The organism is Massilia sp. SYSU DXS3249 (assembly GCF_053668055.1).
On sequence record NZ_JBSIPX010000019.1, the window covers coordinates 56,735 to 102,781 of the forward strand.

At 64.0% G+C, this 46,047-nt stretch carries 30 protein-coding genes, 1 tRNA gene and 2 pseudogenes (1 of these 33 running past the window's edge); 8 read left to right on the forward strand and 25 right to left on the reverse strand.

Annotation, left to right across the window (positions count from 1 at the left end; genetic code table 11):
• The 3 genes from ACWCIA_RS19340 to ACWCIA_RS19350 form a co-directional block, all read right to left on the reverse strand.
• A protein-coding gene (locus ACWCIA_RS19340; protein ID WP_454165909.1) for an outer envelope protein crosses the window boundary here: on the reverse strand, window positions 1–662 show its 5' portion. 211 nt of this gene lie to the left of the window's left edge; the window shows 662 of its 873 coding nt (coding positions 1–662); its start codon is at window positions 660–662; its stop codon lies beyond the left edge, outside the window.
• Window positions 659–9,058, reverse strand: coding sequence for a GH36-type glycosyl hydrolase domain-containing protein (locus tag ACWCIA_RS19345; protein ID WP_454165911.1), 8,400 nt, complete (start codon window positions 9,056–9,058; stop codon window positions 659–661). The genes ACWCIA_RS19340 and ACWCIA_RS19345 overlap by 4 nt, the downstream gene beginning before the upstream one ends.
• A gap of 164 nt (window positions 9,059–9,222) precedes the next feature.
• The gene (locus tag ACWCIA_RS19350) at window positions 9,223–10,761 is read right to left on the reverse strand and encodes an aminotransferase class V-fold PLP-dependent enzyme (RefSeq protein WP_454165913.1); all 1,539 of its coding nucleotides are present in this window, start codon (window positions 10,759–10,761) and stop codon (window positions 9,223–9,225) included.
• Between the two features lie 156 nt (window positions 10,762–10,917).
• Here ACWCIA_RS19350 and ACWCIA_RS19355 point away from each other — a divergent pair, with 156 nt between their 5' ends.
• The 3 genes from ACWCIA_RS19355 (at window position 10,918) to ACWCIA_RS19365 (ending at window position 14,536) form a co-directional block, all read left to right on the forward strand.
• On the forward strand, window positions 10,918–11,403 hold the full coding sequence (locus ACWCIA_RS19355) for an Lrp/AsnC family transcriptional regulator (protein ID WP_454165915.1): 486 nt from the start codon (window positions 10,918–10,920) through the stop codon (window positions 11,401–11,403).
• Window positions 11,404–11,575: 172 nt separating this feature from the next.
• Entirely contained in the window at window positions 11,576–12,718 is a 1,143-nt protein-coding gene (locus tag ACWCIA_RS19360; RefSeq protein ID WP_454165917.1) for a branched-chain amino acid ABC transporter substrate-binding protein, read from the forward strand.
• A gap of 12 nt (window positions 12,719–12,730) precedes the next feature.
• Window positions 12,731–14,536 (forward strand): DUF885 domain-containing protein, encoded by a 1,806-nt coding sequence (locus tag ACWCIA_RS19365; protein WP_454165919.1) that lies wholly within the window; start codon window positions 12,731–12,733, stop codon window positions 14,534–14,536.
• Window positions 14,537–14,853: 317 nt separating this feature from the next.
• Here ACWCIA_RS19365 and ACWCIA_RS19370 read toward each other — a convergent pair whose 3' ends face one another.
• The 5 genes from ACWCIA_RS19370 to ACWCIA_RS19390 form a co-directional block, all read right to left on the reverse strand.
• On the reverse strand, window positions 14,854–16,539 hold the full coding sequence (locus ACWCIA_RS19370; protein ID WP_454165920.1) for a PQQ-dependent sugar dehydrogenase: 1,686 nt from the start codon (window positions 16,537–16,539) through the stop codon (window positions 14,854–14,856).
• 220 nt (window positions 16,540–16,759) lie between these two features.
• Window positions 16,760–18,448, reverse strand: coding sequence for a M14 family zinc carboxypeptidase (locus tag ACWCIA_RS19375; protein WP_454165922.1), 1,689 nt, complete (start codon window positions 18,446–18,448; stop codon window positions 16,760–16,762).
• Between the two features lie 33 nt (window positions 18,449–18,481).
• Window positions 18,482–20,038 (reverse strand): HAMP domain-containing sensor histidine kinase, encoded by a 1,557-nt coding sequence (locus ACWCIA_RS19380; RefSeq protein ID WP_454165924.1) that lies wholly within the window; start codon window positions 20,036–20,038, stop codon window positions 18,482–18,484.
• On the reverse strand, window positions 20,035–20,934 hold the full coding sequence (locus ACWCIA_RS19385; RefSeq protein WP_454165926.1) for a hypothetical protein: 900 nt from the start codon (window positions 20,932–20,934) through the stop codon (window positions 20,035–20,037). The genes ACWCIA_RS19380 and ACWCIA_RS19385 overlap by 4 nt, the downstream gene beginning before the upstream one ends.
• A gap of 6 nt (window positions 20,935–20,940) precedes the next feature.
• A complete protein-coding gene (locus tag ACWCIA_RS19390) occupies window positions 20,941–21,588 on the reverse strand; it encodes a response regulator (protein WP_454165928.1) in 648 nt (215 codons plus the stop codon).
• A 317-nt stretch (window positions 21,589–21,905) separates the two neighbouring features.
• Here ACWCIA_RS19390 and ACWCIA_RS19395 point away from each other — a divergent pair, with 317 nt between their 5' ends.
• From ACWCIA_RS19395 to ACWCIA_RS19405, 3 genes are all read left to right on the forward strand, one after another.
• On the forward strand, window positions 21,906–22,577 hold the full coding sequence (locus ACWCIA_RS19395; RefSeq protein WP_454165930.1) for a TonB family protein: 672 nt from the start codon (window positions 21,906–21,908) through the stop codon (window positions 22,575–22,577).
• A gap of 120 nt (window positions 22,578–22,697) precedes the next feature.
• Entirely contained in the window at window positions 22,698–25,010 is a 2,313-nt protein-coding gene (locus ACWCIA_RS19400; RefSeq protein ID WP_454165932.1) for a M28 family peptidase, read from the forward strand.
• 68 nt (window positions 25,011–25,078) lie between these two features.
• Window positions 25,079–26,716: a M28 family peptidase gene (locus ACWCIA_RS19405; RefSeq protein ID WP_454165933.1), complete on the forward strand. Its 1,638-nt coding sequence runs from the start codon at window positions 25,079–25,081 to the stop codon at window positions 26,714–26,716.
• Between the two features lie 196 nt (window positions 26,717–26,912).
• On the opposite strand, the gene sodC is transcribed toward ACWCIA_RS19405, so the two are convergent.
• From sodC to ACWCIA_RS19435, 6 genes and pseudogenes are all read right to left on the reverse strand, one after another.
• On the reverse strand, window positions 26,913–27,440 hold the full coding sequence (sodC, locus tag ACWCIA_RS19410; protein WP_454165934.1) for a superoxide dismutase [Cu-Zn] SodC: 528 nt from the start codon (window positions 27,438–27,440) through the stop codon (window positions 26,913–26,915).
• A 203-nt stretch (window positions 27,441–27,643) separates the two neighbouring features.
• Window positions 27,644–28,330, reverse strand: coding sequence for an alpha/beta hydrolase (locus tag ACWCIA_RS19415; protein WP_454165936.1), 687 nt, complete (start codon window positions 28,328–28,330; stop codon window positions 27,644–27,646).
• Window positions 28,331–28,411: 81 nt separating this feature from the next.
• Entirely contained in the window at window positions 28,412–28,966 is a 555-nt protein-coding gene (locus tag ACWCIA_RS19420; protein WP_454165937.1) for a cysteine hydrolase family protein, read from the reverse strand.
• Window positions 28,963–29,499, reverse strand: a complete 537-nt coding sequence (locus ACWCIA_RS19425) for an arsinothricin resistance N-acetyltransferase ArsN1 family B (RefSeq protein ID WP_454165938.1) — start codon at window positions 29,497–29,499, stop codon at window positions 28,963–28,965. The genes ACWCIA_RS19420 and ACWCIA_RS19425 overlap by 4 nt, the downstream gene beginning before the upstream one ends.
• A gap of 152 nt (window positions 29,500–29,651) precedes the next feature.
• Window positions 29,652–29,777: a hypothetical protein gene (locus ACWCIA_RS19430; RefSeq protein ID WP_454165955.1), complete on the reverse strand. Its 126-nt coding sequence runs from the start codon at window positions 29,775–29,777 to the stop codon at window positions 29,652–29,654.
• Window positions 29,778–29,798: 21 nt separating this feature from the next.
• Window positions 29,799–30,375: pseudogene (locus ACWCIA_RS19435) on the reverse strand (DNA-directed RNA polymerase subunit beta'); the annotation flags it as partial.
• Between the two features lie 160 nt (window positions 30,376–30,535).
• Between ACWCIA_RS19435 and ACWCIA_RS19440 the strand changes: the two are divergent.
• Together ACWCIA_RS19440 and ACWCIA_RS19445 are read left to right on the forward strand one after the other, a co-directional pair.
• Window positions 30,536–31,879: an AAA family ATPase gene (locus ACWCIA_RS19440; protein WP_454165939.1), complete on the forward strand. Its 1,344-nt coding sequence runs from the start codon at window positions 30,536–30,538 to the stop codon at window positions 31,877–31,879.
• Window positions 31,879–32,775 carry a hypothetical protein gene (locus tag ACWCIA_RS19445; RefSeq protein ID WP_454165941.1) on the forward strand — a complete coding sequence of 299 codons (897 nt, stop codon included), beginning with the start codon at window positions 31,879–31,881 and terminating at the stop codon, window positions 32,773–32,775. Before ACWCIA_RS19440 ends, ACWCIA_RS19445 begins: the two co-directional genes overlap by 1 nt.
• A gap of 191 nt (window positions 32,776–32,966) precedes the next feature.
• On the opposite strand, the pseudogene ACWCIA_RS19450 reads toward ACWCIA_RS19445, so the two are convergent.
• The 11 genes and pseudogenes from ACWCIA_RS19450 to ACWCIA_RS19500 form a co-directional block, all read right to left on the reverse strand.
• Window positions 32,967–33,332: pseudogene (locus ACWCIA_RS19450) on the reverse strand (hypothetical protein); the annotation flags it as partial.
• 57 nt (window positions 33,333–33,389) lie between these two features.
• Window positions 33,390–37,634: a DNA-directed RNA polymerase subunit beta' gene (gene rpoC / locus ACWCIA_RS19455; RefSeq protein WP_454165942.1), complete on the reverse strand. Its 4,245-nt coding sequence runs from the start codon at window positions 37,632–37,634 to the stop codon at window positions 33,390–33,392.
• 154 nt (window positions 37,635–37,788) lie between these two features.
• Entirely contained in the window at window positions 37,789–41,898 is a 4,110-nt protein-coding gene (gene rpoB / locus ACWCIA_RS19460; RefSeq protein ID WP_454165944.1) for a DNA-directed RNA polymerase subunit beta, read from the reverse strand.
• Window positions 41,899–42,169: 271 nt separating this feature from the next.
• Entirely contained in the window at window positions 42,170–42,544 is a 375-nt protein-coding gene (rplL, locus tag ACWCIA_RS19465) for a 50S ribosomal protein L7/L12 (protein WP_454165945.1), read from the reverse strand.
• A 63-nt stretch (window positions 42,545–42,607) separates the two neighbouring features.
• The gene (gene rplJ / locus ACWCIA_RS19470) at window positions 42,608–43,138 is read right to left on the reverse strand and encodes a 50S ribosomal protein L10 (protein WP_136222033.1); all 531 of its coding nucleotides are present in this window, start codon (window positions 43,136–43,138) and stop codon (window positions 42,608–42,610) included.
• Between the two features lie 276 nt (window positions 43,139–43,414).
• Window positions 43,415–44,110 (reverse strand): 50S ribosomal protein L1, encoded by a 696-nt coding sequence (rplA, locus tag ACWCIA_RS19475; RefSeq protein ID WP_454165947.1) that lies wholly within the window; start codon window positions 44,108–44,110, stop codon window positions 43,415–43,417.
• The gene (rplK, locus tag ACWCIA_RS19480) at window positions 44,110–44,541 is read right to left on the reverse strand and encodes a 50S ribosomal protein L11 (RefSeq protein ID WP_379749691.1); all 432 of its coding nucleotides are present in this window, start codon (window positions 44,539–44,541) and stop codon (window positions 44,110–44,112) included. The genes rplA and rplK overlap by 1 nt, the downstream gene beginning before the upstream one ends.
• A gap of 108 nt (window positions 44,542–44,649) precedes the next feature.
• Window positions 44,650–45,261: a transcription termination/antitermination protein NusG gene (nusG, locus tag ACWCIA_RS19485; protein WP_454165949.1), complete on the reverse strand. Its 612-nt coding sequence runs from the start codon at window positions 45,259–45,261 to the stop codon at window positions 44,650–44,652.
• 3 nt (window positions 45,262–45,264) lie between these two features.
• Window positions 45,265–45,651, reverse strand: coding sequence for a preprotein translocase subunit SecE (secE, locus tag ACWCIA_RS19490; protein ID WP_454165951.1), 387 nt, complete (start codon window positions 45,649–45,651; stop codon window positions 45,265–45,267).
• A gap of 36 nt (window positions 45,652–45,687) precedes the next feature.
• Window positions 45,688–45,763, reverse strand: a tRNA-Trp gene (locus tag ACWCIA_RS19495).
• A gap of 111 nt (window positions 45,764–45,874) precedes the next feature.
• Window positions 45,875–46,047 (reverse strand): EF-Tu C-terminal domain-related protein (locus tag ACWCIA_RS19500; protein WP_454165953.1); only part of this gene is annotated, 173 nt, incomplete at its 5' end.

Consider the following 46,047-nt stretch of genomic DNA (forward strand, 5'->3'; position numbering starts at 1 on the left):
TCGCGGCCCTTGGCGCCGATGTAGTTGCCGTAGCCCTCGAAGGAAAGGCGCTCGTTCAGGGGCACGGGAATCGCCCAGCTGACGGAGAGCATCGCATGGGTGTCGTAGGTGTAGCGGCCGTTCACGTTCGAGATCGGCGGGAAGGCGCCGCTTGGCGCATTGCTTTCGCGCAGCAGCAGGAGGCTGGTGTTGAGGAAGCCCGGACCCACGTCCCACATCAGGGTCGGACCGGCGACCAGCATGCGCTTGCGCGAGTTGTAGCCGACGTCGTTCTTCGTGTTCCAGTCGAAGCCGACCGTCGCGCCCACGCCCTTGACCGGCCCGAAGCGCATTTCCTGGCCGCGCAGCGCGCCGATGTCGAAAGTATGGCGGTAGACGACATAGGCTTCCTGCGCCCCTTCCGACTGGGTCAGCGAGGCCGGATCGCTTTCGTCCGACTGCAGCAGGTCGACATTGAAGTAGTTGCTGCCGTACTTGTAGCCGCTGGCATGGGTCAGCGCGAAGATGTGCTTCCTGATGTGTTCGGGATTGAAGGGCTCGGCGAAACGGGTGCCGTAGCGCCAGCTGATGGAGGTGTCGCTCCAGTCGGCGGCCTGGACTGCCTGAACGGCGCCGAAGGAGAGCAGGAAGGTGGCGCAGGCCAGTGTGATCTTGTTCGTCATGGAGTGGTTTTTGACTGGGTTTCTTCGCGTTCCGCCGAAACGGCGGTCCCTTGCCGGCGCGCGAGCCGCAGTTCGACGCGGTGGTGTGCGCCATCGTCGACCAGCTGCACCGTGTTGCCGGCTACATGTTGTCCATCGACCAGCAGCGCGCCCGCCTCGGCGGCGCGCACCTCGATCGCGTAGCGCGTGTTCCGGTAGCGGTACTGCAAGCGGAAGCCCGGCCAGCCCTGCGGCAACTGCGGCGCCAGCACCAACGCTTGCCCGCGGCGCTCGACGCCGAGCAGCACCTCGACGATCAGGCGGTACATCAGCCCGGCAGCGCCAGTGTACCAGTTCGCTTCACCGCGCCCGATAGACGGGGCGCCGAATACCTCGGCCGGCGCCACATACGGAGGGTGGGTGTCCCGGTGCGCCGGAATCATTTTGTCCAGCAGCTCCCAGGCGCGCTCGCCCTGCCCCAGGCGGGCGAAGGCCATGGCGGTCCAGGCGGCGGTATCGAGCGGCTGGCCGGCGTCGCAGCGCACCAGGTGGGCGTCGGCGGCCGCCATGGCGCAGGCCGCCCGCCCCGGGCTGGCCGCGCCGGAGAGCACGGCCCAGGACTGCACGTTCAGGTCGAGTGCCGGTGTGCCTTCCTCGGTAGCGTCCCCGCCGTCCAGCCGGCTGCGGTACAGCTCGACCTCCCAGGCGTGGTCCTCGACCTGGGCGGCGAGCGCCAGGGCGCCGGCGCGGCAGGTGATGGCGAAGCCGTAGTCGGCGCGGCGCTCGGCCACTCCAGTGAAGCCGCGCAGCACCTCGAGCAGGACCAGGGCCAGCCAGACGTTCTCGCCGCCTTCTTCGTCGAGCGGTAGTCCGTGGGCGCCGAAGCGCAGCACATGGCGGATCGCGCGCACGCAGTGCGCATACAGGTCGCCGTGGCGATCGTCCTTCGGGTCCAGCTCCTGCTCGGTCTCGAGCGCGCGTTCCTCGAGCCAGGGGATGGATTCGTCGAGGATGCCGAGGTCGCCGGTGGCGGCAAGGTAGCGGCAGGTTGCCAGCGGCAGCCACAGCAGGTCATCCGCGGCACGCAGGTGCACGGCGTGCCGGGTCCCGTCTTCAACGAACTGGTGCGCCGCGCACTGCAGCAGCTCGGCGCGCAGCAGTTGCGGGCGCGCGTGCACCAGCGCCATCGCCTGCTGCAGGCGGTCGCGGAAACTCCACGCCGCGCCGCCGTGCGCCCACAGGCCGCCCGTGATCGACTGGTACAGCAGCCAGCCGTTGGCGAGTACGTCGAGCGCCGGGTCCGGCGTCTCGATGCGCACCGCGCCCAGGGTGTCGTTCCACCAGGCGCGCACCTGCGACAAGGCTTGGGCGGCGTCGCGCTGCGCGGGGACGAGGGCGCCGGCGCCGAGCACGAACACGAGCTCGCGCTCTTCGCCCGGCTGGAGCTCGACAGCCACCTGCAGCGCCGCGCAAGGATCGAACCCGGCGCCCACGCTGCCCGACAAGCCTGTCCTGCCCAGGGCCTGTGGCCGCGCCAGGTCGCCATTGCGGCCGATGAATTCGAGCCGGTCGCAGGTAAATGCCGGGTTGGCGGCGTCGACGTGGAAGAAGGCGGCGCCGCCCGCCGCGTTGCCGTGCCAGGCGCTGCGCGCGACCAGCGCCCCGCTGTCCGGATCGCGTCCGGTCACCACGTGAAGTGCATCCTGCGCGCGCGTTCTACCCAGCACCCACTCGACGTAGCCGGTGACCGACAGCCGGCGCCGCGTGCTGCCCTCGTTGCGCAGCTTCAGCACCGTGTACCTCAAAGGCGCGTCCATCGCCACAAAACTCGTCATCTCGGAACGGATGCCGTGCGCCGCGTGCTCGAACACGCTGTAGCCGAAGCCATGGCGGGTGAGGTAGGCGCCGCCGGACGGCGCCGGCAGTGCGGTCGGCGACCAGAACGCGCCGCTCGCCTCGTCGCGCAGGTAAAAGGCTTCGCCACCCTGCCCGGGCCCCGGTCCGTCGCCGGCGGCGCTCAGGCAGTGCCCATCCGCGCTCCAGGTGACGGCCTCGCCGCTTTCCGAGATGCGCGCAGCAAAGGCGGGATTGGCCAGCAGATTGGTCCACGGCATAGGCGTGGCCTGGCCGGGCGCGGTGCGGATCACGTATTCGGCGCCATCGCTGGTAAAGCCTCCGAGACCGTTATCGAGCACGAGCGCAGGCGGCGGTAATGGCGCGGCCGGGACCTGCGCCGTGGGCTGCAGGAGCGGCGGCGCATCGGCCGGCACGACCGCCGCCGCACGCCGCAGCTGCTCGAACAGACCGCCGCGCCGGTCCTGCAGCACCACGCGCGCCGCCGACTGCATCAGCACCCGCTCCTCTTCCGGGATGCCGTCGGCCGCGAACGCGAACAGCCCGCCCGGCAGCTCGGCGTTTTCGCCGCCGGCGGCCAGCAGGCGTGCGACCTGGCCCTGCAGCGGGTCCGCGTACCAGACCACCAGGTCGGCGGCGAATCCCTTGCTGCGCCAGTAGCCGTGGGCCTGCACCAACTGGCGCAGCAAACCGAGGCCGGCGGCATCGCGCACCTGCACCAGCACGATCGGCAGCTCGCCCGAGATCCCGTAGGGCGGCAGGCGCGCCTGCCCGAGCCGGTTGCCGGCAATGACAGTGGGCTCCGCGCGCAGTGCGCGGTTCGGGTACAGCAGGGCGCTGGCCAGGCGCATGTACCAGGCCGCATCGGATTCGGCGATGTCGAGCTGGCGCAGCAGCGCCTGGGCTTCGGTCCAGGCCAGCTCGCAGGCGCGGTCGCCCTCGTGGCGGTCGGCATATCTGCCGGCCAGGCGCAGCGCCTCCTCGCGCGTAGGCGCGACGCCGAGCACGAGGTCGACGGCGGCTTCCTCGCCGGGCGCCAGCAGCAGGACGCGGCGGATCGCCAGCGCGGGCTCGGCGGCGTCTGCCCCGCCGCCCAGCGGCCCGTATGTGCGCAGCGCGGCCGGCAGCGGGCCGGCGTCGCCGCGGCCGAGGAAGCGCAGGCGGTCGGTCTCGAACGAGGCCTCGCCGGGGGCGTGGCCGTGCACCGCCATCAGGTGCAGCAGCCAGGGGCCAGCGTCGCCCGAGCGCGGCGTGCACAGGATCGCATTGCGCCCGTCCAGGAGTTCGCTGCGCAGCGCCGGCCGGCTGCTCCCGGGCGCCGCCAGCACCGGTTCCACATAGGTCGTCAGCTCGATGCGGCGTGGCGCGGCGGAGCCGTTGCGGATGCGCATGCGGCGCAGTTCGACGTCGTCGGCGGGAGCGACCACGATCTCGGTGTGCAGTTCGATGCCGTGGTCGACCCGGCGCAATTCGACCCGCCCTTCGGGGAACACGGCCTCTTCGTGCTCGGGCTGCGCACGGGTCGGCAGCCAGGCCGAGGACCAGACCGCGCCGCTGTCGAGGTCGCGCAGGTAGCAGGCCAGGCCGGCATCGTCGCTGACCGCATCGCCGCGCCAGCGCGTCAGCGCCAGGTCACGCCAGCGGCTGTACCCGGCGCCGTCGCCGGTCACCATCACGTGGTAGCGGCCGTTCGACAGCAGCTGCACCTCGGGCGCGGCAACCGGGCGGCCGACCGTACGCCGCACTTCCTCGGCCGGCGCCAGTCCGTGCGGCACCAGGGCGTCGCGCTGGACATCGAAGGCGCCCGACTTCGGCACCCGCTCGTACAGCAGCGGTAACGCAGCGGCAAGCGCGGGATCGGCCGCGAAACGGGCCTGCATCGGGCGCTCGTGCAGCAGGTGCGACAGCGCCAGCAGCCCCATGCCCTGGTGGTGCGCCATGAAGGCGCGCACCAGCGCGTGCTGCTGGCCGTGCGCCAGCCGCGCCGGGCTGTAGTCGGCCGCCTCGTAGAAGCCGTGCTGGCCGATCCAGCCGAGGCCGGCCATGCGTTCGAGGTTGGCGATGGCGTCGTTTGGCGCCACCGTCAGCGCCAGCAGCGACGCATAGGGGGCGATGACGCGCTCCCCAGCCGGCCCGCGAGACAAGCCCGTTCCCGGCACGCCGAAGGCACGGTAGCCATAGTTCATCGCCGCATCGAAGGTATTGAAGCCGGACTCGGACATGCCCCAGGGGATGCGGTAGCGGTCCGCGTGCGCGGCCTGCACCCGCACCAGCGCCTGGCAGGTCTTTTCCAGCAGGGTGCCGCGGTAGAGCGGCATCACCAGCAAGGGAGCGAGGTAGTCCGACATCGCCCCACCGTTCGACAGCAGCAGTTGCTCGCCGTCGACCATGCCCAGCGGACGTTTTAGCGCATACCAGTGCGCCTGCGGCAGCTGGCCGCGCGCGATGCCGATGAAGCTGGCCAGGCGCGCCTCCGAGGCCAGCAGCGCGCAGCTGCCCTCTTCGAACACCTCGTCGCTGGCGTTGTAGCCGCTGGCGAGCAGGCCGGTGTCAGGCCGGTACAAGAAGCCGAAATCCATGTCGGCGAAGTCGCGCGCCCGTTCGGCCAGCTCGGCTATCCCGTCCAGGCGCGCCCGCGCTCTGGTGGCGCCCTCTTCCACCATCGCCGCCAGCGCGGGGGCAGTCACACTGGCCGCTTCGTAGGCGGCCAGCTCGCGCAGGGTCGGGATGCGCGTCAGGCGCGCCTCGAACACGTATTCCTGGGCCACGGCGACCCAGGGGGCGAGCGCCAGCAGCTCGGCCCGGGCGGCGGCGCAATCGGCCTCCAGGCGCGCGCTCCAGTCGCGCAGGGCCGCGCTCGCCTCATGAGGCAGGGCCTGCACGATGGCGGCCGCCGCCTGTGCCGCGCTGGCCAGGCAATCGGCCAGGCCCGGCAGGGTCTCGGCCTTGGCGCCGCCCTGCGGCTGCAGCACGCCGCGCGCGCGTTCGATGGCCTCGCGCAGCGCCGGCGGCAGCTCGGTTCCGGCCTCGCGGGCGCAGTCCTGCACCACCTGCAGCGTGGCGCGCAGGCCGGCCAGCGGCCGGGTGCTCGCGACCGGCGCATCGGCCAGCGCCTCCAGGCCGGCGGCCAGGGTCAGCAGGTGCGCGGCCAGGTTGCCGCTGTCGCTGGTGGCCACCATCATCGGCTGCAGCGGCGCCAGCGTCTGCGTGTCGTACCAGCTGCAGAAATGGCCGCGGTGGCGCGCCAGCAGCGCCATGCTGTCGAAGGCGGCGCGCACCCGCGCCAGCAGCCCGGCCTGGGGAAGGAAACCGAAGTCCCAGGCCGCCAGGTTGGCCAGCAGGCCGATGCCCATGTCGGTCGGAGACGTGCGGTGGGTGACGCGCGCGTGCGGGTGCTCCTGCATGCTGTCGGGCGGGAGCCAGTTGTCCTGCGGGCCGACATGGGTCTCGAAAAAGCCCCAGTGGCGGCGCGCGAGGCCGAGCAGGAACAGGGCCTGGCTGTCCGGCGGCGCCGGCGCGCCGCGCTCGCCCGGCAGGCTGACCCACCAGGCGATCACCGGCGACAGGAACCACAGCAGCAGCAGGGGCGCTGCCGCGAACAGCGCCAGCGGATGCATGAAGGTGAGCAGCACCGCCACGCAGGCCGGCAGCGCCAGGGCAAACCACATCTGCCGCACATTCTGTTCGATCTCCAAACGGGGGCGCGCGGCCGGTGGCGCCGCCTGCAGCAGGCGGCGGTGCGAGACCAGCATGCGCCAGCCGCCCTGCGCGATCGCCTCCAGACTGACCCAGGCTTCGTGCGGCAGCACCACGGCCTGCATGACGGCGCGGCGCAGGACGAAGCGCGCGCCCTGCCCCCAGTTGGCCAGGTGCTGGCGCCAGGGCGCGTCGTGCGGCTTGTCGGCGAGGCGCACCAGCATGTCGAAAAAGGCCGGCAGGAAGAACACGGACAAGGCCGCCGCGCTCCAGAACGCGGGCGAGGGCAGCCGCGCCCAGCACAGGATCAGCATGGTCATCAGGGTCGGCGCCACCAGGCTGCGGCGCAGGCTGTCGAGCAGCTTCCAGCGCGCGACTGGTCCCAGGGGATTGGGCACATGTTCGCCGTCGGCTATCTTGATGCGCGCGCGCAGCCAGCCTGCCAGCTGCCAGGCGCCGCGGATGCGACGCGCGCGGCGCGCCATGTCGTCGCGGTAGCGGTCCGGGCACGGCTGGTAGAGCTGGACGTCGTTCAGCAGGCCGCCGGCCAGCAGCCCATCCGCCAGCAGGTCGTGCGACAGCGCGGTGTGCTCCGGCAGGCCGGCCAGCACGCGCGCGCAGGCGTCGACGTCGTAGATGCCCTGCCCGCTGCCCTTGCCCGCGTTTGCGCCGGCGCCGAACAGGTCCTGCCAGAGGTCCGGCAGCGGGGACACGCCCGGGTCGATGCCGGGCTCGCCGCTGCACAGGCGGGCGTAGCGCGAATTGCCGTCCAGCGGCAGCGAGTTCGTCACGCGCGGCTGCAGGAAACCGTGGCCGGCCGCCACGCTGCGGCCGTCGGCAGCGAGCAAGGGCCGGTTCAGCGGATGCGCCATCGCCGCCACCATCCGGCGCGCGCTGCCCTGCGCGAGCTGGGCGTCGGCGTCGAGCACGATCAGGTAGCGCACTTCGGCGGGATTGCCCGCGCTGCCGGCCACCAGCGCAAAACGCTCGCGTGCCCCAGCCGCGCTGCGCAGCAAGGCATGCAGGTCGGCCAGCGCCCCGCGCTTGCGTTCGCGGCCGATCCAGGCGCGTTCGCTCGCACTCCAGGTGCGCCGCCGGCACAGCAGGAGGAAAGATCCTTCGTCGGCCGCGCCGGATTGCGCCGCCGCGTAACGGGCATTCAGCGCCGCGATCGCCTCCTGCGCCGCCTCCAGCAGCCCGGCGTCCGCGGGCAGCGTCTCAGTTGCCGCGTCGGGGAAGTCGAGCAGCAGGCAAAAGCGCAGCTGCGGATCGCGCTCGGTCAGGTAGTGCAGCTCGAGCCGGCGGCACAGGCTTGCCGCCTCCTCGCGGCTGGCCAGCAGCGCGGGCACGACGATCATGCTGCGGCTCTGCGCCGGGATGCCGCGACTGGCATCCATGCGCGGCAACGGACGCGGCGCCACCAGGCGCGTCACCATCAGCTCGGTGAGCGCCAGGGCCAGCTGGCTGGCGCCGCAGGTCGCCAGCACGCCCACCACCACCAGCAGGCCGGCACCGGCGCCGCCGCGCCAGGCGTGCACCACCAGCGCCAGCACGAACAGCAGCGTGAGCGTGCCGGCCGTCCCCAGCCAGGACAGCAGCGGGCGGCGCCTGGCGGCATCGCGCAGCGCCGGCAGCAGGCCGGGACGCCGGCCGAGCCGCGCGCGCAAGGCCGGCAGGCCGTCGCCGGCCAGGTAATGGCCGACATGGCGCGAGCGCGAGTCAAGCTCGTCACCCGGCGCTGCCGCGCCCGCCAGCGCCAGCGCCTCGGCTGCCGCCTCCGCCTCGCTGTGGCCGGACTGCCGCGCCAGGCGCGCCACGGCCTGGCGGTAAGCGGTGCGGCTGGCGGCATCCATGCGCGGGTAGACGCCGGCCGGATCGGTGCGCAGCGCCTGTTCGACGCCGCTGGCCGTCTCCAGGAAGGCGGTCCAGTCGACCGTCTCGAGCAGGCGCAAGCTGGCGATGCTGTTGGCCAGCGACACTGCGTCCGCGGCTTCGTCGATCGTGTCGAGCTCGAGCTGCTGCCCGAGCGTGACGCCATCGTCGGCCAGGCGGGTGGCGAGCCATTGCAGCACCCCCTCCAATGGCCCGTCGCGCCCTTCCAGCCGCCGCGCCAGTTCGGCGACGAAGGCGGCGTCCATCGGCTCCACCTGGCGCGCCATGTCGGCCATCAGCAGGACCAGGTCGCCGGGACGGGCGTCGGCGGTGGCCTCCATGCGCCCGGCCCAGTCGCGCGCGATACCGCGCTGCTGCCGGGTGTGCTGGACACGGACGGCAAGCCGGCGCAGGTTGTCGACCAGCGCCAGGCGCAGCATGAGGGGAAACACGCGCAGCTCGTCGAGCAGCAGCGGCGCGCCTTCCTGGTAGGCGGCAACAAAACGCGCCAGGGTGTCGTCCTCGAGGCGGCCGTCGCCATGGATGACGGCTTCCAGCGCCAACTGGTAGACGCGCGGATTGCCGCTTCCCTCTAATGGTATGGCCAGGCAGGGCAAGGCGCGGCTGGCGGGCCTGGTGAGGTGGCGGCGCACGAAGCGGATGTGTTCGTCGATCAGGTCATGGTGGTCGAGCAGCGCATGGTCAGGCTCGGACTCGGCCATGCCCTCGCTGGACGGGGCACTTGCACTGCGCGCCAGGCTGGCACAGGCGCGGGCGATGACGTCGGCGTTGTCGGCCAGGCGCGCGAGCAGGCGTTCGCGCCCCCTCTCCTGCGCCAGCGTGTGGCTGGCGGCGAGCTGGCGCCCGTGCAGCGCCATCTGCGCGGCGCCGAAGATCTCGGCGCGCAGGGGCAGGGCCCCCGCGCTGTCCGCGGTGTGCAATGGGAAGTCCCCCGCGTGCGGCGCATCTGGCGGGGTGTGCAATTCTTCGTTCAACAGAAGCCTCGATGATGAGCGTGCATGCAGGCGATTGCACGGCCTCGCGGCCGCGCGGCCCAGGCGAGCATCACTGCACACGCCTGCCGCCATGCTAAGACCTCATCGGAAACGAGACGGTGCGATAACGAACAGAGGTACCAGCGCCACCACACTCCAGGCCGTCAGCCCGCGAACAGCGCCAGCCCCCCGGCCAGGTGGCGCACGCTGGGGTGCCCCCATCCCTGCACCAGCTGCGCCGCCCGTGCGCTGCGGTTGCCGCTGCGGCAGAAGAACACCAGCGGCCGCGTCTCCTGGCGCAGCCAGCCGGCATGCTCGGCCAGGCGCGACAGCGGCAGGCTGTAGGCCGCGCGCCCATGCAGGCAGGGTGTGCCGGCCGCGTGCTCGCAGGCTTCGCGCACGTCGACCAGGAGCGCGCCCGGGTGCTGTTCCAGGAACCGGGCGAGGCCGGCGGCATCGACGGCGAGGCCAGCGGCGCCAGCCGGGTCGAGGGCCGGCAACGCGGGTTCGGCGTCAAGCGGCGGCGCCGAAGCCAGGGCGCGCCCGCAGCGCAGGATGCGGGCGCAGGCTTCGTCGATCAGGGCGTCGTCGGCCAAGGGGCCGAAGGACATCCGCACTGCGTTCGCGCAGCGTACATCCGGCAGGCCCATCGCCTGCAGCACATAGCTCGGCGCCGCCCTGGCCGCCGAACAGGCCGAGCCCGCGCTGACCCGGACCCCGGCGGCGTCGAACAGGTCGAGCAGGGTCTTGCCCGACACGCCAGGCACCGAAAAATTGAGCGTGGTCGGCAGCGTGTGCTCGAAGGGCGCGTTGAACTCGACGTCGCGAAACGCTTGGCGGAGCGCGGCTGCCAGCCGGTCGCGGCAGGCCGCCATCTGCATCGGCGAGCGGAAAGTGTTGCCCTCTTCCAGCGCGCGCAGCACTGCGCCGAGCGCGGCGATGCCGGCCATGTTCTCGGTGCCCGAACGCTGCCCGGCTTCCTGCCCGCCGCCGCACATCAGGGGCGTGTAAGGGGCGCCGTCGCGCACCCAGAGCATGCCGACGCCCTTCGGCGCATACAGTTTATGGCCCGAGAAGGGGGCGTAGTCGATGCGGCTGGCGCCGAGCGCGAGCGGCAGCTTGCCGAGCGCCTGCACGCAGTCGACCATCCATAATGCCGTGCTGCCGGTGTCGTCCAACACGGCGGCGATGCCGTCCAGGTCGGAGATCACGCCGCTCTCGTTGTTGGCGGCCATCGTGCACAGCAAGGCCGCCTGCGGCGCCAGCTCGCGCAGCAGGTCGAGGCGATGGCGTCCATTAGCGTCGACCTCCAGCGGCATCAGGGTCAAGCCGGTGCCGAGCACGCGGTTCCAGTGCGCCAGGCTCTCCGGCACGGCCTTGTGTTCGGTGGCGCCGTAGAGCAGCAACTCGCCGCAGGGCAGCCCGGCCGCGCGCCGCTCGCGCACCGCGCACAGGGCCGACAGCACGGCGGTCTGGATGCCTTCGGTGGCGCCGCTGGTGAAGATCAGGCGGCCGGTGCCGGCGCCGAGCACGCGCCGCGCGCAGGCCCGCGCCTCGTCGAGCAGGCGGCGCGCGCGCAGGCCGGCCGCGTGGCTGCTGCTCGGGTTTCCATAGGTGTCGGCCAACGCCGCCCGGGCCGCATCGAGCGCCGCCGGCAGCACTGTGGACGTCGCGTTCGCATCGAGGTAAATTTCAGTAAACATAATTTTCGTAAAACGTGCAAAAAGCGTAAACACGCGTCCAGATCGTGTTATTGTTAGGCAATATGTTATATAGACGGGGCGGAGAGCACGTTTCGATTTTTGCTAGTATTCGCCTAGGTTTTAGCATGTTTATTCTGTTAGTGACCTATAACTAAAATGAATTCACTAGACAAGTTTGATTGTGCGATTCTCGCCGCGCTCCAGGCCGATGCGACCCTGTCCATTTCCGGCTTGTCCGAGAAAGTCGGCCTGTCCAGTACCCCCTGCTGGAAGCGCGTCAAGCGCCTCGAGGAAGAGGGCTATATCGAAAGCCGGGTCACCATCGTCAACCGCCAGAAGGTCGGCTTGCCGGTCACCGTTTTCGTCAGCGTGCGCACGCCCGAGCACGACGAAAAATGGCTGGAACGCTTTGCCGCCGCCGTCGTCGCCCTGCCCGAAGTGCTGGAATTCCACCGCATGAGCGGCGACGTCGACTACCTGCTGAAAGTGGCCACCACCGACATCGCCGGCTACGACCGCTTCTACAAAAAGCTGATCAAGACGGCGCAGCTGAGCGGCGTGTCCTCGGCCTTTTCGATGGAGCAGATCAAGTGCACGACTGCCCTGCCCCTCGAACTCATCGCGCACGGATTGCCTGCCTGACACGCCTCCCCCGCTGAGCGCTAGAGCGGTTAACAAAGCCCTCAGGGCAAGGCGCAGCGTCGAAGACAGTACGCTAGTACGACGAGACGCTGCAACGCAGCCATGAGGGTTTTGTTAGCCGGTCTATTCATGCGATGATGGCGACCGTTTGTATATAAACGGAGACAGGCTGATGCCATCGAAAATGAACATGGCGCCGCTGGCGCTGGCCGCGCTGCTGTGCGCGCTGAGTACCCCTTATGCTGCCTCGGCGCAGGAACAAGTCGTCAAGATCGGCGTGACCGGCCCCCTCTCGGGCGCCAATGCCTTTGCCGGCAAGGACAACGAAAACGGCGTGCGCCTCGCCGTCGAAGAACTCAACGCCCAGAAGATCACGGTCGCAGGCAAACCGGTGCGCTTCGTGCTGCAATCGGAAGACGACGCCGGCGACCCCAAGCAGGGCGTGACGGTCGCGCAGAAGCTGGCCGACGGCGGCGTCAAATTCGTGCTCGGCCCCTACAACTCGGGCGTCGCGATCCCCGCCTCGCGCGTCTACAACGACGCCGGCGCGCTGATGTCGACGGTCGGCACCAATCCGAAGATCACGCAGGGCGGCTACAAGGGCGTGTTCCGCATCGTCGCCAGCGACTCGCAGGTGGGCGGCGCGATGGCCAACTACGCCGCGCGCGAGCTGAAGCTGAAGAACGTCGGCATCATCGACGACCGCACCGCCTTCGGCACCGGGATTGCCACCGAATTCAAGCGCCAGGCGCAGGCGGCCGGCATGAAGGTCGCGGGCCACGAATTCACCAACGACAAGGCGAGCGACTTCGCCGCCATCCTGACCTCGCTGCGCGCGAAAAAGGTCGACGCCATCTTCTTCGGCGGCTATGCGCCGCAGGCCGCCCCGATGGCGCGCCAGATGAAGGCGCTCGGCCTGAACGTGCCGCTGCTCGGCGGCGACACCCTGTGCAGCCCGGAGATGGCGAAACTCGGCGGCCCGGCCGTCGGCGAGAACGTGCGCTGCGCCCAGGCCGGCGCGATCATCGCCAAGCAGGCGGCCGGCCCGGCCTTCCTGAACAAGTACAAGCAGCGTTTCAAGCGCGAGCCGGACGTGTACGCGCCGTCGTTCTACGATCAAACGATGTTCATCGCCCAGGCCATGAAGGCGGCCAACTCGCTCGCCCCGGCCGCAGTGGCCCAGCAGCTGCGCACGCTCAGCTACCCGGGCGTGGTCGGCACCTACGGCTACGACGACAAGGGTAACCTCAAGAAGACCACCGTCACCGTCTACACCTTCAAAAATGGCGCGCTGGCGCCGCTGGCAAGCTATTAACGGATTATCGACATGAATCAATTTGTGAAACTCGGCGCGATGGCCGCGGCGGCGGCCATCGCCTGCGTCCCTGCCCTCGCCGCACCCCAGGCCGCCCCTGTGAAACAGGCAGTGGCCAACCCGCAGGCCGCCAAGGCGCTCAACCAGCTGGCCGACGAGTACTACGACGCCCTCGCCCGCTTCGACCCGGTGTCCGCCAGCGAGAGCGGCGACAACCGCTTCATCGACCAGATCGGCATGTCGATCGCGCCGGCCGAACGCACTAAACAGTTTGCGCGTTACAAGGCCTTCCAGAAGCGCCTGCACGCGATCAAGCGCGCGGGCCTGAACACGCGCGACCAGACCAGCTACGACATCCTCGATTACGAGCTGACGACCGCCCTGCGTTTCGAGCCCTTCCCGGAACACCTGCTGCCGCTGAACCAGATGGACAGCCTGCCGGTGACCCTCGCCAACTACGCGAGCGGCCAGGGCGCGCAGCCGCTGTCGAGCGTGAAGGACTACCGCGCCTACGCCAGCCGCCTGGCGCAGCTGGGCCCGTGGGTCGACCAGGCCATCGCCAACATGCGAGAGGGGATCAAGCGCGGCATCGTGCATCCGAAGTCGGTCATGAGCTCCGCCCTGCCCCAGTTCAAGCAGCTGGTGGCCACCTCGACTGAATCGAGCATCTACTACACGCCGGTGAAGAATTTCCCGGCCGCGTTCTCGGATGCCGACAAGCGCGCACTGACCAAGCTATATGGCGACGCCATCGGCGGCAAGCTGAATCCGGCGCTGGGACGCCTGGCGGCCTTCCTGGAGAAGGAATACCTGCCGGCCGCGCGCACGACGAGCGGCTGGAATGCGCTGCCGAACGGCGCCGACTGGTACAAGGTGCGCGTGGCGAGCCAGACCACGACCGATTTGACCCCGGAAGCGATCCACGAGATCGGCCTGAAGGAAGTGGCGCGCATCCAGGGAGAGTACGGCCGCATCGGCCCGAAGATGGGCTACACGGGTCCGGCCGCCGGCCTGCCGGCCTGGGTGGCGCAGCAGGCCAAATTCAAACCTTTTACAACCGAGCAGGAAGTCATCGACGTCTACCGCAGGCTCGACGCCGAGCTGCGCACCAAGCTGCCGGCGATGTTCAACCTGATGCCGAAGTCCCCGCTGGACCTGCGCCTCGAGCCTGAACTGAGCCGCGCCACGGCGTCCGACCACTACACCCCGCCGGCGGTGGACGGCAGCCGTCCGGGCGTGTTCTGGTCGGTCGTCAACGACCCGAAGCAATACGGCAGCACCGGCATGGTCACCCTGTACCTGCACGAAGGCCAGCCTGGCCACCACTTCCACATCGCCCTGGTGCAGGAACTCGGGTTGCCGAACTTCCGCCGTTTTGGGGGCAACAACGCCTTCACCGAAGGCTGGGCGCTGTACGCCGAGACCCTGGGCAAGGAGATGGGCCTGTTCGACAAGCCGGAAGATTATTTCGGCCACCTGAACGACGAAATGCTGCGCGCCGCGCGCCTGGTCGTCGATACCGGCCTGCACACCAAGGGCTGGTCGCGCGAGCAGGCGATCAAGTACTTCTCGGAGACGCTGGGCTACAGCGAGCACGAGTCGCGCGCGCAGATCGAGCGCTACATGGTGTGGCCGGGCCAGGCCCTGGGCTACAAGATCGGTTCGCTGAAGATCGTCGAACTGCGCCGCCGCGCGGAAGCGGCGCTTGGAGCGAAATTCGACATCCGCAAGTTCCACGACATCGTGCTGGGTGAAGGGACGCTGCCGCTGTCGCTGCTGGAGGCGAAGGTGGATCGCTGGATTGCGGCGTCGAAGTAAGACGCCTAGATCGTCGTAGGGTGGACGGCTACACCCGGACGCGTGCGTTCCTGCATCGTTCGATGCCGTCCACGCGTCCCGCCGGCCCCTGATGCATCGCAGCGGCGCTTGTTTACCTTAGAGCGCCTAACAAAACCTTCAGAGCAAGGGATGCGGCCGCCCGACGCAGCGACGAAGACAGTACGACTGTACGGCGAGGAGCTGCAACGCAGCTATGGAGGTTTTGTTAGGTGCTCTTGAACGCGTGGACGGCATCCAGCGCCTCGAAAGTCACATGGCTGGGTGGAGCCGTCCACCCTACTCCATGTTCAGTCAGATCACTTCTCCGGCGTAATCCGCCACACCACCGCACCGCCATCGTCTACCACCAGTAGCGCCCCATCCGCCGCCACTTCGACGGCCGCCGGACGTCCCCACACATCGCGGTCACTGAGCACCATGCCGGTCATGAAGTCCTGGTACTGCCCGGTCGGCACGCCGTTCTTCATCATCACGCGCACGACCTTGTAGCCGGTGCGGATGCTGCGGTTCCACGAGCCGTGCAGCGCCACGAAGATATCGCCCTCGTAGGCTTTCGGGAAGGCGTGCTTCGCGCCCTTGGGCGCCTGGTAGACCACCATGCCCAGCGGCGCCGAGTGCGACTGGATCAGCGTGTCGGGCACCGTTACTTTATCCTTCAGGTCGGGACGGATGCCCTTTAAACGCGGGTCTTCGTTGGCGCCGATGTAGTACCACGGCCAGCCGTAGAAGGCGTCCTTTTTGACGCGCGTGACGTAGTCCGGCACCAAGTTGTCGCCCAGTTCGTCGCGCTCGTTGACGCTGCAGAACAGTTCATCGGTCTTCGGGTGGACGAGCATGCCGACGCAGTTGCGCAGGCCGTTCGCGTAGGGGCGGCGGTTGCGGCCGTCGGCGTCGAAGGCGAGGACGGCGGCGCGCTCGGTCTCCTCGCCCCAGGCTGCGCCCACGCCATACTTTGCTTCCCACTGCGCCAGCGGCTGCGGCGGCGTGGCGCCGATCTTGGAGGCGTAGTTGGTGGCCGAGCCGACCGACAGGAACATCGTCTTGCCGTCGTTCGAGAACGCGATCGTGCGCGTGACGTGGCCGCCGCTGGTGTCGCTGATCTTCTCGATCACGATTTCCGGCTCGCCCTGCGCCGTCAACGCGCCGACGCTGTAGGGGAAGCGCACGACCGAGTTCACGTTGGCGACGTACAGGTACTGCGGCTTGGCGCTGTTTGGCCAGAAGGCCATGCCGTAGGGGCGCGACAGGCTGCTGGCGAACACGGTTGGGGCAGCCGCCTTGTCGCTGCCATTCGCACGCAGGACGATGATCTGGCCCTTCGCCGCTTCGGACAGGAAGATGTCGCCGTTCGGTGCGCGCAGCGGCAAGCGCGGCTTGCCGAGGCCTTCGGCGTAGATGCCGACCTTAAAACCTTTCGGGACCGCGGGCATGGCGCCGTCGGGACGCGGCGCCAGTTTCGGGCCGTTGCCTGCGCTTTCGGTGCCATAGGGGGCGACCAGGTCGGTCGGTTTGATGTGGTGCAGGTCGCCCGGCTTGTCCGTGGTCCAGGCGGCGCTGTCGGCGGCGGCGGCTTTCGTGGCGGCGGCAGCTGGCACAGCGGCCTTGCCGCTTTGGGTGGCGAGGTAGTCGATGACGGCGGCGCGCTGTTTGGCGTCGGCGACGCCGATCGGCATGGCGGTGCCGGGGACGTTCTTGTTCGGGTCGCGCAGGAAGAGGTCGAGTTCTTCGCGGGTCCAGGTTTTGCCGGCGGCGCCGGCTTTGCTCATGGCGTCGGTGTAGTTGAAGCCGGGGACGGCGCCGGCCTTGCGGCCGATGAGGTTATAAAGGCCGGGGCCGGCGCGCGAGGACAGCTTGGGGTCGACGGTGTGGCAGCTGGCGCAGTTTTGGTCGAAGTAGGTTTGGCCGACGGTGGGGGCGGCGCTGGCGGTGTTGGCCAGGGCCAGGGTGGTGGCAGCTAGTGTCGCCTTGATGTGGTTGTTCATGTTTGTGTGTTTTTGTTTTTCAGCCTGCTGGAACGCATGCGCTAATGGGGCTGTTGCCTGTTCTGTTATTGGTATGTCGAATCCGCGTGGGCACAAGTGCCCACCCTACGAGACAAGTCGCGTATCCGCGTTGGCGGAGCGTCAGCAGCCGGGCACCGGAAGACGTCGCGTATCCGTAGGGTGGACGGCTTCGCCGTCCACGCGTTCAAGCGGCCGTCGCTTACTGGATCATGAACACCGGATACCGGCGCCATTCCGGCTCGCGGTATTTGGCGCAGTTGGCAAAGACGAAGTCCAGCACCGCTTCCTGGTTCGACAGCAGCGCCGGATTGGCAGCCTTCCAGGCGGCGAATTTGGTGGCCAGTTCCGGCTCATCAAGCAGCAGGCGCTCGGCTTCGTCTTCGAACACGTAGTCCGAGTAGGCTTCCTTTTTCTCGAGCACGCTGTTGAAGAAGCCCCAGCGGAAGAAGCTGTCGTGGGCGAGCGGTTCCAGGGTCTCGACCACGTAGCGGGCGCGGTCCTGGTCGAGGGGCACGATGACGTCGCCGGCGCGCAGCAGTACCTGGCCCTGGCGCTTTTCCAGCTGCACGTCGTCGTGGAACATGTGGCCCTCGTAGGCGTTCGGGCGCGAGGAGACGGATACGACGTGGTAATACGCCACGTCCTGCAGGCGGTCCTCCTTCACGCGCTCCATCGCCACGCCGTTCAGCGCCAGGCGTTCGATCGCTTCGCGCCAGGCCTGCGGGATCACGTAGGCCTTCGGTGCAGTCACCGTCACGTCTGCGTTAAAACGGTTGTAGTAGGCGATGTCGCGTTCCCACGGGCTCGAGCGGTCGTAGTACAGGCGGGTGTAGTCGCCCAGCGCGCTCGGCTTGTACTTCGCTTCATACCCTTTAAAGCGGAAGGTGGAGGTGTTCTCTTCGTCCATCACCCAGTGAATCGGCCACTCGGCGCGGGTCCGGCCCGCAGCCTTGGCAGCGCGGCGCAGCGACTGAATCTGGGCGCCATGCTTTACCGTGAAATCGAGTGCGGTTTCAACCAGGGCGCGCATCGACTCGTAGCGGTCGCGGAAAGGCTTGAGCATGTGCGTCTCGGGCATGAAGCCGATCGTGTGGTGCAGGGCCGCGTAGCCGGTCGAGAAGCGCGCCGTTTCCAGGAATTCGGCGATGCCGTGGTCCGGGCTGTCCTTGACCGGGTTCACGTAGGGGCAGGTCGGCCAGCCGCGCTTGTCCATCTCGGCGTACATCGCCGGCAGCATGGTCCCGGTCAGGAATGCTCCCAGCTCTCCACCCAGCTTGTCGGCCTGGGTGTGGATCAGGGTCATGGTGTAGCTGTAGTCGGCGCCGTTCGAGGTATGGGTGTCGACCATCACGTCCGGGTCCCAGGTCGCGAACAGCTTGTTGAAGACCTGGGCGGTCAGGGTGTCGCACTTGACGAAGTCGCGGTTCAGGTCGAGGTGGCGGCTGTTGCCGCGGAAGCCGAACTGCTCGGGGCCGTCCTGGTTCACGCGCGAGGTGTTCGCGCGGTTCAGGCTGCCGTCGACGTTGTACAGCGGGACGAACAGGAACACGGTCTGTCCCAGCGCGGCGAGGCGCTCGGGCTGGAGGCAGAAGTCGCGCACCAGCGCCATGCAGCTGTCGACGCCTTCCGGTTCGCCCGGGTGGATGCCGTTGTTGTTGAAGAAGACCGGACGGCCCGCCGTCTTGATCGCCTCCACGTCGAAGACGCCGTCGGCGCTGACCACGCCCGCATGGATCGGTACGCCGGCATCCGAGGTGCCGACCACGCCGAAGCGCAGCACGTTCGGGTAGCGCCGGGCGAGGTCTTCGTACCAGGCGATGCACTCGCTCCAAGTGGTGGTCTGGTTCTGGTTGCCCAGTTCGTAGGGCGTCTTCAATTCGTTCGACATGGTGGATCCGGCAATGAGGTTGAAAGCAAGCCGCTACGATACAGCAGTTGCGCCGCTGGATGGAGATGCGGATGGCGATGCGGATGGTAAGGAGAGCGGCAGCGCGATGGCGACCGTGGTGCCGCGCTGCGGCGCCGAGCGCACGGCGATCGTGCCGTGCAGCGCATAGACGCGCTCGCGCATGCCGATGATGCCGATGCCCTCTGAGTTCTCGGCCGGGTCGAAGCCGTTGCCGTTGTCCTCGACCTCGATGCGCAGCAGGTCGTTCTCGGCGTCCAGCACCAGCGTCACCTCGGCCGCGGTGGCGCCCGCGTGCTTCATGATGTTCGACAGCGCTTCCTGCACGATGCGGTAGGCCGAGATGGCGAGCTCGTTGCCGAGCTTCGAAAAATCTCCTTCCGAGTGGAAGGCGAAGCGGCAGCCGGAGCCGCTGTCGTAGTGGCGCAGCATTTCCTCCACCGCGCCGTGCAGGCCCAGCATGTCGAGCACCTCCGGGCGCAGGCGGCGCACCAGGCGGCGGCCGTTGGCGTACAGGTCGAGCGCGAGCCTGGTGATCGCCCCGGCCTTGTTGCGGATCTCCTCGACCTCCGGCCCCGGCGGCGCCTTGGCGGCCAGCATGCCGATGCTTTGCGCTTCCAGGCGCACCGCGATCAGGGAAGCATTCAGTTCGTCGTGGACCTCGATCGCGATGCTCTTGCGTTCATCCTCGATGATGCTGTTCACCTTCTGGATCAGCTTTCTCTTGTCGGCATCGGCGCGCAGCGCTTCGTTGCGCGATTCGACCAGGTCGCGCGTGCGCTCCATCACCTTGTTCTCCAGGTCCTGGGTCGAGCGCTCGAGCGCCACCGACATCTCCCCGATCGAGGCCTGCAGCTCCCCTACTTCGCCGCCGGTCGTCACCGGCAGCTCGACCCGGTAATGGCCGCCGCGGATCTCGCGCAGGGCGCCAATCGCCTCCTTCAGCGGCTGCGTCAGCGAGCGCGCCAGCACCCAGGCCAGCACGCCGCTGGCGGCCAGCGCCAGCGCGGCCATCGCCAGCTCGACGCGAAAACGCCCGGCCTGCTTGGCCAGCATGTTCGAGGGCGACATCGTGACCCGCACCGCACCCACGATCTCGGTGGTGAGCGTGGGCGGACGCGCGTCGCTCGAGGCCGAGACGTGGGGCGTGCCGTTATCGGTGAACAGGTTGATCCACACCACCTGCTTGCGGATTGGCGCTTCGTAGTAATGCGGTTCGGCGTCCTGCACCAGGGTCGAGGTCACGCGTACCGCCGTCTTGCCCTCGGCATCGACGACGTCGACTTGCCGGATGCTCTTGTCGGACTGGACCAGGCCATTGATGGTCAGGCGCAGGTCGGTCAGGTTGCCGGAGATGACGTTGTATTCGCTGGTCTCGGCCAGCGCGCGCGCGAGGATGCGGCCGCGCTCGGACAATTCTTCCGCTACCTGTGCGCGGTGCGCGTACCACGAGTACCAGACGAAGGCGGTGAACAGGAAGACCACCGGCAGCATGGTAATGAAGGCCATGCGCAGGCCGATGCTCCAGCTGCGCCAGAAGCGCCACGAACCACGGTAGGCGCCCAGCTTCATGGCCGCGCAGGAAGATGGGCGAAGCTGCGCGCCTCGTCGCTGACGGCGATGTCGAGCGAGCGCGCCACGCCTTCGTTGATCGCGGTGCGGAAGTAGCGCGGGAACTGTGGCGGCGGCAGCGTGCCGGTGGCGGCAAATGCGGCGGCGATCTCCGCCACCTGGGCGTTGATGTCCTCGACCTCGGAGTAGGTGGAGGCGAGCGCGCCGACCTTCACCATGTCGCTGGAAAAGCCGATCACGCCCTGCTTGCGGCGGTAGGTCGAGAGCAGGATGTTGCGGATGTTTTCGGGGTTGTAGACCGCGCTGTCGGGCAGCGCCAGCAGCACCTCATTGCGCCCGATCCGGGCCAGCAGGTCGCTCATGTCGGCGCCGGGCGTTGCATGCAGGACCTCGGCCTGGCCACGCAGTTCGGGCAACAGGAAGCCAGTCTCGGGGCCAAGGATGGCGGCGGCGCGCACCGGCCGCCGGTACAGCAGCGCGGCCAGGCGCAGCTGGTCGCCTGGCGCCGGTTCGGCATACACCGCCGTCATGCTGCGCAGGCGCGCGGGCGGTAGTTTGCCGGTGACGGCCTGCCACACCTGGCTCGACGTAAAAGCGGCGATCACGACGCAATCGCAGCGGCGCTGGGCTACTTCGCGCAGGGCGGTCGGCCCGATCGCCACATACACCATGCGCCGGCGCTGGGCCAGTTCGGTGCGGAAGGCGGCGAAGGTGGGCACCAGGCGTTTGTACAGGTCTTCGGCGATGCGCCTGGTGACGGCGCTGTCGTCGCCGGTGACGATCTGGAAGCGGTAGCCTGATGTGGGAGCATTCGGCGCGGCCGCGGCGGCTGCCGCGCACACCAATAGCCCCGCCGCCGCAGCGAGCCCGCGCAAGGTGGCCAGGACAGGGCGCATCGCGCTTTACGGTTGGATCAGGCCATACTTCACGGCCAGCTTGGTGATGTGGGCCTGGCGGTCGACGCCCAGCTTTTCCTTGATCGACTGGCTGGTGTTGCTGATGGTCTTGGTGGACAGGTTCAGCTTCTCGGCGATTTCGGCATTGGTCAGACCTTCGGCCATCAGCTTGAAAATCTCCAGCCCGCGCTCGTCGAGCTGCGACTGCGGCGACACGTCACCGCGCACGGCGATGCTGGCGAGGCGCTCGGCGATCTGCGGCGGGAAGTACAGCTTGCCCACATGCGCCTGGCGCACGGCGGTGGCCAGGTCGGCCGGGTCGCAGTCCTTGGTCACGAAGGCGTGGGCGCCGATGCGGTAGGTTTCCTTGATCAGGCTGTCCTGGTCGAACTGGCTCAGGAAGACAACCTTCGCATGCGGGTCGGCGCGCAGGATGTTGTGGGCGGCATCGAGCCCGGTCAGTTCGGTGCCGAAGCGGATGTCGAGCACCACCACATCGGGTTTATGTTCGGCGTACAGCGCCACCGCCTCGCTCGGCGTGCGCGCCTGGGCCACCACGTCCATGCCCTCGGCGGCAAGCGACATCGCGAAGCCCGTCATCACGATCGGGTGGTCGTCGGCCAGCATGACCCGGATTGTTTTCTGCTTCGTCACTCTTCTCTCCGTTCGGTGTCCTTACATCTGCTTACCAATGTCTCGCAGCTATGTGTGCCATGAGACGGAAGGTGCATCCGGTACCAGTGGATTATTTCATACAACGGTCCATGAAGCGAGGGGCTGGGAGAGCGATATTTCTCCGCTCTTGCCAGCTGTCCTGACCGGGCCGGGATACACGATTGCCAACAAAACGCTTTACTCATTGCTAGTTAATGGCATATATTATTTCTACACTTTGGAGATAAGACGCACTTTCCGTAAGCAAAACACCTCGCACAGCGGTTCGTCCGGGGTCAGAACAAAAGGAGATCGCCATGCATTTCGCTCACCTGGAACAAGGCAACGGAAGCAAAGCCGGCAAGTTCGCCCTCGTGGCCGGGCTGCACGCCCTGATCGCCGTCGGCGTGGTCAACATGATGAACAACAAGGTCATCTCGCTGCCCAGCCTGCCCGACGATTTGACCGTCTTCATGACGCCGGAACCCGTGGAACCGCCGCCGGCACCGCCCGAGCCGCCGACCCCGATGCCGAAAGTGGCGCCGCCGAAGATCTCGGTGCCGAAAGTGGAGCTCGACGTGCCGCCGCCGCCGATGGACAACCCGGTGCAGGCCACCACCACCGAGGTGCCGCCAACACAGGAACCGGCGCAACCGTACCAGGCCGAGACGCCGGCCCAGCCGACCACGCCCTCGAACAACAGCGGCGCCATGCGTAGCGCCGTGCTGGCCGACGCCAGCGGCTGCGCCAAGCCCGCGTACCCGGTCAGCGCCGCCCGCAACGGCGAGACCGGCACCGTCACCCTGGCCCTGCTGGTCGGCACCGACGGCCGCGTGACCGGCTCGCGTGTGCAGAAGACGAGCGGCTCGCGTGAGCTCGACCGGGCCGCGGTGAACGCCCTGAGCCTGTGCCAGTTCAAGCCCGCGATGAACAACGGCACACCCGAAGCCGGTTGGGCGCAGATCGCCTACGTGTGGTCGCTCGAATAATCTAAACCGTTTCCGTTTTTACCCGCCACCCCTCAGCCTGGCGGGTTTTTTTTGTGCCTGCTTTTGCCTATTCAGCGGGCAGGCCCCCTTTCAGCCCTCACATCGCAAGGACGCATCATCATGTTTCCTGATTCCGCCACACCGGCTCCCGCTGGCCTGGCCGGCCTCGCCGCCAGCCTGGTGCTTGTTGCTCTACTCGGCTACGCGGCGCTGCGGCCGGCACAGCCGTCCTTATTGGCATCGCCTGCATCCGCAGAGCAGTTCCCGGTGGCGCGGGCAATGCGGCATGTGGAAGCGCTGGCGCGCACGCCGCGCCCGATCGCCAGCGATGCCAACCGCGCGGCGCGCGCCTACCTGCTCGACCAACTGCGCGCCATCGGCTTTGAGCCGCAGGTGCAGCGCGCGCTCGTGCAGAAGAACGTCGTTGACTTCAACGCCAACTACGAGGCAACGCTGGGCGTGGTGCACAACGTGCTGGTGCGCCTGCCCGGTACCGCGTCCGGGCACGAACGCCGCCCCGCCCTGCTGCTGGCCGCGCACTACGACAGCGCCCCGGCCAGCCTGGCTGCGGCGAGCGGCGCGGCGCCAGTCGCGGCGTTGCTGGAAACCCTGCGTTCCTTGCGATCCAACGGGCCCCTCGCCAACGACGTGCTGGTGCTCATCGCCGACGGCGAAAAAGTCGGCAGCCTCGGCATGCAGGCCTTCGTCGAGCAGCACCCGTGGGCGCGCGACGTGGGCCTGGCGCTGCGCTTCGACGCCGCCGGCAGCGGCGGCCCGCTCGAGCTGGTCAACACCCATGGGGCGAACCGCGCCGCCATCGACGGCTGGCTGCGCGCGGCGCCGGACATCGCCGGTTCCTCGCTGATGCACGAGGTCTACCAGCTCGTTCCGCGGCCGCCGCGCGTCGGCGCCCTGGCGAAGCTTGGCGTACCCGTGCTGCAGTTCGCCAACCGCAGCCGGCCCTTCGACCGCGGGGGCGTGTTCGATACCCCGGCGCGTCTGGAAGGCCCCACCTTGCAGCACATGGGCGGCGCGATGCTGCGCCTGGCGCGGCACTTCGGCGCGCAGGAGCTCGATGCCCGGGCATCGAACGGCCGGGTGTTTTTCGCGCTGCCATTGATCGGGATGGTGCACTACGGCCTTGGCCTGGTGTGGGTCTGCGCGGGCCTGGCCTGCCTGCTGCTGGCGGGCGCGCTGCGCATCGCGATGCGGCGTTCAAGCGTGGGTTATCTGGCGCTGCTGCAGGCCTGCTTCATCGTGCCCGCGCTCGCCGTCTCCCTCGGCGTGCTGGCCTGGCAGTTGTGGATGCACGTGCCGGAGCTGCACCGCGCCTGGAATCCGGCGGCGCCCGCGCATGCGCGTTCGGCCCTGCTCTACCTGTGCGGGATCGGCGCGCTGTGCGCCGGCCTGTTCCTGCTCGCCCAGCGCCAGCTGCAAGGGCTGACCGGCGCCGTTGCCGCGATGCTGGGCGCCCTGATCAGCCTGGTGCTGGTGCTGCTGCCGGCGAGCTCGCTGGCGCCGGGCGCGAGCTACCTGGTGGCCTGGCCGGTCCTGGCGGCGCTGGCATCCTTCATCGCCCTGCACGCGCGCCGCGTGGCGGCGTGGCCGGCCGCCGCCCGCCTCGGCGTGCTGCTCCTCGGCGTGCTGCCGGCCGTGGTGCTGGTGCTGCCGGCGCTGCGCGACAGCTTCATGGCGCTGTCTCCCCTGCGCATGAACCTGCCGATCGCGATGCTGATGCTGCTGCTGGGCGTCTCGACCATCCTGCTGGCGCATGTCCGCAGATATCTCGCGCGCGGCCTGCTGCTGCTTGGGCTGGGCGGGCTGGCGCTGGCCGGCAGCGCCGACGACTTCGTCGAGCCGGCGCCGGCGCGCGCCGATGGCCTGGTCTACTACAAGGACATGCCGAGCTGGGACGCCTACTGGCTGCATCCGGACGCGCCGCTCGATCCCTGGCAGCGCAAGCTGTTCGCCAACCTGACGCAGCCGCATGTTTTTGTGAACGTGTTCGGCTGGGAGAGCCCGAAGCAGTGGTATGCCTGGGCGCCGCGCGACGGCCTGGAATTCCCGTTCACCCGCATTCTCCGCAACGGCAAGGTACCCGGCCGGTATGCCGACTTCACGCTGGTATCGAAAAACCGCGCGCCCGAGATCCGCCTGCAGGTCCATTACGCGCGGCCGACCCGCGTGACCGTCAACGGGCGGGTACTGCTCGACGTGGAGGCCAAGTCGCTGACCATTGCGCTGTACGGGATGGAGGACGAGCTGCTGCATTTTCGCGTCGACGTGCTGTCGGACCCGATCTTCGCCATCAAGGTCGAGGAGATCGTACCGGGGCTGCCCGAGCGCCTGCTGCCGGTGCGGCCGGCAGGTGCGGCGCCGCTGATACCGCTGAGCGGCAAATCCGTGTCGGCCGACGTGCTGTGGTTTTACTAGCGCTTGCTCTACAATGTGGCGCGCACCCTTTGAGCGTGCGAGCCCATTAACTTTCGCAGCAGGATTCCATGCACAAGATCGTCTCCTCCGTCGTCCTCACCGCCCTCGCCAGCAGCCTGGCCATCGCGTATCCGGCCCACGCTGCCGCAAACAAGGCGCAAGCCGCCACCGTGAAGGAAGCGCCGCTGCGCGGCCACCTGGCCTTCCTGGCGTCCGACGCCGTCGAAGGACGCGGCACCGGCCAGCGCGGCGGAGAATTGACGGTCACCTATCTCGAAACCCAGGCGCTGGCCGCCGGCCTGAAGCCGGCCAACGGCAACAGCTTCCGCCAGGAGGTCAAGATCGCCGGCGTGCGTCCGCTGCCGCAGCAGAGCAATGTGGCGCTGGTCGCCGGTGGCCAGGCGCTGCCTTTGAACTTCGGCGCGGACTGGGTGTGGGCGCCGGGCGACGCCAAGCCCGAGCACAAGATGGACGCGGAGCTGGTTTTTGTGGGTTACGGCATCAGCGCGCCGGAAGAAGGCTGGGACGATTTCAAGGGTCTCGATGCGAAGGGCAAGGTGCTGGTGATGCTGGTGAACGACCCGGCCCCGACCGCATCGGAACCGAAGCGCTTCAATGGCGCCGGCCTCACCTATTACGGCCGCTGGACCTATAAATTCGAGGAAGCGGCGCGCCAGGGCGCGGCCGGCGTCCTGCTGATCCACACCGACGCCTCGGCTTCCTACGGCTGGAGCGTGGTGCAGAACAGCTGGGCCGCCGCCGAGCGCTTCCAGCTGGCCGACGCCGACCTGGGTTCCGGCATGCAGGGCTGGATGACCGACGCGACCGCGCGCAAGCTGTTCGCGACCGCGGGCCAGGACCTCGATAAACTGCGCGCCGCCGCCGAAGACAAGGCTTTCAAGCCGGTTACCCTGAACGCGCGCGTAAAGGGCGACACCCGCGCCGCGGTGCGCGTGCTGAACGAGTACAACGTGGCCGGCGTCGTGCCGGGCACCGATCCGAAGCTGAAGGACGAAATCGTCATCTACAGCGCCCACTGGGACCACATGGGCAAGCAGGGCACCGAAGGCGACACCATCTTCAACGGCGCCGTCGACAATGCCTCGGGCACCGCCGGCCTGCTGGCGATGGCGCAGGAAGCCGCGCGCAACCCGGCCAAGCGTTCGCAGATGTTCCTGTGGGTGGCAGCCGAAGAGCAAGGCCTGCTGGGCAGCGCCGCCTATGCCGCCAAGCCGCTGTGGCCGGCCGATAAAACCGCCGCCAACCTGAACCTCGACAGCCTGAACTGGATCGGCGCAGCCAAGGACATCGGCGTGCAGGGCAGCGAGCGCACCGACCTGGGCGCGATGGCGGCCGCCACCGCGAAATCGATGGGCCTGCTGGTGGCCGAAGCCAAGCCGGACCTCGCCGGCGGCTACTTCCGCAGCGACCACTTCAGCTTCGCAAAGGCCGGCATCCCGGCCTTCTCGGTCGGCGGCGGCCGCACCTGGGTCAAGGATGTCGAGGCGAACAACGCCAAGAGCGCTGCCTACCGCGCCCGCTACCACCAGCAAAACGACGAATACGACCCGAGCTGGGATTTGAGCGGCATGGTGCAGCAGGCACAGTTCACGCTGAACCTCGGCCGCATGATCGCCGATTCGCCGAAAATGCCGCAGTGGAAAGCGGGCGACGCCTTCGGCAAGATCCGCGCCGCGGCCAAATAATCGCAGGTCGAAATGAAAAACGCCCGGTCCGCAATGGCCGGGCGTTTTTTGCATCTTGCGAAATGCTGCTCATCCGCTGTTTCGTAGGGTGGGCATTCATGCCCACGCGGTACGGCTCATGCACATGACATGCATCCGCAAACACCTACGTGCGATGAAATATTATTTCCTGCAAGGCCCTACGTGAAATTTTATTTCACTCAATAATCCCGCAAACAATCCTCGCCCCGCCACCACCAAGCGGCGCCGGATGATCCGCATGATTATCCCCACCCGCATGCACCATCAGCGCCTTCCCCTTCACATCGGCCACCTTCAACCTCGGCGCCAGCACCGGATTATTCGCCGCCCCCGCGCTCTCGACATACAAGGCCGGCAAATCCCCCACGTGCCCATCGCCCCACGGCGTCCCGTGCTTCTTGCTTCCGGTGGTATCCAGGTGCCCACCCGCCGCCCCAGCCGGCACCGCCTTGCCATCCTTCTGATTCGTCGCACAGCTGTTATTCTCGTGCACGTGGAAACCATGCACACCGGCCGGCAGCCCGGTCAACGCCGGCGTAAACACCAGCCCGTATTTCGTTTCGCTGATCGTGACAGTCCCGGCCGACTTGCCGACACCCTTCTCCAACACCGTATTCATCGTCGCGCGCAACTCGGCCGCGTGCACGGCCGCTCCCAGATACGTCGAGCACAGCAGCGCTGCGCAGATCCATTGAGCTTTCATCTGATTCCCTTTCAGTCATCCGGTGGTTTAAGAGCGCCTAACACAACCTTCAGGGCAAGGCGCATCGTCGAAGACAGTACGTGAGTACGGCGAGACGATGCAACGCCGCCATGAAGGTTTTGTTAGGTGCTCCAAACGAGAAAACCTGCGCGGATCAGTGTAATCGAATCATCCCGGCGGGGGCGTCCGCATGAGTTACGCGTTTATTGGCTGCCGGTGAACCAGTTCACCGCCTCCGTAGCGATCTCCGGTGGAATCAGGTGGCCGCCCTGGAATTCGTGATAGGTCAGCGGATGACCGGCAGCGCGCAATTGATGGACGATGGCCCGGCTGCAGGGGTCGACCGGCAGCACCCGGTCCGCATTGCCATGCGAGATGAAGATGGCGGGCGCCCCTTCCGGTTCGATCGGACCGATGAAGCCGGGCGAAAACGCGAGCACATGGGTGAACAGTTCGCCATTGGCCAGGCCCAGCGTCAGCGCATACGAGGCCCCATCCGAAAAGCCGCCGATGCCGATGCGCTGGGTGTCGATCGCGTAGTGCGCGAACACGTACTCGAGCGTGCGGTCGACCATCATCAAGTCCGGCCCGAAGGTGCGCTGGGCGATGATGTCCCAGGTCGACTCGTGCGATGCCGGCGCCGCGAGGATCAGCCCGGCGTGATCGGCCAGGTGCAGGATGATGCGCAAGCCGTCATGGGCATGGCCGCCCGCGCCGTGCAGCAGCACGACCAGCGGCGTCAAGTGGTCCGGGCTGTATTGTTCGGGCACATACAGATAACTGTCGCGCCTGCTACCGATCTCCAGCTTGTGCAGGCCGGTCGCGACAGGCGCGATTGGCGCCCTGCCGGGCTCAGGCAATTCCACGTTGAGATGGCCACGGTCGTTCATGCTGGTTCCTCCCGCATCTACGGTCAGTGTAGGACCGCGAGGTGGCGCACGGCGCGTGATACGGGTGGAAAACGAGGCCGGTCAGCGGTAACGCGCCAGCACGCCCTGCGTATCGAGAATGCCGGCATACTCGCCGTCGAGGTTCGCCAGTGCCATCGCATGCACCTCGTCGGCACTGCGTGCCGTGCCCGCATAGTCCGTCATCGCGAACGCGAACGTCGCATCCGACACCACGGTCGTCGTAAAACCCAGGTTGCCGGCGCTGCGTGCGCTTGCCTCCACCGAATAGTTGGTGGCGACGCCGGTGAACACCAATTCCTCGATACCGCGCACGCGCAGCCAGCGCTCCAGGCCCGAGTGGATGAAAGTATCGGTCACATTCTTCTCGACCACGTGTTCCTGCGGCAGCGGCCGCAAGGCGTTCTGGAACTCGGCGCCAGGCTGGCCGGGAGCAAAAGGAGAAGTGCTCGAGCGCGAGATGTGGCGCACGTGGACGACTGGCCTGCCGCAGCGACGCCATGTGTCGAGCAGCTCTGCGATGTTCCTTTCGGCGGAAGGATTGTTGCGTTGACCGGCCTTGGGGCTGGCCATTCCCTTCTGCATGTCGATGATGATGAGACAGGCGGACGTACTCATAGTGCGCTCCCGTCGGCGGGCAGTATAGGTTCGCCCAGTTTCAATTGCCAGTAGCCGACGTCGACCCAGCCGCCGAACTTGCGCCCGACTTCGCTGAAGTGCGCGACCTTCGTAAAACCCAGCTTGTCGTGCAAGCGCACACTGACCTCGTTTGGCTGGGCGATGCCGGCGATCGCCAGGTGCAGGCCTCGCGCCCGTAGCTCGTCGAGCAGCGCCTGGTATAGCAGCGTGCCCGCGCCGCGGCCGGCGTATTCAGGGTCGAGGTAGACCGAGGTCTCCACCGAGGTGCGGTAGGCGGGCCGCACGCGCCATTTGGTGGCATACGCGTAGCCGATCAGCTTGTTGTCCTCCACCATCGCCAGCCAGGGAAGCGCCCCGCCCTGCACGTCGGCGATGCGCTGCGCCATCTCGCCTGGCGTGACCGGTTCTTCCTCGAAGCTGATGGTGGTCTCGGCGACGTAGCGGTTGTAGATGGCGCAGATCGCGGCGGCATCGCTTGCGGTGGCTGGGCGGATGGTTCGTGATGAAGACATGGGTCGGCAGGCGAGTAATGGATCGGCGGTGCTGCTGCTTGGATGGTAGCGCGGATGTTGCCAGAACGCTACCACCAGTAAAGTGGCGTCCCTCCTCGATTGGGCAAAAAAAACGGCACCCGAAGGTGCCGTCTCGTTCAGCCAACCACCAATTACTCGGTGTCGCTGTGGTGCTCAGTCGTCTGCGCCTGAGCCTGATCTTCCATCGCCTGCAGCTCCGCAGCCATATTGGCCTTCTCCTGCTGCAGCAGTGCCTGGCGCTCTTCCGCCTCCCACACTTCCTTCTCCTTGCGGGCGCGGTGGAATGCCAGACCGGTACCGCCAGGAATCAGGCGGCCGACGATGACGTTTTCCTTTAGGCCGCATAGACCGTCGCGCCGGGAAGCACTGATCTATTCTGGCGTGCAGGAATCGGACACGAAAAATGTGTCCGGCAAGGCGTAAACCGGAGCGATACCGTGGTATCGCGAGGATTTACAACGCAGCAGGACGCATTTTCTCGTGGTCGAGACCGCCGCCGGAATAGATCAGTGCTTCCCTGCCCATGATGTCGTTGATCTTCACGCCCTGCAGACGGTAGACGTCCTGCACTTCGTCGACGATGTCGCGGGCCAGCGCTTCGATACCCAGCAGGCGCAGGATGTCCTGCGGATCGGCCGGACCATCGACGATCATCTCGCCCTTGTTCACCACCTGACCGTCGTGCACCAGCACCTGCTTGTCCTTGGTAATCAGGAACTCGTGCTTGTTGCCGTCCATGTCCGTGATTTCCAGACGCTGCTTGCCCTTGGTTTCCTTACCGAAGGCAACCGTACCGGTGACTTCGGCCAGCATGCCCGCGTCTTTCGGCGAACGCGCTTCGAACAGTTCGGCAACCGATATTAATGTTACTGCGATGAGAAATTGAATCTAAGCTTATCGCAACATGCACGTGCGCTAGAAGTAACGTAACGCTCCTGTCGCCACCCCTAACAACGCACCATGTTTCCTTTTCGCAAGCACCCTGATACTATGTTAAAACTTTATAAGGCCCAAGATGAAAATCACAAAAATATCTGTATCGAAACTTTTCGGAGTATTCAATCATTCCATCCCTCTAGATCAGCGTAGCGGTATTACGATAATTATCGGCGAAAACGGACTAGGAAAAACCGTAATACTCGAATCGGTGCATGCCTTTTTCAAAAAGAATTTCTCCTTTTTTAAGAAGCTTGAGTTCGAATCTCTTAAATTTCACTTCGATAACGGAGAAATGTGGGATGTGGTACGTCGATTAGATGGACAATTAATGTCGCTATATATCTTACGTTGGTCCCAATCAAAAAAAGAATGGACGAAACCGTTCAGATTTTATGCGGCAAACGTACAGGAAAAAACTGTGGCAAAAAATAGAATCTATTCGACAGCCTACCAGCGAGCTTTTACCGAGAGATATCTTGAATCGTTAGACGAGATAAGTGACATATCGACTCGGCGATTGGCAGAAATTGAACTCCATAATCGGAACCGTATGCTTCACTATTTCGACATGGAGGAAGAAACATCGCCTAAGAAGTTGCCTCAATGGCTAAGTGATGGAATTCAGAAAGTTGAAATCAAAATTATTGAAACGCAGCGGATTATGACTGCCAAAGAGCAGGGAAGTGACGCATACGTTCGTACAGTACAAAAGTTCTCCAACGAACTTGTTGAGAAAATTTCTAATTTATCTAAGAAATCTGCCGAAGTATCTACAACTTTAGATTCCAGTTATCCGAATAGATTGATGCAAAAGCTCCGCCAAGGCCAATCAGATAACTATGACACGTTAAATTACGCCCTTAGCAAACTCGATGAACGTCGAAAATTATTAAGTGCAACTGGGCTTATAGAAAACATATCGGGTAATGATGTACTCCAGATAAATAGCTCAGATTTGGCACTTTTCAATCCACTGAAGTTATACATTGATGACAGCAATCAAAAACTTGCCCCATATGATGATATGGCTGAGAAGATCAGCCTTTTCAAAGGTATTTTAAACAAAAGGTTTAAGCACAAAAATATCGAAGTTAATAAAAGTACTGGGTTCGTCTTTAGGTCAAGAGTTCAGCACGATCGTAGTGGAAATTTCGAGATCATACCGCCTTCTAAGTTGTCATCAGGCGAGCAGCATGAATTAGTTATGTTTTACGACCTAATTTTCAACTCAAAGAAGGGCGATACAATCCTTATTGATGAACCCGAATTATCGCTGCACATATCTTGGCAAAACCAATTTATTAACGATCTAAAAGATGTGACGTCGATGAATAATGTTTCAGTCGTTATCGCAACTCACTCGCCAGATATTATCGCAGAGAATTGGGATCTCAAAGTAGAGTTGATTGGCCTCGAATAATGGAACAGTATATCACTGCAGATAGGATCGCCAACGCGATCTGTCAGGATACGGTGTTTAAAGGCTTCATTGTCTTAATTGAAGGAAAAAAAGATCAGAAGCTTTATTCAAAGTTTTTTAATAAACAGAATGCACGCCTTGTTCAGACATTCGGCAAATATAAGCAACGAGATGCTTATCAAATTCTCTCGGATCGCGGATTTTTAAGAAAGATTGCCATCCGGGATGCCGATTATTTACGCATTCCCGGAAACAATAAGTATGATGCCGCTTACAATGCTGACATATTTCCCACAGATTATCATGACTCGGAAATAATGATTGCAAATAGCCGGGCATTTGACAACTTCATTTCAGTGCTATTTGACGAAGAAAAACTTTCCGCCTACGAAAAAGCCATTGGCAAAGACTTTCGATCATTAATTTTCGAACTAGCTTATGTCCTCGGCTGTCTCAAATTAGCCAACAAGCGTTACAACTTGGGACTCAGCTTTAAGCCAGCGCGCGTTGACGGAAACAAGTTGAAAATAAACAAGTTTTTAAACTTGACAGGGCTTCCCTCAATAAACAAGGATGTGCTAATTAACACAATTTATGAGTATTCGAAGAACCGTGATGCGGTGGTCGCACAACGGGCGGCGATTTCGCAAAAGTTAGATTTAATTTTAGCGGAAAATTATCCAATTTTAGAAGTCTGCAATGGGCATGATGTATGCGAGATTATTTCCATCCTTTCAAAAGATGCATTGAAAAATGAAAATAAAGCATTACAAAACGCAGATACTGTCGAAGACATGCTGAGGCTTGCATTCGATAATGTTGAGTTCATGAAAACGAATTTAGCTAATCTACTAAATTGCTGGCAGCAAAAATCAGGAAAAAAAATATTCGCTTAATTGAAAACGGCAATGGTCGCGATGCGGTCCTAGTTAGCATAGTCAATGGCATGAACGTCACTGCCTGGTGGCATTATCTTCAACGTAAAAAAGCGCACCCTAAGGGTGCCCTTTTGCCGAGAAATACTTAGCAGCTATCTAAGTTATTCGCCGTCGCCACGATGCTCAGCCGGAGCCCAAGCATTCTGCTAGTCTTGGAACGAGGCGGCCGAGATGAGGGAATTGGGTGACAGCGATGCGTTGGTAATACCCCGCAGCACGTTTTCGTAGATTGTCAGCAGCTTGCCTGCGGCGTCCATGCGGTCGTTCTCTTCCAGCAGCTCCGAACGATCCACCTGCTCGCCGACGATGTAATCGGTTCTGACGGCTTCAACGATCGCCCGCGCAGCGCTGCATCTGGCGAACAATCACTGCGATGTGCTTGTCTTTGATCTCACGACCTGCAGACGGCAGACGTCTTGTACTTCGTCGACGATGTAGTAGGCCAGCGCTTTGATACCTAGCGGGCACAGGATTTCCTGCGGATCAGCCGAACCGTCGGCGATCATCCGGCCCTTCTACTCAGCAAAAAAAAACGGCACCCGAAGGTGCCGTCTTGTTCAGTTAACGCTTGATTACTCAGCGTCGCCGTGATGCTCAGTCGTCTGCGCCTGAGCCTGGTCTTCCATCGCCTGCAGCTCAGCAGCCATATTGGCCTTCTCCTGCTGCAGCAGTGCCTGGCGCTCTTCCGCCTCCCACACTTCCTTCTCTTTGCGGGCGCGGTGGAATGCGAGACCGGTACCGCCAGGAATCAGGCGGCCGACGATGACGTTTTCCTTCAGGCCGCGCAGACCGTCGCGCTTGCCCATGATCGCCGCTTCGGTGAGGACGCGGGTGGTTTCCTGGAACGATGCGGCCGAGATGAAGGAGTCGGTCGACAGCGATGCCTTGGTAATACCCAGCAGCACGTTTTCGTAGGTTGCTGGCAGTTTGCCTGCGGCGTCCATACGGTCGTTCTCTTCCAGCAGCTCCGAACGCTCGACCTGCTCGCCGACGATGTAGTCGGTGTCGCCGGCTTCCACGATCGCTACACGGCGCAGCATCTGACGAACAATCACTTCGATGTGCTTGTCGTTGATCTTCACGCCCTGCAGACGGTAGACGTCCTGCACTTCGTCGACGATGTAGCGGGCCAGCGCTTCGATACCCAGCAGGCGCAGGATGTCCTGCGGATCGGCCGGACCATCGACGATCATCTCGCCCTTGTTCACCACCTGACCGTCGTGCACCAGCACTTGCTTGTCCTTGGTAATCAGGAACTCGTGCTTGTTGCCGTCCATGTCCGTGATTTCCAGACGCTGTTTGCCCTTGGTTTCCTTACCGAAGGCGACGGTACCGGTGACTTCGGCCAGCATGCCCGCGTCTTTCGGCGAACGTGCTTCGAACAGTTCGGCAACGCGCGGCAGACCACCGGTAATGTCACGGGTCTTCTGCGATTCGGTCGGGATACGTGCCAGCACTTCACCCACCGAGACAGCCTGGCCGTCCTTCACCATGATCAGCGAGCCGACCTGGAAACCGATCGTCACGGCGTGTTCGGTGCCGGCGATCTTGACTTCCTGGTTCTCTTCGTTCAGCAGTTTCACCTGCGGACGCAGCACTTTACCCGAACCGCGGCGCTTCGGATCGATCGCGACCAGGGTCGACAGACCGGTCACTTCGTCGACCTGGCGAGCGACGGTGACGCCCTCTTCCACGTTCTCGAAGCGGATCGTACCGGCGTACTCGGTAATGATCGGACGGGTTAGCGGGTCCCAGGTTGCCAGGGCGGTACCGGCTTTCACGGTCATGCCGTCCTTGACGATCAGGCTCGCACCGTACGGCACCTTGTGGCGCTCGCGCTCGCGGCCGTGGTCGTCCGTGATCAGGACTTCGCCCGAACGCGAGATGACGATCTGCACGCCCTTGCCGTTGGTGACGTAACGCATGGTCGAAGTGAAACGGACGGTGCCGTTCGACTTCGCTTCCACCGACGAGGCCACTGCTGCACGCGATGCCGCACCACCGATGTGGAAGGTACGCATGGTCAGCTGGGTACCTGGCTCACCGATCGACTGTGCCGCCACGACGCCGACTGCTTCGCCGCTGTTGACCAGCATGCCGCGGCCGAGGTCACGGCCGTAGCACTTGGCGCACAGGCCATAGCGCGTGTCGCAGTTCAGCGGGGTGCGGACCTTGACTTCGTCGATGCCCAGACGCTCGATCTCTTCGACCATGTCTTCGTCCAGCAGCGTGCCGGCTTCGTACACAGTGGCTTGCGTTTCCGGATTGACGACATCGGTGCCGGTCACGCGGCCGAGGATACGGTCGCGCAGCGGTTCGATGACTTCACCACCTTCGACCATCGCCTTCATGTGCGTGCCGTTGGTCGTGCCGCAATCGTCCTCGATGACCACCAGATCCTGGGTCACGTCGACCAGGCGGCGGGTCAGGTAACCCGAGTTTGCCGTCTTCAGCGCGGTGTCGGCCAGACCCTTACGGGCGCCGTGCGTCGAGATGAAGTACTGCAACACGTTCAGGCCTTCGCGGAAGTTCGCGGTAATCGGCGTTTCGATAATCGAACCGTCCGGCTTGGCCATCAGGCCTCGCATACCGGCCAGCTGGCGAATCTGGGCTGCCGAACCACGGGCGCCCGAGTCGGCCATCATGTAAATCGCGTTGAACGATTCCTGGGTGCCTTCGGTGCCGTCACGCCTGGTGACCGGTTCCACTTTCAGCTGGTCCATCATCGCCTTGCCGACTTCATCGGAGGTCTTGCCCCAGATGTCGACGACCTTGTTGTAACGCTCGCCGGCGGTGACCAGACCCGAAGCGTACTGCTGCTCGATCTGCTTCACTTCTGCTTCGGCGGTCGCGATCATACCCTTCTTGACGTCCGGGATCAGCATGTCGTCGACGGCGATCGAGATACCGGCGCGGGTCGCCAGGCGGAAGCCCGACTGCATCAGCTTGTCGGCAAACACGACGGTCGCACGCAGGCCGCACTTGCGGAACGACGTGTTGATCAGCTTCGAGATTTCCTTCTTCTTCAGCGCGCGGTTCAGCACCGAGAACGGCAGGCCTTTCGGCAGGATCTCGGAGAGAATTGCACGGCCGACGGTCGTCTCGTAACGGGTCACGGTGCGCTGGAATTCATCGCTGCCGGCAACACGTGGGTACTCGACGATACGCACGGTGATGCGGGTCGCCAGTTCGACTTCCTTGTTGTCGTAGGCACGGATGACTTCCGACACGTCCGGGAACAGCATGCCCTCGCCCTTGGCGTTGATCGCCTCGCGGGTCGCGTAGTACAGACCGAGCACGATATCCTGCGACGGCACGATCGACGGCTCGCCGTTCGACGGGAACAGGATGTTGTTCGACGCCAGCATCAGGGTACGTGCTTCCATCTGCGCTTCGATCGACAGCGGCACGTGGACTGCCATCTGGTCACCGTCGAAGTCGGCGTTGAACGCCGCGCAGACCAGCGGGTGCAGCTGGATGGCTTTACCTTCGATCAGGACCGGCTCGAACGCCTGGATACCGAGACGGTGCAGGGTTGGTGCACGGTTCAGCATCACCGGGTGTTCCTTGATGACGTCTTCGAGGATGTCCCAGACCACCGGTTCCTGGATTTCGACCAGCTTCTTGGCCGCCTTGATGGTCGTCGCCAGACCCATCAGTTCGAGCTTGTTGAAGATGAACGGCTTGAACAGTTCCAGGGCCATCAGCTTCGGCAGGCCGCACTGGTGCAGTTTCAGCTGCGGACCGACCACGATGACCGAACGGCCAGAGTAGTCGACGCGCTTGCCCAGCAGGTTCTGACGGAAACGGCCGCCCTTACCCTTGATCATTTCAGCCAGCGACTTCAGCGGACGCTTGTTGGCGCCGGTCATCGCCTTGCCGCGACGGCCGTTGTCCAGCAGCGAATCGACTGCTTCCTGCAACATGCGCTTTTCGTTACGCGTAATGATTTCCGGAGCGCGCAGTTCCATCAGGCGCTTCAGGCGGTTATTACGGTTGATGACGCGGCGATACAGGTCGTTCAGGTCGGAGGTCGCGAAACGGCCGCCATCCAGAGGGACGAGCGGACGCAGCTCCGGCGGCAGGACCGGGAGCACTTCCATGATCATCCAGTCAGGCTTGATGCCCGAACGCTGGAACGCCTCGAGCACTTTCAGGCGCTTGGCGTATTTCTTGATCTTCGCTTCGGACTTCGATTCCTTCAGTTCCACGCGCAGGGCTTCGGCATCGCGGTGGATGTCGATCGAGCGCAGCAGTTCACGGATACCTTCGGCGCCCATGTAGGCGGTGAAGTCGTCGCCGTACTCTTCGTACTTGGCGGCGTAATCGTCTTCCGACATGATCTGGCACTTCTTCAGCGGGGTCATGCCGGGATCGGTGACCACATATGCTTCGAAGTACAGGACGCGTTCGATATCGCGCAGCGTCATGTCCAGGACCATGCCCAGGCGCGACGGCAGCGACTTCAGGAACCAGATGTGCGCGGTTGGCGAAGCCAGTTCGATGTGGCCCATGCGCTCGCGGCGCACCTTGGCCAGCGTGACTTCGACGCCGCACTTTTCGCAGATGACGCCGCGGTGCTTCAGGCGCTTGTATTTGCCGCACAGGCACTCGTAATCCTTGATCGGGCCAAAGATCTTGGCGCAGAACAGGCCGTCACGCTCAGGCTTGAAGGTACGGTAGTTGATGGTCTCGGGCTTCTTGACTTCACCGAACGACCACGAACGAATTTTTTCGGGCGACGCCAGGCCAATCTTGATGGCGTCGAAGCTTTCATTTTGCTGTACTTGCTTGAATAGATCGAGCAGTGCTTTCATGTATCACTCCAGAGGTGACTAAATTTCTATTTCGGGACGTGTAAAAAACATCCCAAACCAAGCGGCATGTCGAAAGGGGAACGGGAGTACTTTGGGGCTCCCGTCCAGAAAGCAAGGCCGATGTGCCTGGCCTTGCCTCCCTTTTCTCTGCTTCTTAGTTACGCTCGAGGTCGATATCGATACCCAGCGAGCGGATTTCCTTGACCAGCACGTTGAACGATTCAGGCATGCCGGCGTCGATCACGTGGTCGCCCTTGACCAGGTTCTCGTACACCTTGGTACGGCCATTCACGTCATCCGACTTGACCGTCAGCATTTCCTGCAGCACGTACGATGCGCCGTACGCTTCCAGTGCCCACACCTCCATCTCACCGAAGCGCTGGCCACCGAACTGGGCTTTACCGCCCAGCGGCTGCTGCGTCACCAGCGAGTACGGACCGGTCGAACGGGCGTGCATCTTGTCGTCGACCAGGTGGTGCAGCTTCAGCATGTGCATGAAGCCGACGGTGACCTTGCGCTCGAACGCTTCGCCGGTGCGGCCGTCGTGCATCGTGACCTGGTTCTTCGACGGCGTCATGCCCAGGTGGGCGGCGATGTCGTCCGGGAACGCCAGGTCCAGCATGCGGCGGATGTCGTCCTCATGGGCGCCGTCGAACACCGGCGTCGCGAACGGCACGCCGTTCTTGAGGTTGTGCGCCAGGCTCAGGATTTCTTCATCGCTGAAGCTGTCCAGGTCTTCGCCGCGGCCGGTTTCGTTGTAGATCTTGCCCAGGAAGGTACGCAGGTCTTGCGCCTTCGCTTGCGCGGCCAGCATTTCGCCGATACGCCAGCCCAGGCCCTTGGCTGCCCAACCGAGGTGGGTTTCCAGGATCTGACCGACGTTCATACGCGACGGAACGCCCAGCGGGTTCAGCACGACGTCAGCCGGACGGCCATCGGCCATGAACGGCATGTCTTCGACCGGCACGATACGCGAGACCACACCCTTGTTACCGTGGCGGCCCGCCATCTTGTCGCCCGACTGCAGGCGGCGCTTGACGGCCAGGTAAACCTTGACCATCTTCTGCACGCCAGGCTGCAGCTCGTCGCCTTGCGTCAGCTTCTTGCGCTTTTCTTCGAAGGCCAGGTCGTACTGGTGACGCTTCTCGTTGATCGATTCCTTGATCGCTTCGAGCGCGTTCGCCGATTCGTCGTCCGCCGGGCGGATGTCGAACCAGTGGAACTTGTCCAGGTCAGCCAGGTATTCCGAGGTGATGACCGCACCCTTGGCCAGCTTCTTCGGACCGCCGTTGACGACCTTACCGACGAGCATGCGCTCGAGACGCTGGAAGGCGTCGCCTTCCACGATACGCATCTGGTCGTTCAGGTCCAGGCGGAAGCGCTTCAGCTCGTCGTCAATGATCTGCTGTGCACGCTTGTCGCGGGTGATGCCTTCGCGGGTGAACACTTGCACGTCGATGACGGTGCCGACCATGCCCGAAGGCACGCGCAGCGAGGTGTCTTTCACGTCCGATGCTTTTTCGCCGAAGATCGCGCGCAGCAGCTTCTCTTCCGGGGTCAGCTGGGTCTCGCCCTTCGGGGTGACCTTACCGACCAGCACGTCGCCGGCGGTGACTTCCGCGCCGATGTAGACGATGCCCGATTCATCCAGGCGCGCCAGCTGGTTTTCCGCCAGGTTCGAGATGTCGCGGGTGATTTCTTCCGCGCCGAGCTTGGTGTCGCGGGCGACAACCGACAGCTCTTCGATGTGGATCGAGGTGTAACGGTCGTCCTTGACGACGTTTTCCGAGATCAGGATCGAATCTTCGAAGTTCAGGCCGTTCCATGGCATGAACGCGACCAGCATGTTCTGGCCCAGTGCCAGCTCGCCCAGGTCGGTCGATGCGCCGTCGGCAATCACGTCGCCACGGGCAACGCGGTCGCCAACCTGCACGATCGGACGCTGGTTGATGTTGGTGTTCTGGTTCGAACGGGTGTACTTGATCAGGTTGTAGATGTCGACACCGACTTCACCGGCTTGCGCCTCGTCGTCGTTGACACGGATAACCACACGGCCCGCGTCGATGTAGTCGACGACGCCGCCGCGCACGGCCTGCACGGTGGTGCCCGAGTCGACCGCGACGGTGCGCTCGATACCGGTACCGACCACGGCCTTTTCAGGACGCAGGCAAGGAACGGCCTGACGCTGCATGTTCGCGCCCATCAGTGCACGGTTCGCGTCATCGTGCTCGAGGAACGGAATCAGCGAGGCTGCGACCGAGACGATCTGGCCTGGCGCCACGTCCATGTACTGGATGCGCTCTGGCGAGACGAGGATGGTTTCGCCGGCTTCACGTGCCGAGACCAGTTCGTCGACCAGCTGGCCTTCCGGGTTGATCGCCGCGTTCGCCTGGGCGATGATGTAGCGGCCTTCTTCGATGGCGGACAGGTAGTCGATCTTGTCGGTCACCTTCGAACCTTCGACCTTGCGGTACGGGGTTTCCAGGAAGCCGTATTCGTTCAGGCGGGCGTACAGAGCCAGCGAGTTGATCAGGCCGATGTTCGGGCCTTCAGGCGTTTCGATCGGGCAGACGCGGCCGTAGTGGGTCGGGTGCACGTCGCGCACCTCGAAGCCGGCGCGTTCGCGGGTCAGGCCGCCAGGGCCGAGGGCGGAAACGCGGCGCTTGTGCGTGATTTCCGACAGCGGGTTGGTCTGGTCCATGAACTGCGACAGCTGCGACGAACCGAAGAATTCACGGATCGCGGCCGAGATCGGCTTGCTGTTGATCAGGTCGTGCGGCATCAGGTTGTCCGCTTCGGCCTGGCCGAGGCGTTCCTTCACGGCGCGCTCGACGCGCACGAGGCCTGCACGGAACTGGTTTTCGGCCAGTTCGCCCACGCAACGCACGCGGCGGTTACCCAGATGATCGATGTCGTCGACTTCGCCGCGGCCATTGCGCAGCTCGACCAGGATCTTGATCACGGCCAGGATGTCATCGTTCGACAGGGTCATGGCGCCGGTCAGCTCGTCGCGGCCGATGCGGCGGTTGAACTTCATGCGGCCGACGGCCGACAGGTCGTAACGCTCAGGGCTGTAGAACAGGCCGTTGAACAGGGCTTCGACCGATTCTTCGGTCGGCGGTTCGCCAGGACGCATCATGCGGTAGATCGCCACGCGCGCGGCCATCTGGTCGGCGGTGTCGTCGGTGCGCAGGGTGGTCGAGATGTAGCCGCCCTGGTCCAGGTCGTTGGTGTACAGGGTCTGGATGGCGTCGACGTTGGCGTCGCGCAGCTTGCCCAGCAGCTCGTCGGTCAGCTCGTCGTTCGCGTTGGCGATGATTTCGCCGGTGTCGCTGTCGACGATGTTGCGGGCCAGGATGCGGCCGAGCAGGTAGTCTTCAGGAACAGAGATCGACTTGATGCCGGCCGCTTCGATGTCGCGCACATGCTTGGCATTGATGCGCTTGTCCTTGGTGACGATGGTCTTGCCGGTCTTCGGATCGACGATGTCGAAGCGCGCGACTTCGCCGCGCAGCCGCTCGGACACGAATTCGATTTCCCCGCCTTCCGAGCGCAGGGTGAAGTTGTCGAACACGAAGAAGTTCGCCAGAATCTGTTCCGGCGTCATGCCAATGGCCTTCAGCAGGATCGTCACCGGCATCTTGCGGCGGCGGTCGACGCGGAAGAACAGGATGTCTTTCGGGTCGAACTCGAAGTCCAGCCACGAGCCGCGGTAAGGAATGATACGTGCCGAGAAGAGCAGCTTGCCCGACGAGTGCGTCTTGCCGCGGTCGTGTTCGAAGAACACGCCCGGCGAGCGGTGCAGCTGGGAGACGATCACACGTTCGGTGCCGTTGATGACGAACGAACCGTTGGCGGTCATGAGCGGCAATTCGCCCATGTACACTTCCTGCTCCTTCATTTCCTTGACGACCGGCTTGGTCGGCGATTCCTTGTCCAGGATCACCAGGCGCACTTTGGCACGCAGCGGCGAGGCAAAGGTCAGGCCGCGCTGCTGGCATTCCTTGACGTCAAACGCGGGGTCGCCCAGCACGTAGGACAGGAATTCGAGGCGAGCGAAGCCGTTGTGCGACACGATCGGGAAGATCGAGCTGAAAGCCGACTGCAGGCCTTCGTTCTTGCGGGCGGAAGGACCAGCGTCCGCTTGCAGGAAGTTCTCGTAGGATTCAAGCTGGGTAGCCAGAAGATATGGAACGTTGTGAACGTTGGCGCGCTTCGCGAACGACTTGCGAATGCGTTTCTTCTCAGTAAATGAGTAGTGCATGGACACTCCGTGAGTGACAGAAAGGATGAGAATTCAGGGATTGCCAGTGGTGGAGCGACCACATACAAGGCCTCAAGTCTCTTGCTGTTCCATCAGATGAAAAGGACAAGCTACTGCTGTGCTACGATTTATTACGGTAAAGCGGTACTGCCGGGGGTATTACGTTTGCCGCAGGGACGACAAAAGAGCCAAAGCCGCAGCACCGCCTTCCGGCGGGGCTTGCAAGCTTTGACTCCGGCTTTGGGCGCCTTGCGACGCCCATTGCTTTTTATTACTTCAGGTCAGCCTTGGCGCCTGCGTCTTCCAGCTTCTTCTTAGCGGCTTCAGCGTCAGCTTTCGGCATGGCTTCTTTCACGGTCTTCGGTGCGCCGTCGACGACGTCTTTGGCTTCCTTCAGGCCCAGGCCGGTGATTTCACGGACGGCCTTGATGACGCCGACCTTGTTGGCGCCGACTTCGGTCAGGACCAGGTTGAATTCGGTCTGCTCTTCGACAGCAGCAGCAGCAGCGCCGCCGCCAGCTGCCGGTGCTGCCATTGCAGCTGCCGACACGCCGAACTTCTCTTCGAATGCCTTGACCAGTTCGTTCAGGTCCATGACGGACATTTCGCTCACTGCGTTCAGGATATCGTCTTTGCTAATTGCCATTTGAAACTCCAGATTTGTATGTGTTTGTAGTACAGATTAGTGTCTTGAGAAAAAAGGCCGCGCTTACGCTGCAGCGGTTTCTTCGGCTGCAGGAGCAGCTTCCGAACCTTCGCCTTTTTTCGCTGCCAGGGCAGCCAGACCACGTGCAAAGCCCGACACCGGAGCCAGCATCACGCCCAACAGCTGCGAGATGAGGACTTCACGGGATGGGATGCTTGCCAACGCGGTAACACCAGCTACGTCGAGCTGCTTACCTGCGTAGTTACCGGCTTTCACGACCAGCTTGTCGTTGGTTTTGGCGAAGTCGTTGATGACTTTCGCTGCTGCAACGGCGTCGTCCGAGATCGAGTAGATCAGCGGACCGGTCATGGCGTCAGCCAGCGGGGCAAACTGCGTGCCTTCGACAGAGCGGCGTGCCAGCGTGTTCTTCAGAACACGCAGGTACACACCCTGCGAGCGCGCGGCTGCACGGAGTTTCGTCAAGTGACTAACCTGGATGCCACGGTACTCGGCCACGACGATCGTTTGCGCGGTTGCTACTTTCGCGCTCACTTCTTCGACGACGGCCTTTTTGTCATTCAGATTAAGACCCACGGTCAATCTCCTTAATTAATGCGAACAAAAGCGTTCGCATCGGTTCGAACACGGCGTCCGAAGTTAAGAAGTCAAACTAACGCGGATGAATTCACGCAGCATGGACTACAAAACTTGTTCGGGTACACCATCTGCGTTGGGTGATGTATTAACCGGTTGCCCAACCACTGCTCCCGGCCCAACGGTCTTTGACTGCCTGCCGGAGCTTATTGAATAAACCCCGACAGCCCAAAGATGCGCCCCGCGCTGTTCTGCGGGGACTTGATTCTTTAAAACTTAAGCGGCGATCGAAGCGTGATCGACACGGACGCCGGCGCCCATGGTCGACGAGATCGCGACCTTGCGCAGGTACACGCCCTTCGAGGTGGCCGGCTTGGCCTTGTTCAGTGCGTCGATCAGGGCAGCCAGGTTGGCCTTCAGGTCGGCGTCGTTGAACGACTTGCGGCCGATGGTCGCGTGGATGATGCCCGACTTGTCGGTACGGTACTGGACTTGACCGGCTTTGGCGTTACGGACCGCGCCAGCGACGTCAGGGGTGACGGTGCCGACTTTCGGGTTTGGCATCAGGCCGCGTGGGCCCAGGATCTGGCCCAGGGTACCGACGATACGCATGGTGTCAGGCGAGGCGATGACGACGTCGAACGGCATGTCGCCGGCTTTGACGCGCTCGGCCAGGTCTTCCATACCGACGATGTCGGCGCCGGCTGCTTTAGCAGCTTCAGCCTTGTCGCCCGAAGCGAAGACGGCGACGCGCACTTCCTTGCCGGTGCCTGCTGGCAGGACGACCGAACCACGAACGACCTGGTCCGACTTCTTCGGATCCACGCCCAGCTGAACGGCGACATCGATCGACTCGTTGAACTTGGCGGTTGCGAATTCCTTGACGATCGACAGTGCGTTGTCGAAGGCGTAGACCTTGTTACGGTCGACTTTCGCTTTCATTTCTTTGACGCGCTTGGACAGCTTAGCCATTACACACCCTCCACCGTGATGCCCATCGAACGTGCCGAGCCGGCGATGATACGCACAGCGGCGTCCATGTCGGCAGCGGTCAGGTCCGGCTGCTTGGTTTTTGCGATTTCTTCAGCCTGTGCACGGGTCAGCGTGCCAACCTTGTCGGTATGTGGCTTCGGCGAACCCTTGGTGATGCCAGCGGCTTTCTTGATCAGGTAGGTTGCCGGTGGGGTCTTCATCACGAAGGTGAAAGACTTGTCGGCAAATGCGGTGATCACGACCGGAATTGGCATGCCTGGCTCGAGACCCTGGGTCTGGGCGTTGAACGCCTTGCAGAATTCCATGATGTTCAGGCCGCGCTGACCGAGTGCTGGACCGATCGGTGGGGATGGGTTTGCTTTACCAGCTGCCACTTGCAGCTTGATAAAACCAATAATCTTCTTGGCCATGATGGCTCCTTGGTTGCTTTGAGTAGTAGCGCCCCACCACTACTACTCTGCGGCGGGGCTCCTCTTACCGGATTCCGCCTTGCTGCTGCGACGCTCCGATTACTGCGTTTAAACTTTTTCTACCTGCCCGAACTCCAGTTCCACCGGAGTTGCGCGGCCGAAGATGGTGACAGTCACACGCACCTTCGATTTTTCGTAATTCACTTCTTCGACGTTGCCGTTGAAGTCGGTGAACGGGCCTTCCTTGATACGGACCTGCTCGCCCACTTCGTACAGCACTTTCGGCCTTGGCTTCTCGACGCCTTCCTGGACCTGCTGCATGATCTTGTCGATCTCGCGCGCTGGAATCGGGGTTGGCTTGTTCGATTTGCCGCCGATGAAACCGGTGACCTTGCTGGTGTTCTTCACCAGGTGCCAGGTCTCGTCGGTCATTTCCATCTCGACCAGCACGTAGCCAGGGAAGAAGCGGCGCTCGGTAACCGATTTGCTGCCATTCTTGACTTCCACGACTTCTTCGGTCGGCACCAGGATCTGGCCGAACTGCTCGCTCATGCCGGCGCGCTCGATGCGCTCGGTCAGGGCGCGCATGACGCTCTTTTCCATGCCGGAGTAGACGTGAACGACGTACCAGCGCTTGTTGCTGACCGGGACACTTACCGGTGCGCCAGCGTCTTGTGCCGGGACATCGCCCGGCACGTTATCTTGTACGTTATCGCTCATTATTTATTTCCACCCAAGGACCAGGTCGTACAACAGGAAGCCCAACAGCTTATCCGTGCCCCACAGGAACAACGCCATCACGACAACGAAGCCGAACACGATCAGGGTGATCGAGGTAGCTTCCTTACGGGTCGGCCAGACAACCTTTTTGGTTTCGCGGACAGACTCTTTGGCGAAGTTCAGGAACTCGCGGCCGGAGGTGGAGGTCCACAAAAGCAGGACAGCAAAAACTAAACCAGCCACGAGGGCGCCGCCGGCGACCAAGGCTGGTTTGTTTTGGCCTTTCAGGTAAAAGAACCCGATTACGCCTGCAATCGCGGCAACCACCGCCAGGGCCACCTTAAACTTGTCATTCGAGGTGCTTACGGTTTGCACGGATTGATTAGACATTCTTCTTTACTTTCGGTGCTGCGCACCAGAATTCGGTGGCAGGGGCGGAGGGAATCGAACCCGCGACCTTCGGTTTTGGAGACCGACGCTCTGCCAATTGAGCTACACCCCTACGAAGACTTCAGCTGAATCGCGCATTCTACACCATACGCGCGTATGGTGGGGAATGTTTTTGAAGAGGTAGTTGGCACTACCTCTTCGGTACAACAAACTACTTTATTACTTAGGCAATGATCTTTGCAACCACGCCGGCGCCGACGGTACGGCCGCCTTCGCGGATTGCGAAGCGCAGACCTTCTTCCATCGCGATCGGGTTGATCAGCTTGACGGTGATCGACACGTTATCGCCTGGCATGACCATTTCCTTGTCCGCTGGCAGCTCGATCGAGCCGGTCA

Bases quoted from the DNA above. Each gene is read 5' to 3' on its own strand.
- ACWCIA_RS19350 (WP_454165913.1), bottom strand. From the start codon at position 10,761: ATGTTTACTGAAATTTACCTCGATGCGAACGCGACGTCCACAGTGCTG.
- ACWCIA_RS19355 (WP_454165915.1), top strand. From the start codon at position 10,918: ATGAATTCACTAGACAAGTTTGATTGTGCGATTCTCGCCGCGCTCCAG.
- ACWCIA_RS19360 (WP_454165917.1), top strand. From the start codon at position 11,576: ATGCCATCGAAAATGAACATGGCGCCGCTGGCGCTGGCCGCGCTGCTG.
- ACWCIA_RS19365 (WP_454165919.1), top strand. From the start codon at position 12,731: ATGAATCAATTTGTGAAACTCGGCGCGATGGCCGCGGCGGCGGCCATC.
- ACWCIA_RS19370 (WP_454165920.1), bottom strand. From the start codon at position 16,539: ATGAACAACCACATCAAGGCGACACTAGCTGCCACCACCCTGGCCCTG.
- ACWCIA_RS19375 (WP_454165922.1), bottom strand. From the start codon at position 18,448: ATGTCGAACGAATTGAAGACGCCCTACGAACTGGGCAACCAGAACCAG.
- ACWCIA_RS19380 (WP_454165924.1), bottom strand. From the start codon at position 20,038: ATGAAGCTGGGCGCCTACCGTGGTTCGTGGCGCTTCTGGCGCAGCTGG.
- ACWCIA_RS19385 (WP_454165926.1), bottom strand. From the start codon at position 20,934: ATGCGCCCTGTCCTGGCCACCTTGCGCGGGCTCGCTGCGGCGGCGGGG.
- ACWCIA_RS19395 (WP_454165930.1), top strand. From the start codon at position 21,906: ATGCATTTCGCTCACCTGGAACAAGGCAACGGAAGCAAAGCCGGCAAG.
- ACWCIA_RS19400 (WP_454165932.1), top strand. From the start codon at position 22,698: ATGTTTCCTGATTCCGCCACACCGGCTCCCGCTGGCCTGGCCGGCCTC.
- ACWCIA_RS19405 (WP_454165933.1), top strand. From the start codon at position 25,079: ATGCACAAGATCGTCTCCTCCGTCGTCCTCACCGCCCTCGCCAGCAGC.
- sodC (WP_454165934.1), bottom strand. From the start codon at position 27,440: ATGAAAGCTCAATGGATCTGCGCAGCGCTGCTGTGCTCGACGTATCTG.
- ACWCIA_RS19415 (WP_454165936.1), bottom strand. From the start codon at position 28,330: ATGAACGACCGTGGCCATCTCAACGTGGAATTGCCTGAGCCCGGCAGG.
- ACWCIA_RS19420 (WP_454165937.1), bottom strand. From the start codon at position 28,966: ATGAGTACGTCCGCCTGTCTCATCATCATCGACATGCAGAAGGGAATG.
- ACWCIA_RS19425 (WP_454165938.1), bottom strand. From the start codon at position 29,499: ATGTCTTCATCACGAACCATCCGCCCAGCCACCGCAAGCGATGCCGCC.
- ACWCIA_RS19440 (WP_454165939.1), top strand. From the start codon at position 30,536: ATGAAAATCACAAAAATATCTGTATCGAAACTTTTCGGAGTATTCAAT.
- ACWCIA_RS19445 (WP_454165941.1), top strand. From the start codon at position 31,879: ATGGAACAGTATATCACTGCAGATAGGATCGCCAACGCGATCTGTCAG.
- rpoC (WP_454165942.1), bottom strand. From the start codon at position 37,634: ATGAAAGCACTGCTCGATCTATTCAAGCAAGTACAGCAAAATGAAAGC.
- rpoB (WP_454165944.1), bottom strand. From the start codon at position 41,898: ATGCACTACTCATTTACTGAGAAGAAACGCATTCGCAAGTCGTTCGCG.
- rplL (WP_454165945.1), bottom strand. From the start codon at position 42,544: ATGGCAATTAGCAAAGACGATATCCTGAACGCAGTGAGCGAAATGTCC.
- rplA (WP_454165947.1), bottom strand. From the start codon at position 44,110: ATGGCTAAGCTGTCCAAGCGCGTCAAAGAAATGAAAGCGAAAGTCGAC.
- rplK (WP_379749691.1), bottom strand. From the start codon at position 44,541: ATGGCCAAGAAGATTATTGGTTTTATCAAGCTGCAAGTGGCAGCTGGT.
- nusG (WP_454165949.1), bottom strand. From the start codon at position 45,261: ATGAGCGATAACGTACAAGATAACGTGCCGGGCGATGTCCCGGCACAA.
- secE (WP_454165951.1), bottom strand. From the start codon at position 45,651: ATGTCTAATCAATCCGTGCAAACCGTAAGCACCTCGAATGACAAGTTT.